The 54466-nt window shown below is 71.3% G+C and carries 57 protein-coding genes (1 of these 57 cut by a window edge); 28 read left to right on the forward strand and 29 right to left on the reverse strand.

The window, feature by feature from the left end; translation table 11 throughout:
- The coding region (locus tag DFH01_RS16875; RefSeq protein ID WP_199231267.1) for a Hint domain-containing protein at window positions 1-1109 on the reverse strand (1109 nt) is incomplete at its 3' end.
- 115 nt (window positions 1110-1224) lie between these two features.
- Between DFH01_RS16875 and DFH01_RS16880 the strand changes: the two genes are divergently transcribed.
- Complete coding sequence (locus tag DFH01_RS16880; RefSeq protein WP_233256151.1) at window positions 1225-2115, forward strand: dimethylarginine dimethylaminohydrolase family protein; 891 nt, start codon at window positions 1225-1227, stop codon at window positions 2113-2115.
- Between the two features lie 72 nt (window positions 2116-2187).
- Here the strand turns inward: DFH01_RS16880 and DFH01_RS28250 are convergent, their stop codons facing one another.
- Both DFH01_RS28250 and DFH01_RS16885 read right to left on the reverse strand, forming a co-directional pair.
- Complete coding sequence (locus DFH01_RS28250) at window positions 2188-2346, reverse strand: hypothetical protein (protein WP_158287794.1); 159 nt, start codon at window positions 2344-2346, stop codon at window positions 2188-2190.
- A 180-nt stretch (window positions 2347-2526) separates the two neighbouring features.
- On the reverse strand, window positions 2527-3381 hold the full coding sequence (locus DFH01_RS16885; protein ID WP_109871678.1) for a Hint domain-containing protein: 855 nt from the start codon (window positions 3379-3381) through the stop codon (window positions 2527-2529).
- Window positions 3382-3688: 307 nt separating this feature from the next.
- Here DFH01_RS16885 and DFH01_RS16890 point away from each other — a divergent pair, with 307 nt between their 5' ends.
- From DFH01_RS16890 to DFH01_RS16900, 3 genes are read left to right on the forward strand one after another with little or no spacing between them, the layout of a single operon-like run.
- Window positions 3689-5083 carry an FAD-binding oxidoreductase gene (locus DFH01_RS16890; protein ID WP_109871679.1) on the forward strand — a complete coding sequence of 465 codons (1395 nt, stop codon included), beginning with the start codon at window positions 3689-3691 and terminating at the stop codon, window positions 5081-5083.
- Window positions 5084-5134: 51 nt separating this feature from the next.
- Complete coding sequence (locus tag DFH01_RS16895) at window positions 5135-6418, forward strand: MFS transporter (RefSeq protein ID WP_109871680.1); 1284 nt, start codon at window positions 5135-5137, stop codon at window positions 6416-6418.
- Between the two features lie 47 nt (window positions 6419-6465).
- Window positions 6466-7296: a universal stress protein gene (locus DFH01_RS16900; protein ID WP_109871681.1), complete on the forward strand. Its 831-nt coding sequence runs from the start codon at window positions 6466-6468 to the stop codon at window positions 7294-7296.
- Window positions 7297-7396: 100 nt separating this feature from the next.
- On the opposite strand, the gene DFH01_RS16905 is transcribed toward DFH01_RS16900, so the two are convergent.
- A complete protein-coding gene (locus tag DFH01_RS16905) occupies window positions 7397-8581 on the reverse strand; it encodes a CaiB/BaiF CoA transferase family protein (protein WP_109871682.1) in 1185 nt (394 codons plus the stop codon).
- 263 nt (window positions 8582-8844) lie between these two features.
- Between DFH01_RS16905 and DFH01_RS16910 the strand changes: the two genes are divergently transcribed.
- A complete protein-coding gene (locus DFH01_RS16910; protein WP_109871683.1) occupies window positions 8845-9288 on the forward strand; it encodes a hypothetical protein in 444 nt (147 codons plus the stop codon).
- Window positions 9289-9386: 98 nt separating this feature from the next.
- Here the strand turns inward: DFH01_RS16910 and DFH01_RS16915 are convergent, their stop codons facing one another.
- The 4 genes from DFH01_RS16915 to DFH01_RS16930 all read right to left on the reverse strand — a co-directional run bounded on the left by DFH01_RS16915 (window position 9387) and on the right by DFH01_RS16930 (window position 12617).
- On the reverse strand, window positions 9387-10142 hold the full coding sequence (locus DFH01_RS16915; protein WP_109871684.1) for a hypothetical protein: 756 nt from the start codon (window positions 10140-10142) through the stop codon (window positions 9387-9389).
- A gap of 27 nt (window positions 10143-10169) precedes the next feature.
- Window positions 10170-10523: a hypothetical protein gene (locus DFH01_RS16920; protein ID WP_109871685.1), complete on the reverse strand. Its 354-nt coding sequence runs from the start codon at window positions 10521-10523 to the stop codon at window positions 10170-10172.
- A 150-nt stretch (window positions 10524-10673) separates the two neighbouring features.
- Complete coding sequence (locus DFH01_RS16925; protein WP_109871686.1) at window positions 10674-11627, reverse strand: helix-turn-helix transcriptional regulator; 954 nt, start codon at window positions 11625-11627, stop codon at window positions 10674-10676.
- Window positions 11628-11729: 102 nt separating this feature from the next.
- Window positions 11730-12617, reverse strand: coding sequence for an SMP-30/gluconolactonase/LRE family protein (locus tag DFH01_RS16930; protein WP_109871687.1), 888 nt, complete (start codon window positions 12615-12617; stop codon window positions 11730-11732).
- 47 nt (window positions 12618-12664) lie between these two features.
- On the opposite strand from DFH01_RS16930, the gene leuC reads away from it, so the two are divergent.
- The 4 genes from leuC (at window position 12665) to DFH01_RS16950 (ending at window position 19048) form a co-directional block, all read left to right on the forward strand.
- Window positions 12665-14029 carry a 3-isopropylmalate dehydratase large subunit gene (leuC, locus tag DFH01_RS16935; RefSeq protein ID WP_109871688.1) on the forward strand — a complete coding sequence of 455 codons (1365 nt, stop codon included), beginning with the start codon at window positions 12665-12667 and terminating at the stop codon, window positions 14027-14029.
- A gap of 3 nt (window positions 14030-14032) precedes the next feature.
- Window positions 14033-14623 carry a 3-isopropylmalate dehydratase small subunit gene (gene leuD / locus DFH01_RS16940; RefSeq protein WP_109871689.1) on the forward strand — a complete coding sequence of 197 codons (591 nt, stop codon included), beginning with the start codon at window positions 14033-14035 and terminating at the stop codon, window positions 14621-14623.
- A 93-nt stretch (window positions 14624-14716) separates the two neighbouring features.
- A complete protein-coding gene (locus tag DFH01_RS16945; protein ID WP_109871690.1) occupies window positions 14717-15898 on the forward strand; it encodes an efflux RND transporter periplasmic adaptor subunit in 1182 nt (393 codons plus the stop codon).
- Between the two features lie 6 nt (window positions 15899-15904).
- Window positions 15905-19048: an efflux RND transporter permease subunit gene (locus DFH01_RS16950; protein ID WP_109871691.1), complete on the forward strand. Its 3144-nt coding sequence runs from the start codon at window positions 15905-15907 to the stop codon at window positions 19046-19048.
- 68 nt (window positions 19049-19116) lie between these two features.
- Here the strand turns inward: DFH01_RS16950 and DFH01_RS16955 are convergent, their stop codons facing one another.
- Window positions 19117-19521: a hypothetical protein gene (locus DFH01_RS16955; RefSeq protein WP_109871692.1), complete on the reverse strand. Its 405-nt coding sequence runs from the start codon at window positions 19519-19521 to the stop codon at window positions 19117-19119.
- 121 nt (window positions 19522-19642) lie between these two features.
- Between DFH01_RS16955 and DFH01_RS16960 the strand changes: the two genes are divergently transcribed.
- A complete protein-coding gene (locus DFH01_RS16960; RefSeq protein WP_109871693.1) occupies window positions 19643-21964 on the forward strand; it encodes a xanthine dehydrogenase family protein molybdopterin-binding subunit in 2322 nt (773 codons plus the stop codon).
- A gap of 36 nt (window positions 21965-22000) precedes the next feature.
- Here DFH01_RS16960 and DFH01_RS16965 read toward each other — a convergent pair whose 3' ends face one another.
- The gene (locus tag DFH01_RS16965; protein WP_109871694.1) at window positions 22001-22252 is read right to left on the reverse strand and encodes a hypothetical protein; all 252 of its coding nucleotides are present in this window, start codon (window positions 22250-22252) and stop codon (window positions 22001-22003) included.
- Between the two features lie 164 nt (window positions 22253-22416).
- Between DFH01_RS16965 and DFH01_RS16970 the strand changes: the two genes are divergently transcribed.
- Window positions 22417-24387 (forward strand): AfsR/SARP family transcriptional regulator, encoded by a 1971-nt coding sequence (locus tag DFH01_RS16970; RefSeq protein WP_199231268.1) that lies wholly within the window; start codon window positions 22417-22419, stop codon window positions 24385-24387.
- Window positions 24388-24424: 37 nt separating this feature from the next.
- Here DFH01_RS16970 and DFH01_RS16975 read toward each other — a convergent pair whose 3' ends face one another.
- The 3 genes from DFH01_RS16975 to DFH01_RS16985 all read right to left on the reverse strand — a co-directional run bounded on the left by DFH01_RS16975 (window position 24425) and on the right by DFH01_RS16985 (window position 26955).
- The gene (locus tag DFH01_RS16975; protein ID WP_109871695.1) at window positions 24425-25303 is read right to left on the reverse strand and encodes a hypothetical protein; all 879 of its coding nucleotides are present in this window, start codon (window positions 25301-25303) and stop codon (window positions 24425-24427) included.
- Window positions 25304-25389: 86 nt separating this feature from the next.
- The gene (locus DFH01_RS16980; RefSeq protein ID WP_109871696.1) at window positions 25390-26001 is read right to left on the reverse strand and encodes a hypothetical protein; all 612 of its coding nucleotides are present in this window, start codon (window positions 25999-26001) and stop codon (window positions 25390-25392) included.
- Window positions 26002-26214: 213 nt separating this feature from the next.
- A complete protein-coding gene (locus tag DFH01_RS16985) occupies window positions 26215-26955 on the reverse strand; it encodes a Crp/Fnr family transcriptional regulator (RefSeq protein WP_109871697.1) in 741 nt (246 codons plus the stop codon).
- A 221-nt stretch (window positions 26956-27176) separates the two neighbouring features.
- Between DFH01_RS16985 and DFH01_RS16990 the strand changes: the two genes are divergently transcribed.
- On the forward strand, window positions 27177-28157 hold the full coding sequence (locus DFH01_RS16990; RefSeq protein WP_109871698.1) for an MBL fold metallo-hydrolase: 981 nt from the start codon (window positions 27177-27179) through the stop codon (window positions 28155-28157).
- Window positions 28158-28353: 196 nt separating this feature from the next.
- Here DFH01_RS16990 and DFH01_RS16995 read toward each other — a convergent pair whose 3' ends face one another.
- Window positions 28354-29373 (reverse strand): TerC family protein, encoded by a 1020-nt coding sequence (locus DFH01_RS16995; RefSeq protein ID WP_109871699.1) that lies wholly within the window; start codon window positions 29371-29373, stop codon window positions 28354-28356.
- Between the two features lie 389 nt (window positions 29374-29762).
- On the opposite strand from DFH01_RS16995, the gene DFH01_RS17000 reads away from it, so the two are divergent.
- The 8 genes from DFH01_RS17000 (at window position 29763) to DFH01_RS17035 (ending at window position 36865) form a co-directional block, all read left to right on the forward strand.
- Complete coding sequence (locus DFH01_RS17000) at window positions 29763-30038, forward strand: twin-arginine translocase TatA/TatE family subunit (protein ID WP_109871700.1); 276 nt, start codon at window positions 29763-29765, stop codon at window positions 30036-30038.
- A 161-nt stretch (window positions 30039-30199) separates the two neighbouring features.
- Complete coding sequence (locus tag DFH01_RS17005; RefSeq protein WP_158287795.1) at window positions 30200-32221, forward strand: TRAP transporter permease; 2022 nt, start codon at window positions 30200-30202, stop codon at window positions 32219-32221.
- Window positions 32218-32829 (forward strand): methylthioribulose 1-phosphate dehydratase, encoded by a 612-nt coding sequence (locus DFH01_RS17010; protein WP_109871702.1) that lies wholly within the window; start codon window positions 32218-32220, stop codon window positions 32827-32829. Before DFH01_RS17005 ends, DFH01_RS17010 begins: the two co-directional genes overlap by 4 nt.
- Window positions 32826-33365 carry a 1,2-dihydroxy-3-keto-5-methylthiopentene dioxygenase gene (locus DFH01_RS17015; RefSeq protein ID WP_109871703.1) on the forward strand — a complete coding sequence of 180 codons (540 nt, stop codon included), beginning with the start codon at window positions 32826-32828 and terminating at the stop codon, window positions 33363-33365. The genes DFH01_RS17010 and DFH01_RS17015 overlap by 4 nt, the downstream gene beginning before the upstream one ends.
- Window positions 33365-34108 carry an acireductone synthase gene (mtnC, locus tag DFH01_RS17020; protein ID WP_109871704.1) on the forward strand — a complete coding sequence of 248 codons (744 nt, stop codon included), beginning with the start codon at window positions 33365-33367 and terminating at the stop codon, window positions 34106-34108. The genes DFH01_RS17015 and mtnC overlap by 1 nt, the downstream gene beginning before the upstream one ends.
- Window positions 34109-34163: 55 nt before the next feature.
- Entirely contained in the window at window positions 34164-35147 is a 984-nt protein-coding gene (locus DFH01_RS17025; RefSeq protein WP_109871705.1) for a magnesium transporter CorA family protein, read from the forward strand.
- Window positions 35148-35395: 248 nt separating this feature from the next.
- The gene (locus DFH01_RS17030) at window positions 35396-35971 is read left to right on the forward strand and encodes a hypothetical protein (protein WP_109871706.1); all 576 of its coding nucleotides are present in this window, start codon (window positions 35396-35398) and stop codon (window positions 35969-35971) included.
- Window positions 35972-36091: 120 nt separating this feature from the next.
- The gene (locus tag DFH01_RS17035) at window positions 36092-36865 is read left to right on the forward strand and encodes a hypothetical protein (protein ID WP_109872347.1); all 774 of its coding nucleotides are present in this window, start codon (window positions 36092-36094) and stop codon (window positions 36863-36865) included.
- 6 nt (window positions 36866-36871) lie between these two features.
- Here the strand turns inward: DFH01_RS17035 and DFH01_RS17040 are convergent, their stop codons facing one another.
- Window positions 36872-38665, reverse strand: coding sequence for an N-6 DNA methylase (locus DFH01_RS17040; RefSeq protein ID WP_146217079.1), 1794 nt, complete (start codon window positions 38663-38665; stop codon window positions 36872-36874).
- Entirely contained in the window at window positions 38662-38823 is a 162-nt protein-coding gene (locus DFH01_RS17045) for a hypothetical protein (protein ID WP_199231269.1), read from the reverse strand. Before DFH01_RS17045 ends, DFH01_RS17040 begins: the two co-directional genes overlap by 4 nt.
- Window positions 38824-39034: 211 nt before the next feature.
- On the opposite strand from DFH01_RS17045, the gene DFH01_RS17050 reads away from it, so the two are divergent.
- The 4 genes from DFH01_RS17050 to ispH all read left to right on the forward strand — a co-directional run bounded on the left by DFH01_RS17050 (window position 39035) and on the right by ispH (window position 42446).
- On the forward strand, window positions 39035-39610 hold the full coding sequence (locus tag DFH01_RS17050; RefSeq protein ID WP_109871708.1) for a transposase: 576 nt from the start codon (window positions 39035-39037) through the stop codon (window positions 39608-39610).
- Window positions 39611-39789: 179 nt separating this feature from the next.
- Entirely contained in the window at window positions 39790-40755 is a 966-nt protein-coding gene (locus DFH01_RS17055) for an acetamidase/formamidase family protein (protein ID WP_109871709.1), read from the forward strand.
- 194 nt (window positions 40756-40949) lie between these two features.
- Window positions 40950-41426 carry a GcrA family cell cycle regulator gene (locus DFH01_RS17060; protein WP_109871710.1) on the forward strand — a complete coding sequence of 159 codons (477 nt, stop codon included), beginning with the start codon at window positions 40950-40952 and terminating at the stop codon, window positions 41424-41426.
- A 90-nt stretch (window positions 41427-41516) separates the two neighbouring features.
- Window positions 41517-42446, forward strand: coding sequence for a 4-hydroxy-3-methylbut-2-enyl diphosphate reductase (ispH, locus tag DFH01_RS17065; protein ID WP_109871711.1), 930 nt, complete (start codon window positions 41517-41519; stop codon window positions 42444-42446).
- On the opposite strand, the gene DFH01_RS17070 is transcribed toward ispH, so the two are convergent.
- Entirely contained in the window at window positions 42406-42714 is a 309-nt protein-coding gene (locus DFH01_RS17070) for a flagellar basal body rod C-terminal domain-containing protein (protein WP_109871712.1), read from the reverse strand. The genes ispH and DFH01_RS17070 overlap by 41 nt on opposite strands.
- Window positions 42715-42716: 2 nt before the next feature.
- Entirely contained in the window at window positions 42717-43010 is a 294-nt protein-coding gene (locus DFH01_RS17075) for a hypothetical protein (protein WP_109871713.1), read from the reverse strand.
- A gap of 99 nt (window positions 43011-43109) precedes the next feature.
- Between DFH01_RS17075 and DFH01_RS17080 the strand changes: the two genes are divergently transcribed.
- Both DFH01_RS17080 and aqpZ read left to right on the forward strand, forming a co-directional pair.
- On the forward strand, window positions 43110-43487 hold the full coding sequence (locus DFH01_RS17080; RefSeq protein ID WP_109871714.1) for a cupin domain-containing protein: 378 nt from the start codon (window positions 43110-43112) through the stop codon (window positions 43485-43487).
- 153 nt (window positions 43488-43640) lie between these two features.
- On the forward strand, window positions 43641-44354 hold the full coding sequence (gene aqpZ / locus DFH01_RS17085; RefSeq protein ID WP_109871715.1) for an aquaporin Z: 714 nt from the start codon (window positions 43641-43643) through the stop codon (window positions 44352-44354).
- Window positions 44355-44395: 41 nt separating this feature from the next.
- Here aqpZ and DFH01_RS17090 read toward each other — a convergent pair whose 3' ends face one another.
- From DFH01_RS17090 to DFH01_RS17110, 5 genes are all read right to left on the reverse strand, one after another.
- A complete protein-coding gene (locus DFH01_RS17090; RefSeq protein WP_109871716.1) occupies window positions 44396-45370 on the reverse strand; it encodes a Bug family tripartite tricarboxylate transporter substrate binding protein in 975 nt (324 codons plus the stop codon).
- A 62-nt stretch (window positions 45371-45432) separates the two neighbouring features.
- Window positions 45433-46815 (reverse strand): amidohydrolase family protein, encoded by a 1383-nt coding sequence (locus DFH01_RS17095; protein WP_109871717.1) that lies wholly within the window; start codon window positions 46813-46815, stop codon window positions 45433-45435.
- The gene (locus tag DFH01_RS17100) at window positions 46812-47744 is read right to left on the reverse strand and encodes an AEC family transporter (protein WP_109871718.1); all 933 of its coding nucleotides are present in this window, start codon (window positions 47742-47744) and stop codon (window positions 46812-46814) included. Before DFH01_RS17100 ends, DFH01_RS17095 begins: the two co-directional genes overlap by 4 nt.
- A gap of 100 nt (window positions 47745-47844) precedes the next feature.
- Window positions 47845-48474 (reverse strand): guanylate kinase, encoded by a 630-nt coding sequence (gmk, locus tag DFH01_RS17105; RefSeq protein WP_109871719.1) that lies wholly within the window; start codon window positions 48472-48474, stop codon window positions 47845-47847.
- Window positions 48475-49449, reverse strand: a complete 975-nt coding sequence (locus DFH01_RS17110; protein ID WP_332903280.1) for a YicC/YloC family endoribonuclease — start codon at window positions 49447-49449, stop codon at window positions 48475-48477.
- Between DFH01_RS17110 and DFH01_RS17115 the strand changes: the two genes are divergently transcribed.
- Both DFH01_RS17115 and DFH01_RS17120 read left to right on the forward strand, forming a co-directional pair.
- Window positions 49415-50200: an SDR family NAD(P)-dependent oxidoreductase gene (locus DFH01_RS17115; protein WP_233256152.1), complete on the forward strand. Its 786-nt coding sequence runs from the start codon at window positions 49415-49417 to the stop codon at window positions 50198-50200. The two genes, DFH01_RS17110 and DFH01_RS17115, sit on opposite strands and share 35 nt — an antisense overlap.
- A gap of 105 nt (window positions 50201-50305) precedes the next feature.
- Entirely contained in the window at window positions 50306-50797 is a 492-nt protein-coding gene (locus DFH01_RS17120) for an Hsp20/alpha crystallin family protein (protein ID WP_109871720.1), read from the forward strand.
- Window positions 50798-51013: 216 nt separating this feature from the next.
- Here DFH01_RS17120 and DFH01_RS17125 read toward each other — a convergent pair whose 3' ends face one another.
- From DFH01_RS17125 to DFH01_RS17150, 6 genes are all read right to left on the reverse strand, one after another.
- Window positions 51014-52246, reverse strand: a complete 1233-nt coding sequence (locus DFH01_RS17125; protein WP_233256153.1) for an MFS transporter — start codon at window positions 52244-52246, stop codon at window positions 51014-51016.
- Window positions 52239-52469, reverse strand: a complete 231-nt coding sequence (locus DFH01_RS17130) for a hypothetical protein (RefSeq protein WP_109871721.1) — start codon at window positions 52467-52469, stop codon at window positions 52239-52241. The genes DFH01_RS17125 and DFH01_RS17130 overlap by 8 nt, the downstream gene beginning before the upstream one ends.
- Window positions 52469-53221 carry a COG4280 domain-containing protein gene (locus DFH01_RS17135; protein ID WP_109871722.1) on the reverse strand — a complete coding sequence of 251 codons (753 nt, stop codon included), beginning with the start codon at window positions 53219-53221 and terminating at the stop codon, window positions 52469-52471. Before DFH01_RS17135 ends, DFH01_RS17130 begins: the two co-directional genes overlap by 1 nt.
- The gene (locus DFH01_RS17140; RefSeq protein ID WP_199231271.1) at window positions 53218-53478 is read right to left on the reverse strand and encodes a YjiS-like domain-containing protein; all 261 of its coding nucleotides are present in this window, start codon (window positions 53476-53478) and stop codon (window positions 53218-53220) included. The genes DFH01_RS17135 and DFH01_RS17140 overlap by 4 nt, the downstream gene beginning before the upstream one ends.
- A complete protein-coding gene (locus DFH01_RS17145) occupies window positions 53465-54370 on the reverse strand; it encodes a MurR/RpiR family transcriptional regulator (protein ID WP_109871724.1) in 906 nt (301 codons plus the stop codon). Before DFH01_RS17145 ends, DFH01_RS17140 begins: the two co-directional genes overlap by 14 nt.
- 93 nt (window positions 54371-54463) lie before the next feature.
- Window positions 54464-54466, reverse strand: partial view of an HAD-IC family P-type ATPase gene (locus tag DFH01_RS17150; protein WP_233256154.1) — the final stretch only. The gene runs 2331 nt beyond the window's last position; only the last 3 of its 2334 coding nucleotides appear in the window; the start codon falls outside the window, past its right edge; the stop codon is at window positions 54464-54466.

Below are 54466 nucleotides of genomic sequence, written 5' to 3' on the forward strand. Positions count from 1 at the left end.
TGGCCGGCGAGGAGGACGCGGCGGCGGCCGATCCAGAGCACCGGCTTCAGCGGCGCGCCGCGGCCCGAGACGGTGGCGACCAGGTCGCCCGCGCGCAGGCTCTCCACCGGCGTCTCGCCGCGATCCGTGCGGATCCGCGTGCCGCCCGCGAAGCAGACATAGAAGCTGCCGGCGCCGAAGACGGTGTCGGCATCGCCGCCGGCGATGAACTCGATATTGCTGACCGTGTTCGTCGTGTCGCCAGGCCCCGTGACGGTGAAGCCGCTCCCGGCCGCCGTGACCGTGTAGGTGCCGTTGGTGGTGAAGGTGATTGTGTCCGCCGTGCCGCCGCCGCCATCCACCACGTTGCCGGAGCCGCTCAGCACGAAACTGTCGTCGCCGGTCCCGCCATCGAGCGTGTCGTTGCCGCTGCCCCGCAGCTCGTCGTCATTCTCGCCGCCGGAGAGCGAATCGGCGCCGCCCAGGCCATCGAGCGTGTCGTTGCCGAGCCCGGCCGAGAGCACATCGTTGCCGGCGCCGCCGCTCATGGACTGGTTGCCCGCATTGGCCGACAGGCTGACGCCGGTCGTCGCGCTGGGGTCGAGGACGCCGAGATTCTCGATCGAGACGCCGAGCCCGACGCTGAAGGTGGTCGCGAGATTCGACGCGATCAGGATCGTATCCGTGCCCTGGTCCGCGAATTCCCGGATCACGTCGTTCGCGTTGGTGACGACGTACGTATCGTTACCCGTGCCGCCCGTGAGCCGGTCGATCGAGGACCCGTCGCTCGCGCCGGTGCCGAAGGTGACGGTCACCGTGCCGGTATCGAGCGAGCCCGTGACCGTGGCGTTCGAGCCGATCAGCGTGTCGGCGCCGTCATTGCCGTTCAGCGTGTCGGCGCCGGCGCCGCCGACGAGCACGTCGTTGCCGCCCCCGCCGCTGATCACGTCGTTGCCGTTGCGGCCGTTCGCGAAGTCGTTGTCGCTGCCGAGCGTCGTGGTATTGCCGCCGGTAGATCCGTAATAGGCGATGTTGGTGTCGGCGATGGGCGTTGTGACCCATGCCGTCCCATTCCAGTATTGCGTGTTCTCGCCGCTGTTCAGCGAACCGGGAATGGTCGCACCGCTCATGGAATCACCCGCCGGATGGATCGCGGCAACGTGATAATTTCAAATGACGTGTCCCGCAAGGTCAAATCGCCAATCACCGGTTGAGCGATTGCCTCTGTTTTCGAGATACCTTGCCATGCCGGGCACCCCGGCGCACCGTGACGACATGCCGCGCTTCGCCGTGGCGAGCGAGACGGGGCGGCTGCGCGAGCTTCTCGTCTGCCCGCCCGACCATTATCGCTGGATCCCCACCAACGCCGTGGCCCGCCGCAGCCTGGCCTCCGCGGGACCGCCGCCGCAGGCCGCCTTCGCGGCGCAGCATGACGAGCTCGTCGCCGCCCTGGCGGAGGCCGGCGCCACGGTCCGAACGCTGCCGCCGGCGCCCCACCTGCCTTACATGGTGTACACCCGCGACCAGGCTGTGGTGACGCCCTGGGGCCCGGTGCTCTGCCAGCTCGAGCGCCCGCAGCGCCGTGGCGAATACGCCGCGGTGCTGGACTGGCACGCCGCGCAGGAGAGCGCGTTCTGGCGCAAGTCCAGCGCCGGCACGCTGGAGGGCGGCGACATCCACCTGATCCGCCCGGGCCTTGCCGCCATCGGCGTCAGCGGCGGCCGCACCGACGAGGCCGGCGCCGCCCAGCTCGCCGCCTGGCTGGAGGCGGAGGGCTGGGAATGCCGCGTCGTCCCCTTCGACGAGCATTTCCTGCATCTCGACCTGCTGTTCTGCATGGCCGCGCCCGGCCTGGCACTGGCCTGCGAGGAGGCGCTGGACGACGCCTTCCTGGCCTGGCTGCGCGACCGCGGCATCCGCTGGATCCCCTTCGGCTACGCCGAGGCCATGGCGCTTGCGGGCAACATCCTGGCGCTGGGCGAGGGGCGGGTTGTCTCCTCCCGCGGCAGCACGCGCATCAACGCCGCGCTGCGCGCCGAGGGCCTCGTCGTGCTCGACCCCGACCTGTCGCTCTTTGCCGCCGGCGGCGGCGGGCCGCATTGCCTCACCTGTCCGCTCCTGCGGGAGGGGCAGTAGCCTTATTCGCCACTGCCTCCGCAAAGCGTCGGGAAAGGAGCGACGACCCAGCCGGACCCGTTGACGGACGCGTCAGATGACGATCGCGTGCACCACGGACCATACGGCGATCCACAGCACGGCCGAGCATCCGCCTATGATGGCCGTGGCGACGAGCCAGGAGCAGCGTTCGGACGAATCCGCCTCCTCGGCGAAGTCCGCGACCACCCCTCTGTGCATGATGCCGCCCATCGTCGTTTCACTCCGCCCGCTGCCGCAACTCAGAATACGGTATACCGTATGCAGCCCGAGGTTGTGACAACTCTTGTAAGAAATCGCAAGGGTTGTCCGATCCCGCGCGGTGGCCGTGATTCGGCCAAAGCGCGGCCAATGGTGCGTGTGCGGCGGGAGGGGCAGCCCGGCCCGCCCCGGTCACCCGCGTTCGGCGATGGCGACGCGGATGGCGGCGAGCTGCTCGCCGCCATGCAGCAGGGGCGCGCAGGCGCGGTTGGCATCCCAGCCCGAGCCGGCCTCGGCCAGCGTGCCGGCGACGCCGAGCTGCGCCACCGGGGCGTTCTCGAACCAGGACCGGTTGTCGCAGTCGAGCCAGCTTTCGGCCGCCGCGCCCTCGGCGAGCAGCACGTCGTGGCTCTCCAGCTCGACGTGATAGTAGGTGACCTCGGCGAGGCCGGCCTCCACGGTGACGGAGGTGCCGTTCACCAGCAGCCGCGCCGGCACCAGCGCGCCGTCGAGGAACATGCAGTGGTCGGGGGAGACGAGCAGGTCGCGGCTCGGGGTGTTCTCGGCCAGGGCGCCGGCGCGGATGCGGATCGGGGCGATGGCGTCGGCGTTCGGATGGCCGGCGAGGAGGACGCGGCGGCGGCCGATCCAGAGCACCGGCTTCAGCGGCGCGCCGCGGCCCGAGACGGTGGCGACCAGGTCGCCCGCGCGCAGGCTCTCCACCGGCGTCTCGCCCCGATCCGTGCGGATCCGCGTGCTTCGGGCGAACCCCGCCGGATCATTCCCCGCGATCGACGCAACGCCGGAGCCGTTGCCGCACAGGAACGTGATGCTGTCGGCGATCATGCTCTCGGCCGCGGCGCTGATGATGCCGCCGCCGCTTGGGGCGCCGACAAACAAGTAGCTGCCCGCGGTCGGAAACGTCAGCGTCCCGCCCGCGCCGTTTCCGTCCTCCGGCACATCGTCGGTGGCCCCGATCGACGGCTCGTCCTGGTCAGGGGTGGCGCTGGCGCTCTGATCGACAGTCTTGCTGGCTCGCGTGGTCACCGGAGGCACCAATCCATTGAATCTAGATTTTTGTATTAGGCTCTGAAAATAGCCGGAAGCGACAATCAATGCGCTACGAAAATGAAGTAAGAAAGACTTATGGTTGTGTTTGGCGGTATGAACGATGCTCTTTACTGGTGTCCTGGCGATTCCGCGCTATCAACACAGCGTTAGCCCGGTGGTCCTGGCGCCGGAGGCCTGCGGCGACGCGCCGCGGTTGCCCCGGCGCGCCTGGGCGGGCAGGGTCAGGCCGCGCGCCCCGAGGCCAATCAGGCCTGGTCTCGTGGTGGCCGCACCAGGAGCACGCATGACCACGCCCGTTGCCCTTGAACCGGATGCTGTCCTGTCCGCCGCCCGCGGCTTCCTCGGCGACCGGATCACCACCAACGCCGCCATCCGCGAGCAGCACAGCCGCGGCGAGGACAGCTCCCCCCCGACGCTGCCCGACGCCGTCGCCTTCGTGGAGACGACGGAGGAGGTCTCCCGACTGCTCGCCCTCTGCCACCGCCATGAGGTTCCCGTGGTGCCCTTCGGCGCCGGCACCTCGCTGGAGGGCCATGTGAACCCGGTGCGGCGCGGCATCAGCCTCGACCTCTCGCGCATGACCCGCATCCTGGAGGTCAATGCCGAGGACATGGACTGCCTGATCGAGCCTGGCGTCACGCGCCAGCAGCTGAACGAGCATCTGCGCGACCAGGGCATGTTCTTCCCCGTGGACCCGGGCAGCCACTGCACGCTGGGCGGCATGGTCGCAACGCGCGCCTCCGGCACCAATGCCGTGCGCTACGGCACCATCCGCGAGAACGTGCTCGGCCTCGAGGTGGTGCTCGCCGATGGCCGCGTCATCGAGACCGGCGGGCGCACGCGCAAGGCGGCCAATGGCTACGACCTGACACGGCTGTTCGTCGGCAGCGAAGGCACGCTCGGCGTGGTCACCAAGGTGCGGCTCCGCCTGCACGGCATCCCGGAGGCGATGAGCAGCGCCGTCGTGCAGTTCGAGACGCTGGAAGGCGCCGTGCGCAGCACGATCGAGGTGATGCAGATGGGCATCCCCGTCGCGCGCATCGAATTGCTCGACGACGACATGATGGCGGCCGCCATCGCCTATTCGAAGCTGGAGGGTTACCAGCCGCGCACCACGCTCTTCCTCGAATTCCACGGCAGCGAGGCCGGCGTGCAGGAACAGGCCAAGGCGGTGGAGGCGATCACCTCCGGCCATGGCGGCGCCGGCTTCCGCTGGGCCACCGACGCCGAGGAGCGCAACAGGCTGTGGAAGGCACGGCATGACAGCTACTGGGCCGGCATCGCCGCGAAGCCCGGCCACAAGGCGCTGACCACCGATGTCTGCGTGCCGATCTCCCGCCTGGCGGAGGCGATCCTCGGCGCGAAGTCGGAGGCGAAGGAGCTCGGCCACTTCACCTGCATCGTCGGCCATGTTGGCGACGGCAATTTCCACCAGATGGTGCTGTACGATCCGACTGAGCCCGGCGCGCTGGAGCGCGCCTGGGACATGGACAAGCGCATCGTCTCCCGCGGCCTCGACCTCGGCGGCACCTGCTCCGGCGAGCACGGCATCGGCCTCGGCAAGCGCGAATTCCTGGAGCGCGAGCATGGGCCGGAGGCACTGGCCGTGATGCGCAGCCTGAAGCAGGCGCTCGATCCCAAGGGCATCATGAATCCGGGCAAGATGTTCAGGAATTAGGGCGGCCGTGCCCCCACCCCAGCCCTCCCCCGCACCGCGGGGGAGGGGGGCATGCCGCACTGCTCCCTCCCCCGCGGTGCGGGGGAGGGCTGGGGTGGGGGCCAGCACGCCCGAGCCAATCACGTGAACCCCGTCACCACCGCCATCCTCGCCCTCTGCCTCGGCCATGTCTTCTCCAACGCCGTGCGCACCATCCCCGCCATCGCGGCGGATGTGCTCACGCGCGACCTCGGCATCACGGCGGAGGCTCTGGCGCAGGTCACATCCGCCTTCCCGCTGGCCTTCGCGGCCGTGATGATCCCGGTCGGCATCGGGCTCGACCGCTACGGCGTGAAGGCCGTCTCGCTCTTCCTGCTGACGGTCGCGGGCTGCGGCGCCGCGCTCGGCGCACTCGCGACCGGCCCCTGGTCCATGCTGCTGGCGCAGGTCGTGCTCGGCGCCGGCTGCTCGGGCATGCTGATGTGCCCGATCACCTTCGCCGCCCGCGCGCTGACGGCGCAGCGCTTCGCGCTGTGGTCCGGCATCATCCAGGCGGTCGGCAACACCGGCATGCTGCTCTCCGCCAGCCCCCTCGCGCTGCTGGTCGAGGCGACGAGCTGGCGCGCCGGCTACTGGGCCTGCGCCGCCCTCGCCTCGCTGGCCATCGCCGCCGTCGCCGCGCTGGTCCCGGCCGAACGGCCCGAGACGCGCCCCTCCCGCGGGCTGCTCGCCGACATGGGCGAGGTGCTGGCGATGGCCTGGCGGCCAGGGATCCGTGCCGTCACGGTCTTCGTCTTCGCTTCCTTCGCCGCGGTGCTCGGCGTGCGCGGCCTGTGGGGCGGGCCCTGGCTGATGGAGGCGAAGGGCCTCGGCCGGATCGAGGCCGGCAACATCCTGCTCGCCTGCACCGTCGCGCTCACCGCCGGCCCGGCCCTGGCGGGCCTCGTGCTGCGCCGCTTCGGCCGCGGGCCGCTGCTCATGGCGGGCAGCCACCTCCTCGCCGCCCTCTTCATCCTGCTGGTCATCGCCGGCGGGCCGGGCGGCCCGGCCGCGCGCGCCTTCGGCCTCGCCGCGATGCCGCCCGCCTGGGACCTGGTGATGCTGGTCGGCTTCGGCCTGGTCATCTCCTTCCAGGTGATCGGCTTCTCCCTGGTGCGCAACGCGGTGCCGCCGGAACAGGCCGGCCGCGCGCTCTCCGCCGCAAACCTCTTCTTCTTCCTCGGTGCCGCAGTGCTGCAGATGCTGTCGGGCCCGATGGCCGCCTGGGGCGGGGTGGCCGCCGCGCTCGGCACCTTCGCCGCCGGGCTGATCCTCTGCACCGCGGGCTTCCTGCTGCTGCTGCCGCGCCGGGGCTGACCCTGCCCGGGCGCCGCGCTACGCTTCCGCCCCGAGGAGGAGACCGCATGCTCCGCAGCATCCTGGTGGCGCTGGACGACGCGCCGAGCGCCATCGCCGCGCGCGACGCCGCCATCGCCTATGCCCGCCGCACCGGCGCGTCGCTGACCGTCGCCGTGGTGCTCGACCGCCCGCACACCCAGAGCGACCACGAGGCCGTGCCGCTGGGCGCCGGCGCCTTCAAGGAGCACCGCGACGCCACGCTGACGGCCCAGGCGGAGGCCGAGGCCGCCGCTGCGCTGGCCGATTGCGCGAAGGCGGCCGCCGGCCTCGACTACCGCGTGCTGCGGCTCGAGGACGCGCCGGGCCCCGCGCTGATCAAGGCCGGCGCCGCGCATGACGTGATCGTGGTGGGGCGCGACTGCACGCTCGGCCGGGAGCTGGCCGACGGCGGCGTCGCGCCGGTCATCGAATCGCTGCTGCGCGACGGCGCCCGGCCCGTGGTGGTGGTGCCCGCCGGCTGGACCCCGCGCGAGAGCGGCCCGGCCGTCGCCGCTTATGACGGCTCCGCCCCCTCGCGGGAGGCGCTGCATCTGTTCGCGCTGCTCGATCTCGGCGCCGGCATGCAGGTGCGCGTCGCCGCCCTCGGCGCGAAGGAGGCGGATGCGCTGAAGCTTGCCCAGGAAGGCGTCGCCTGCCTGCGCGGGATGGATGCCGTGCCGGTCCCCCTCACCGGCAACGACGTGTCGGAGGCGATCCTGGCGGAGGTCCGCCGCAGCAATGCGCGCATGCTGGTGATGGGCGCCTTCGGCGGATCGAGCCTGATCCGCATGCTGGTCGGCAGCACCACCGACCTCCTGCTGCGCGACAGCCCCGTCCCCATCTTCGTCGCCCGCTGATCATCGCGACATGCTCCCTCCCCCGTTCACGGGGGAGGGTCAGGGTGGGGGCCGCGCAACCCTTGATGGTGGGGGCCGCGCAACCTTTAACGATCGCGCCTCACCCCGTGATCACGCCCTTCTCCTGCATCGCCGCGATCTCCGCCGCGGAGTAGCCCAGCTCCGCCGCCACATCCGCGCCATCCGCGCCCGGCGGCCGCAGGTCCCCCGCCCCGCCCGGCCGTGCGCCGTCCAGGCTCACCGGAAGCGCCGGCAGCGCGATCTCCCGTCCATCCGGCAGCGTCATCGCTACCAGCCCGCCCGAGCCGTTCAGATGCGGGTCCTCGAACAGGTCGGCGGGCTTTCCGATCGGCGCGAAGGGCAGGCCCAGCGCCTCGCACTTCGCCATCAGGTCGGGCTTGGTCCAGCGCTTCAGCACCGCCGCGATGCGCGGGATCGTCCGCTCCCGCGCCTCCACGCGCTGCTGCTTGGTGGCGAGCGTCGCATCCTCCGCCAGGTCGTGCAGCCCGAAGGCGTTGCAGAAGGCCGGCCATTGCGTGTCGGTGACCACGCCCACGAAGACCTGGCCGCCATCTCCCGTGTCGAAGATGTCGTAGACCGGCCAGGCCGGCAGCCGCACCGACATCGGCCGCGGCGCGGTGCCGGTGATGCGCGTCTGCGCCATGTGCTGCGCCATCAGCAGCGCCACCGTCTCGAACAGCCCGGCCTGCACCTCGCCGCCACGCCCCGTGCTCTCCCGCTCGCGCAGCGCGGCGAGGATGCCGATCACGGCCGAGAGCCCGCCCATGATGTCGATCACCGAGCTGCCCGCGCGCAGCGGCCGTCCCTCCAGTCCGGTCATGTAGGCGAGCCCGCCCATCATCTGCACGACCTCGTCGAGCGCGGTGCGATGCTCGTAGGGCCCGGGCAGGAATCCCTTGCAGGAGCAGTACACCAGCCGCGGATGCTTTTCCGAGAGCTCGGCATAGCCGAGCCCCAGCTTCGCCATCGCGCCGGGCCGGAAATTCTCCACCAGCACATCGGCGCGCGCGACCAGCCGTTGCACCAGCGCCATTCCCTCCGGGGTCTTCATGTTCACGGCCAGGCTGCGCCGGCCGCGCCCGAAGGCCGCGTAGAAGCCGGTGCCGGACCCGGTCAACCGCCGCGTCGTGTCGCCCTCCGGCGCCGGCTCCACCTTCACCACCTCCGCGCCAAGATCGGCCAGCGTCATCCCCACGGTCGGCCCCATGACCATGTGGGTGAACTCGACGACGCGGATGCCCTTCAGCGGCGTGGGCGATGTCATGCGGAAACTCCCGGATCGCCGCCCGGACGACGGATGAGGTCGGCGGCGGCCTGCGCCACCGTGGCACGATGCGCGCCTGCGCGCGAGGCGATCCGCTCCCGCGGGGCGGCGATGCCGGGCGCGCGCGGATCGCGCGCCCCCACCGCGCGGCGTGTTCCCCAGGGAACCGCGCGCCGCGCTCGCCCGGGCTCTACTCGTCCTTGTCGAGGCCGATCCGTCCTGACCCACCCGGTCGCAAACGGGCAAGCAAGGAGCAAGGCACCATGAGGTCGATCCCGCAGACCAGCAGCCGTCCTGTCCGCAAGCCCATCGCGGTGGCTGCGCTCGTCATCGTCTCCGCGCTCGGTCTGGCCGCATGCGGCCAGCGCGTGGAGCGCGCCGACCTCGGGCGCTGCACGAACCTGCCGAGCGCCGGCGGCGCGCTCTGCGAGGAGATCGGTGGAGACTACATCTTCGTCGACAGGCTCACGGGGTCCATGCGGCGCTTCAATGCCGCGCAGGCCGAGCTCATCGCGCGGGCGAGCGTGTCCCTCGCCTCCGCGCAGGCCGCCAATATGCTGGCCGGCGCGAATTCGGGCCAGAGGAACTGCCTCGCCAACCCGGGCATCGCCTGCTCCGGGTCTCTCAACAACCGCATGAGCGGCTATCGCTCGTCCGGCTTCACCGCGGTGTGCAGCGGCGGAACCTGCCTTTCCGCGGGGCGGTAGCCCGGCCTGCCGGCCGGCATGGCATCGCTCGCGACCGGGCCGGGGCCGCTCCGGATGCCGCCCGAAGCAGCCCCTGACCGATCTCAGGCGCCCCGATCTCAGCCGCCGGTGATCACCGCCTCGGGGATCTCGAAGCGCTGGTGGCCGATGCGGATATGGAAGGTGTCGCCCTGCCGGCCGACCGTCATACGGGCGCCGCCATCCGCCTGGGACTCGTCGTAGCGCATCGGGGTGCCGTCCTCGAAATAGATCACCCGCGTGCCGCCGCCCGGCCAGGTGATCGTCACCTGGCCGTTGCCGCGGCCGCGCGTGCGCTCGACGCCGAAGGCGCAGGACGCCATGGGCTGGCCCTGCTCGCGGGCGCAGGGGATCTGTCCGGTCGCGTGGAAGTTGGTGCCCGCCACCCGCGCGTCGTTGGCGCGGGCCGGCGCGGCCGCGGCACCGCCGGTCGCCGAGACATCGATCCGGTAGTTCGCCCGCTCGCCCCGCCGGGCCGCGGCCCGGTTCAGGAACACCTGGATGAGGTAGGTGCCGTCATGCGAGGTGCGGACCTCCATCTGCGGCCCGCCCTGCTCGGCGATGTAGAGCGCGCCGTCCCGGCCCGGCACATGGCCGGGCTCGAAGACGTTGAAGGAGACGGCGTCGCCGCCCTGCAGCTGCACGCGCAGCATCTGCCCAGCGCGAAGGCCGAGCAGGTAGTGCACCGCCTCCTGGCCCGCGACATGGCCCGACAGGGTCGCCCCGCTCGTCCCATGCACGAAATGCACCTGCACGGTGCGCACCTCGGCCGCCTGCGTCGCCGGAGCGAGGGCGAGTAGCGCGAGCGCCATGAACACGATCCTGCCGATGCGCATGATCCGCGTTCCCCCTTGGCCGCCGCGTCAGACCGGGCAGTTCTGCGGCGTGAAGGGCACCTGCGTGACGGCGTAGCGGCCGTTGCTGGTCACGACGCGCAGGCAGGTCCGCGACGGCGCGTGGTTCCAATACTGCGTCAGGCCCTGGCGGCGGGACAGCTCGAAGCCGCGGCGCTGCAACTCGCCTTCGCCGGACGAGGCGCGGGCGCCGTTGAGGTCCTGCCAGGCCGGGGCCGCGGCAGCGGCCGGCTGCGCCGGCGGCGTGGCGGCCGCGGGCTGGGCGGCAGGCGCCGCCGCGACGGGCGGCTCGGGCTGCCCGCAGGCGGCGAGGCCGAGACCAAGCACCAGGGTCGGCGCGAGGAGGAGGCGCGGATGCAGCATCGGGAATCTCCACCGATCGATTGCGAACCGCGTCACTCTGCACCGCGCCGCGGGGCGCCGCGATCCGCAAGGCGCAGCGCGACGATCCACTTTGCGAAGCGCGCCTCGCCCACCGTCGGCGTCCCCGTTCGCGCCCCGTCGGCGCCCCCGTCAGCCCCGGCGCTGCGCGCGTCCCAGCGTGGCCGACGGCGCCTCGCCATAGCGCAGCCGGTAGCTCGCGGCGAAGCGCCCGGGATGCATCACGCCGCAGTCATGCGCGATCACGGTCACCGTCTCCCCGGGCCTGGCGTTGAGGAGGCGCTCCCGCACCGCTTCGAGGCGGCAATTGGCGAGGAAGCTCCGCGGGGTCGTTCCTCGATGCTGCCGGAAGCCCGCCTGCAAGGAGCGCGTGCTGATGCCGAGTTCGCCCGCAAGCTCGAGGATCGAGACCGGCCGCTCCAGCCGCTCGCGCAGGGCGGCCTCGGCCCGGCGCACATGGACGATCCCCGAACCGGGGACCGGACCGCGCCGCGCCGCCGCGATGGACGCGAATTCGTCGGCCAGGATGTCGAGCAGCAGGCGCGCCATGCCGCGTGCCGCCGCCGAGGCGGGGTTCAGCCCCTCGGGGGCGTCGAACTCCCGCACCGCCTGGCGCAGCGCGCGGACTAGGCGAGGCGCCGGTCGCGCCGGCCAGGCGCCGTCCAGCCGCGCGCCGTCCTCGGGATTGCGGGAGACATGCGCGGCAAGCCGCGCGATCGGGACCCGCAAGCCGAGGCCCAGATAGGGACCGGGAATGCTCGTGATGCGCCGGCCGGGCTGCCACAGCGCGGCGTCGTCGCCGCTCACCTCCGTCGGACCGCGCCCGTCGTCGATCAGCAGGCCGCCGCGATGCGCGACGACGATGCCGAAATTCTCGTGGTCGGCGAAGCGGGCGCGGTGGCCTGTCGTCCGCAAGGCGACGAGCCGGATGCCGTCGAGCTGCACGGCGTTGACCGCGACATGGTAGCGCCGCGGGTCGTTCAGGACTTCGTAGGCCTCGACCCGCTCGGCGAAGAGGCTGGCGTCCCGCGGCGCCGAGGCGACGGAGCGGGTCACGACAAAGGGGTAGCGGCGAAGCAGGTGCATGGGCGCGGTCGCTCGCTTGCTTCGCCGCAGTCTAATGTATCGCCCCGGCTGACGTCCAAGCCGATGTCCCGGGCCGGGCCCCGGCGGGAGGTGGGAGGCTCCTCAGGGCGGCGGAATCTCCGCCGCCAGCAGGCAGCCCGATTCGCTCTCGCTGATCACCAGCGTCCGCCCGTCCGGCGCCAGCGTGCAGTTGGTCGGCATCCGCCCGAACGCGGTGCAATCCACCCGATGCGTGCAGACCCCATGCGGGTCCACCACCCAGACCTGCCCATGCCCCGGATTGCTCACGAACAGTCGGTCATGCGCATCCACGGCAAGCCCATCCGGCCCCGAGGTCCCGGCCGGCACCCGGAAGAACAGATTCGCCTTCCCCACCACCGCATCGGGCCGTAGCGCGAAGCGCCACACCTCGCAGCTGCGCGTCATCGCCACCATCAGATGCGTCGCGCTGCGGTTGAGCACCAGCCCGTTCGGGCTCGGCCCGTTCGCCAGCAGCCGGTCCAGCCGCCCGTCCGGATGCAGCCGGAACACCCGCCCGGTCGGGTCCTGCAGGCCGGTCTGCCCCTGGTCGGTGAAGAGCAGCGACCCGTCCGGATGCACCACCACGTCGTTCAGGCCGCGAAAACCTTCCGAGAGCACCGTCTCCAGGATCGGCGCCATCGCGCCGTCGCGGGGATCGAGGCTCAGCAGCCCATGCCGGTAGTCCGCGACCACCAGCTCGCCCTCGCGCGCCGCCAGCCCGTTCGGCCAGCCCTCGTATTCCGCGACCGTCTCCCAGTGATCGCCCGAGACGCGAAAGACCCGCCCATGCGGGATGTCCACACAGAAGAGATTCCCCGCGGCGTCGAAGCACGGCCCTTCGAGAAACGAATCAATCGGCGCGCCGCCCCGGTTGGCCTGCGCCCAGGCCGAGGGCTTCGGGCGCCGCAGTGCGTCGGGCAGGCGGGAGAGCAGGGTGGCCGCGATGGGCCGGGGCGGGTCGAACCACATGCCCCACCCTTGCGGCGCCCCGCCGCGCGCCGCAAGTTCCCCCCGCCATGCCACGCACGCTGTTCGAAAAAATCTGGGACGCCCATGTCGTGCACCGGCGCGATGACGGGCTGTGCCTGCTCTATGTGGACCGCCACTATTTCCACGAGGGCAGCTTCCATGCCTTCAACATGCTCCGCGCCAAGGGGCTGAAGGTCCGCCGCCCCGACCTCAGCTTCGGCTTCGGTGACCATTACGTCCCCACGCGCGGCCGCGAGACCGCGGCGATCCCCGACCCCGAGATCCGCGGCATCGTCGAGACCTTCGAGAAGAACGCGAAGGAAGCCGGCATCCAGGCCTTCGAGATCGCCGACCCCCGCCAGGGCATCGTGCATGTCGCGGGCCCCGAGCTCGGCCTGACCCTGCCGGGGATGACGGTGGTCTGCGGCGACAGCCACACCTCCTCCCACGGCGCCCTCGGCGCGCTCGCCTTCGGCATCGGCGCCAGCGAGGTCGCCCATGTGCTGGCCACCCAGACCATCTGGCAGTCGAAGCCGCGCCAGATCCGCATCGCCTTCGAGGGCACCTTGCCCGCAGGCTCCACCGCGAAGGACATGGCGCTGGCCCTGATCGCGGAGATCGGCACCGGCGGCGCGCTGGGCGGCGCCATCGAGTTCATGGGCAGCGCCGTCCGCGCCCTTTCGGTGGAAGCGCGCCTGACCCTCTGCAACATGGCCATCGAGGCCGGCGCCCGCACCGGCATGGTCGCGCCCGACGCGACCACCCTCGCCTGGCTGCAGGGCCGCCCCTTCGCGAAGCCCGTGGACATCGCGCCGCTGCACAGCGACGACGGCGCCGCCTTCGACCGCGACGCGACGCTCGACGCCGCGCGCATCGCCCCCATGGCCACCTGGGGCACCAGCCCGGAGGAAGCCGTCCCCCTTTCCGGCCGCGTCCCGCGCCCGGAAGACGCGCCGGACGAGGCGCGCCAGAAGGCCTGGCGCGGCAGCCTCGACTACATGGGCCTCTCGGGCGGCGAGCGCCTGTCCGACGTGAAGGTGGACCGCGTCTTCCTCGGCTCCTGCACCAATTCCCGCCTGGAAGACCTGCGCGCCGCCGCCGCCGTGCTGCAGGGCAGGCGCATCGCCGTGCCGATGCTGGTCTCGCCCGGCTCCACCGCCATCAAGCGGGAAGCCGAGGCCGAGGGCCTCGACCGCATCTTCCGCGAGGCCGGCGCCAGCTGGGAGGAGAGCGGCTGCTCGCTCTGCGTCTCGATGAACGGCGACAGCGTGGCCGAGGGCGAGCGCTGCGCCTCCACCTCCAACCGCAACTTTCGGGGGCGGCAGGGCAGGGGCGCGCGCACCCATCTCGTCTCGCCCGCCTCGGCCGCCGCCTCCGCGCTCGCCGGCCGCCTCGTCGCGGCGGAGGCCTGAGCGATGCCCGACGCCTTCACCACGCTGACCGCCGTCGCCGCGCCGCTCGACATGTCCAACGTGGACACCGACCAGATCATCCCCGCCCGCTTCATGCGCCGCCCGCGCGACGAGCGGTATGCGCAGTACGGCTTCCACGACCTGCGCTTCACGCCGGAGGGCGCGGCGCGCCCGGACTTCGTGCTGAACCGCCCACCCTTCGACCAGGCCGGCATCCTGATCGCCTCGCGCAATTTCGGCGTCGGCTCCTCGCGCGAGGCGGCGGTCTATGCGCTGCTCGCCATGGGCTTCCGCTGCGTGATCGCGGAAAGCTTCGGCGACATCTTCTTCAGCAATGCCTTGAAGAACGGCCTGCTGCCCGTGCGCCTGCCCGAGGACACCTGCCGTTCCCTGCGCCAGCACGCGGCCGAACACCCGGGCAGCCGGCTCACCGTGGACCTGGCGGCGAACATCGTCACGGACGCCGAGGGCAACGCCCACGCCTTCACGATTCCGCCTTTCGCCCGCGACTGCCTGCTGCGCGGACTGGACGAGATCGGGATGACGCTCACATTGCTGCCCGCGATCGAGGCCTTCGAGGCCGCGCGCGGCTGATCGGCGCCCGGCGCGGGGCTCGCCGGCGCTTTGTCTTGACGTAACGACAGCGGGCGGGCTGGTGTGCGCCCCTTGCCCCAGGACGGGATTCCGATGCTCCGTGCGCTGATCGCGGCCTTGCCGCTGCTGCTGCTGCTGTCGGCCCCGCCCGCCCTGGCGCAGTTCGGCCCGCAAGGCCCGCCGGCGGTCGGCGTCATCACGGCCGAGAAGCGCCCCGTCACCGAAACCACCGAGTTCATCGGCCGCGTCGAGGCGATCGACCGCGTGGATCTGCGCGCCCGCGTCACCGGCTTCATGGAGGAGCGGCTGTTCCGCGAGGGCCAGGAGGTCACGGCCGGCCAGCCCCTGTTCCGCCTGGAGCGACCGCCCTTCGAGGCGCAGGTGGCGCAGGCCCAGGCGCAGGTCGCCGCAGCGGAGGCGGAGCTGAACAACGCGACCATCGCGCTCAACCGCGCGCGCGAGCTGGTCCGCAGCCAGGCCGGCACCCAGGCGCGGGTGGACGACGCCACCGCCGCGCAGCGCACGGCCCAGGCGCAGCTTCTCGGCGCGCAGGCGCAGCTGCGCGTGGCGCAGATCAACCTCGGCTACACCGAGATCGCCGGCCCCTTCGCGGGCAAGATCGGCCGCTCCAACTTCTCCCCCGGGGCCGTGGTGGGCCCGGATTCCGGCCCGCTCGCCACCATCGTCAGCCAGGACCCGATGCGCGTGGCCTTCCCCGTCAGCCTGCGCGCCGGAACGGAGCTGCGCGACCGCTACGAGGGGCGGGGCGGCGCGCAGGCGGTGGTCGTCCGCATCCGCCTCGCCAATGGCCACATCTTCGGCGAAGCGGGCCGCATCGAGTTCATCGACACCCAGGTGAACCGCGACACCGACACGCTGCTGATCCGGGCCCGCATCGCAAACCCGCTGCGCACCGACCAGGGCCCTACCGGCGAGCCCGAACGGCAGCTGATCGACGGCATGTTCGTCACCGTCTTCGTGGAAGGCGTCGAACCCGTGCAGGCGGTCGTCATCCCGCGCGCGGCGGTGCTGCAGGACCAGGGCGGCAACTTCGTCTTCACCGTGGGCGCGGAGAACCGGGCGCAGCGCACCGGCGTCACGCTCGGCCGCAGCCTTGCCGACCAGGTGGTGATCGAGGCCGGCCTCTCCGGCGGCGAGACCGTGATCACCGAGGGCGTGCAGCGCGTCCGCCCCGGCCAGCCGGTGCAGCCCAACCCGGCATCGCCGCCCCCGGTCCGCGAAGGCGCCTCGCCCGCCCCGGCGCAGCGGAACTGAACGGCGATGATCTCAGCGGTTTTCGTCGATCGCCCGCGGCTTGCGGTCGTCATCTCGATCCTGCTCACCCTCGCGGGCGGGCTCGCGATGCTGCGCATCCCCGTCGCGCAGTTCCCCGACATCGTGCCGCCGCAGGTCTCGGTCACCACCACCTATCCCGGCGCCTCCGCCGGCGTGGTGGAATCCACCGTCGCCCAGGTGATCGAAAGCGCGGTGAACGGCGTGGAGGGCATGATCTACATGTCCTCCAACAGCGCCAATGACGGCACCTACAGCCTGTCCGTCTCCTTCGCGCTCGGCACCGACCCCGACATCGCGACGGTGAACGTCAACAACCGCGTGCAGTCGGCGCTGGCGCGATTGCCGCAGGAGGTGCAGCGCCAGGGCGTCACGGTGCGCAAGCAGTCCTCGGCGGTGCTGCAGTTCATCGCGATGACCTCGGACAACCCGGATCACGACGGGCTGTTCATCTCGAACTACATCACCATCAACATGCTCGACCGCCTGGCGCGCGTGCCGGGCATCGGCTCCGTCTCGATCTTCGGCGCCATGGACTACTCCATGCGCATCTGGTTCGAGGTGGACCGGTTGATCAGCCTGAACCTGACGCCGTCGGACGTCATCACGGCGATCCAGGCGCAGAACGTGCAGGCCGCGGTCGGGCGCATCGGCGCGCAGCCGATCTCCCAGGACCAGCAGTATCAGATCAACCTGCAGACCCAGGGCCGGCTCGCCACGCCCGAGCAGTTCGGCGCCATCATCATCCGCGCCAACCCGGACGGCTCCGTGCTGCGGGTGCGCGACGTGGCGCGCGTCGAACTCGGCGCGGCGCGGATGGACACGGAAAGCCGCCTGAACGGCCGCCCCGCCGTGACGCTCGGCACCTATCTCTCGCCCGGCGCCAACGCGGTGACCACCGCCGCCAACCTCTCCCGCACGCTCGAGGACATGTCCCGCCGCTTCCCGGAGGGGCTGCGCAGCACGGTCTTCTACGACACCTCCACCTTCGTCGTGGACACCATGCAGGAAGTCATCAAGACCCTGCTCGAGGCCTTCGTGCTGGTGGTCATCGTGGTGCTGCTGTTCCTCGGCAATGTCCGCGCCACGATCATCCCCGTGATCGCGGTGCCGGTCAGCCTGATCGGCACCTTCGCGGTGCTGCTGCTGCTCGGCTTCTCGGCCAACACCGTCTCCCTCCTCGCGATGGTGCTGGCCATCGGCATCGTCGTGGACGATGCCATCGTGGTGGTCGAGAACGTCGAGCGCGTGATGGAGGAGGAACCCGACCTCACGCCCGCCGAGGCCACCAAGAAGGCGATGGCGCAGATCACCGGCCCGATCATCGCGATCACGCTGGTCCTGCTCTCGGTCTTCGTCCCGGTGGGCTTCATCCCCGGCCTCTCCGGCGTGCTCTTCGCGCAGTTCGCCGTCACCGTCTCGGTCGCGATGGTGATCTCCGCGATCAATGCGCTGACGCTTTCGCCCGCGCTCTGCGCGGTGTTCCTCCGCCCCCATCACGGCCCGCGTCGCGGCGTGCTGGCCACCGTCATGCGCGGCATCGACTGGGTGCGCGACCGCTACGGCGACATCGTCGCGCGGCTGGTGCGCATCTCCATCCTGTCGCTGGTGCTCACCGCGGTCTTCGCCGGCGGCACGTACTGGCTCTCGAACCGCACGCCGCAGGGCTTCCTGCCGGAGGAGGACCAGGGCGCCTTCTTCGTGCAGACCCAGCTGCCCCAGGGCGCCAGCCTGTCGCGCACCCGCGCCGTGGTCGAGCAGATCGAGCAGATCATCCTGCCGACCCCGGGCGTGGACCGGATCCTGTCGATCGTCGGCTTCAGCCTGGTGGACAACGGCGCGCAGTCGAACTCCGCCTTCATCGTCGTGCGCATGAAGCCCTTCGAGGACCGCGCCAGCGCGCAGGAGAGCGTCTTCGCGGCGATCCGGCGCGTCTTCGGCGCGACGCAGCAGGTGCTGACGGCCAACACCTTCGCCTTCAACATCCCGCCGATCATCGGCCTCGGCACCGGCGCCGGCTTCCAGTACCAGCTGCAGAACCTGGAAGGCCGCCCGCCCGAGGAGATGGCGAGCGTGATGCTCGGCCTGATCGTGGCCGCGAACCAGGACCCGCGCCTGGCCCGCGTGTTCTCCACCTTCGCCGCCAACACGCCCTCCCTCTTCCTCGACGTGGACCGCGACAAGGCGCAGGCGCTCGGCGTCAGGATCAGCGACATCTTCACCGCCCTGCAGGCGACGCTCGGCGGCTTCTACGTCAACGACTTCAACCTGGCGGGGCGCTCCTGGCAGGTGAACATCCAGGGCGAGGCGGCGGACCGCGACGACATCCCCGACCTCTGGCGCATCCATGTGCGCAACCAGCGGGGCGAGATGGTGCCGCTGCGCTCCATCGCCGATGCGCGCATCGTGCTCGGGCCGCAGACCATCAACCGCTACAACAACGTCCGCTCCGTCGCGGTGCAGGGCGCGCCCGCGCCCGGAATCTCCTCGGGCGATGCACTGGCGGCGATGGAGCAGATCTCGGACCGCGTGCTGCCGCAGGGCTACAGCTTCGAATGGACCGGCACAGCCTTCCAGGAGAAGCAGGCGGCGGGGCAGACCTCCATCATCCTCGCCCTCGCGGTGCTCTTCGCCTACCTGTTCCTCGTCGCGCTGTACGAAAGCTGGGTGATCCCGATCCCCGTGCTGCTCTCCATCGCGGTCGGCGTGCTCGGCTCCTTCGGCGCGATCGTCATCGCGGGCATGTCGCTCGACATCTATGCCCAGGTGGGTCTCGTGGTGCTGATCGCGCTCGCGGCGAAGAACGGGATCCTGATCGTCGAATTCGCCAAGGAGCAGCGGGAAGCGGGCAAGTCCATCCGCGACGCCGCGGTGATGGGCGCAAGGCTGCGCTTCCGAGCCGTGATGATGACCTCGGTGGCCTTCATCCTTGGCCTGGTGCCGCTGGTCATCGCGACCGGCGCCGCCTCCGCCTCCCGCCGCGCGGTCGGCACGCCGGTCTTCGGTGGCATGCTGGCCGCCGCGCTGATCGGCATCTTTATGATCCCGATGCTCTACGTGGTGTTCCAGTGGCTGCGCGAGCGCACCAAGGCGGCCTTCGCGCGGAAGGAGAGGCCGGCCCGGGCCGAGTGACCCCCGCGCTCCCTCCCCCGCATTGCCTGAGCGGCCGGGGAGGGGGACGCCCAGCCTGACCGGACGCGCTACCCGCCCTGGCTGCCCGTCTCCTCGCCGCGCAGCGCGGGCAGGGTGGTCAGCGCCTCCCCGGCCGCGCCGCGGGCCGCGTCGGGGTCCACCTGCTCGGCGCGCAGCGCCTGCATCGCCTCGCTCACTTCCTTCACCGCCGTCTCCCAGGGCGTCCCCTGGCGCGATCCGGCGGGCATCTGGAGCATCGCGCGCTCCACCTCGTTCAGCGCCTGGCGCAGCCGCGACATGGCAAGGGAGCCGTCCAGGCTGCCCTCGTCCATCCGCCGGAGCGTCTCGCGCAGCTCGGTCTCGGCCTGCCGCAGGGCCTTCGCGCCCTCGGCCAGTGCCGCGGGCTGGGCCAGCGCCTGGCCATAGGCCATCAGCCCCACTGCCAGGGCGGCGCGGATGCTTCGCATCTCCACCTTACGCACTCCTTGGTTACCGGCGCGGGAACGCCGCGCCCCCCGCACGGTTGCCCCCTTCACGAACCGCCCCGAGCCGTCAGATGATGCGGGACGGACACAGCGGGGGAAGGAAGGCCAGATGGCGAAGTTCGGATTGAGCCAGTCGGTGCGGCGCGTCGAGGATCCCCGCCTGCTGACCGGCCGCGGGCGCTACACGGACGACATCTCCATGCCCGGCCAGGCCTTCGGCGTGGTGCTGCGCAGCCCGCACGCCCATGCCCGGATCGCCTCGCTCGACGTCTCGGGCGCGAAGGCCACCCCCGGCGTGCTGGCGGTCATCACCGGCGCCGACATGAAGGCCGCGGGCCTGGGCGAGCTGCCCTGCATGATCCCGCTGAAGAGCCGGGACGGCTCGCCGCGCACCAACACGCCGCGCCTGGCGCTGGCCACCGACACGGTGCGCCATGTCGGCGACCCCGTCGCCTTCGTGGTGGGCGAGACGCTGCAGGCCGCCCGCGACGGCGCCGAGGCCATCATGGTGGACTACGACGTCCTCCCAGCCTCCACCGACCTCGCCACTGCGCATGAGGCGGGTGCGGCGCTGGTCTGGCCCGAGGCGAAGAGCAACATCTGCTTCGACTGGGAAGCCGGCGACCGGGCGAAGACCGACGCCGCCTTCGCGAAGGCTGCGCATGTCACGCGCCTGACGGTGGTGAACAACCGCGTCGTCGTCGCCTCCATGGAGGCCCGCGCCGCGGTCGCGGCCTGGGAGGGCGACCGGCTCACGATGCACACCAACACCCAGGGCTCCTGGCAGGTGCGCAACATGCTGGCGGACCAGATCTTCCGCATCCCGCAGGACAGGATCCACGTCCTGACCCCCGATGTCGGCGGCGGCTTCGGCATGAAGCTTTTCCTCTATGCCGAGCATGTCATGGTGGCCTTCGCGTCCAGGCAGGTCGGCCGCCCCGTGAAGTGGGCGAGCGAGCGCACGGAAGCCTTCCTCTCCGACACGCATGGCCGCGACAACATCACCTTGGGCGAGCTGGCGCTGGACGCGAACGGCAAGTTCCTCGCGCTGCGCACGAAGAACTGGGCGAACATGGGCGCCTATCTCTCCAACTACGCGCCCTTCATCCCGACCGGCGCCGGCACCAAGGTGCTCGCCAGCGTCTATGGGTTCGAGGCGATCCACGCCAACGTCCTCGGCGTGCTGACCAACACCGTGCCGGTGGACGCCTATCGCGGCGCCGGGCGCCCGGAATCCAACTACCTGGTCGAGCGCCTGATCGACACCGCCGCGCGCGAGCTGAAGATCGACCGCGTGGAGATCCGCAAGCGCAACATGGTCCCGCAATCGGCCATGCCCTACGTCTCCGCCATGGGCCAGCGCTACGACAGCGGCGACTTCGCGCAGCTTCTCGATGCCGCGCTGAAGAAGATGGACTGGGCCGGCTTCGAATCCCGCCGCGCGGAAGCGGCGAAGCGCGGCAAGAAGCGCGGCATCGGCCTCGCCTACTACCTGGAAGCCACCGGCGGCGCGCCCACGGAGAACGCCAAGGTCGTCTTCGCCGAGGACGGCAACGTCGACGTCTATGTCGGCACGCAATCCACCGGCCAGGGCCATGAGACGGCCTATGCCATGCTGACCAGCCACGAGCTCGGCATCCCGATGGACAGGATCCGCGTGAAGCAGGGCGATTCGGAGACGCTGCCCGATGGCGGCGGCACCGGCGGCGCCCGCAGCCTCTATTCGGAAGGCCAGGCGATCCTGGTGACGACGGCGAGCGTGATCGAGAAGGGCAAGCAGGCCGCGGCCGAGACCCTCGAGGCTGCGATCGGCGACATCGAGTTCGTGGCCCAGGGGCGTGACGGTCACGGCCGCTTCGGCGTGGTCGGCACGGACCGCGGCATCGGCATCCTCGACCTCGCCGCCGCGCAACGGAAGCGCGTGGCGGCCGGGCAGTCCGCCATCCTTCTCGACACGATGGAGACCGCGAAGATCGAGAGCCACACCTTCCCCAATGGCTGCCACGTGGCCGAGGTGGAGGTGGACGCCGACACCGGCCAGGTGACGGTGCCGCGCTACATCGTGGTGGACGACGTGGGCCATGCGCTGAACCCGCTGATCGTGCGCGGCCAGGTGCATGGCGGCGTCGCGCAGGGCGTCGGCCAGGCGCTGATGGAGCGCACCGCCTATGACAGCGGCAGCGGCCAGCTGCTCTCGGCCAGCTTCATGGACTACGCCCTGCCGCGCGCCGAGGACCTGCCCGACATCGACGTGGACCTGATCGAGGTGGACTGCCAGACGAACCCGCTCGGCGTGAAGGGCGCGGGCGAGGCCGGCGCGGTCGGATCGCCGCCGGCGGTCATCAACGCGCTGGTGGATGCCCTCGGTGGCCGCGCCGTGGACATGCCGGCGACGCCCGAAAGCGTCTGGAAGGCGCTGAGCGCGGCGTGATGCAGGCGGTGGCGCGCCGCGCCCGGATGCGGCGCGCTACCGCAGCGACATCAGCCGGCGCATCACCGCGCCATCCACCTCGAGGACCGGCCCGCCGGAGGGGGTGTCCTCGACGCCGATGTCGCTCCGCAGCGCCGGGTTCAGCTCATCGTCCATGAGCGGCCGGGCAAGCCGTGACTTGATCCACGCCAGGACCCCGGCGCCGCGACGCCGCAGCCCGATCCGGTGATCGCCGGCGCCGGCGGCGCCGGGCAGGTCGGCGGTGCCGGGGTGAAGGACGTGCTGCATGGCGTGCTCTCCTCTGCTGGTGGAGGAAGCTTCCGCCCGGCCCGCTTCGCCGGCGTTCGTGCCGGCGTGAAGCGCGGCGCCGCGTCGCCGTCCAAGGCGTGAAATCGGCGTGAAATCGTCCGGATTGCGCCTATGCTGCACGGCTCAGCGGGCTCGAGGGTGCCGTGCGGATCCGAATCCTGGGCGGGCTCGAACTGCGGTCGGCACAGGGCCAGCCGGTGCGCCTTCCGACCCGCAAGGCGGCCCTTCTGGTCGCCATGCTCGCCTGCGGCGCGAAGGGCCTGCGGCGCACGGCTCTGTGCGAGGCGCTCTGGCCGGATCGCGGCGAGGCCCAGGCCCGCAGCAGCCTGCGCCAGGCGCTCGCCGCGATCCGCGCCGCCATGCCGGAGGGCGACCAGGACCTCCGCCTGGACAGCGACACGGAGACCGTGCGCCTCGTCGCGGCGCCGCACGCCCTCGACCTCTGGCAGTTCGAGGCCCTGCTCGCGGGGCAGGCGCCCGATCGGCGCGCGGCGGCGGCGCTCTACCAGGGCGACCTGCTGGCCGGCATCCCGCTGCCCGACCCGCTCGACCAGTGGTTCGCCCCGCACCGGCAGGCCATCCGCCGCAAGGCGCTGGACCTTGTGGAGCAACTCAGCCGGGACGACGCGGAGGCGGACGGCACCGCCTGCGAGGCACTGGCCGGGCGGCTACTCGCCGCCGATCCCGCGGCCGAGGAAGCCCACCGCGCGCTGATCCGCCTCCGCCTCGCGCAGGGGCGCAGCAATGCCGCGCTGCGGCAGCTCGAACTCTGCCGGGAGGCGCTGCGGCGCGAACTCGATGCAGACCCCGAGCCGGAGACGCTTGCGCTGCTGCGCGACGGCGCGCGGGCAATGCCCGCCCCGCCCGCACCCGCCCCTCCCGCGCCCGCAGCCGCGCTGACGCCGCCGCCGCGCGGGGACCAGCCGGCCATCATCGTCATGCCCTTCGACAATCTCAGCGGCGAGGCCGACGGCTACTTCGTGGACGGCGTGGTGGAGGAGATCACCGGCGCGCTGTCGCGCGTGAAGGAGTTCTTCGTCATCGCCCGCCAATCCGCCTTCACCTACAAGGGCCGCTTCGTGGATGTGCGCGAGGTCGGACGCGAGCTCGGCGTCAGCTACGTTGTGGAGGGCACGGTGCGGCGCGGCGGCGACCGGCTGCGCATCTCCGTGCAGCTGGTGGATGCCGGCACGCGCGCGCAGCTCTGGTCCGACCGCTACGAGGGCGCGATCACCGACATCTTCGACTTCCAGGACCGCATCGCGTCGCAGGTGGCCGGCGCGATCCTGCCCACCGTGCGCAACGCGGAGATCGCCGTCGCCGCGCGCAAGCCGCCGGGCAATTTGCGCGCGCACGACCTGGTGCTGCGGGCCTATCCGCGCATCTGGAGCCACGACGCCGAGGAGAACGGCCAAGCCATCGCGCTGCTGCGCGACGCCGTGGCACTCGATCCGCGCTACGGCAGGGCGCATGCCCTGCTCGCCTGGTGCCATTCGCAGGACGTCGCCTATGCCTGGTCCGGCGATCCGGAGGCGAGCCGGGACGCCGCGCGCCAGGCGATCGAATCGGCCGCCGACGCGATCGCCGATGATCCGACCGCGCTGGCGGCCGTCGGCGCGGCGATCAGCCTGTGCCTGGATGACCTGCCGCGCGCCGCGTCCTTCATCGAAAGCGCGCTCGCGCTCGATCCGAATCATGCCTGGGCCTGGGCCCGCTACGGCTGGCTCGCGGTCTACCAGCAGCGCCAGGACGAGGCGATCCAGCGCTTCGAGCGGTCGCTGGCGCTGAGCCCGCTCGACCCGCTGGCCTTCAACCTGCGCATCGGCATCGCCGCCGCCTTCGGCTACAAGGGCGACTATGCCGAGGCCGCGCGCCGTATCCGGGCGGTGATCGATCGCCATCCCCGGGTGACCTGGGTCTACCGCATGCTGGCCTGGACCGCGGCGCTCGCCGGCGACCTGCCCACCGCGCGCGACGCGGCACGGAAGCTGACGGCCGCCAACCCGCATGCCTCGATCGAGATGATGCGGCGCTCGCACCCCGGCCGGCACAGCGCGGAGGCGTTCGATCGGATGATCGAAGGCTGGCGCCTGGCCGGGCTGCCGGAGCGGTAGCGGCGCGCGGCCCGTCGCTCGCCGCAGCGGGCAGCGGTCAGATCACCGGCAGCCGTTCGAGGACCCGCTCCGACAGCCGCGCTTCCGGCGCGGCGAGCCGGACCGCGTCCTCCACCGACCGCCGGATCGGCTCCAGGCCGAGCGCCGCGCAGACCGCCAGGTGGTCCTCCAGCAGCGGCTGCAACGCGGCGCGATCGAGCGCGATCTCCCGCGTGAAGCTCTCGCCCAGTCGCTGGAAGGCCGCCGCTTCCTCGGCCGTGGCATAGGCCTGCAGCTCGCTCCGCTCCTCCGCCACGAAGACCAGCGCGCGCGGCGGCACGCGGAAGGGCCGCCCGTCCTGCTCCAGCACCAGCCCGCGCGGCCCGCCCCACAGATAGCGCGGCACGAAGCCGCCGCGGTTGATCACCTCGCTGCCGTCGAAGGGCGCAAGCTCCGCCCCGAGCACCGCGCCCAGCCGCGCGCGCAGCGACCCGTCGAACAGCGCCCCCATCGGGAAGCCCAGGCAGGCCTCGCCGAACACCGCGCGGAACCGCGCCACGGCCGGCGCGCGCGGCCGCAGGTAGCGCGCCGTCACCGCCGGATCCTCCAGCCGGAAGGTCGCGGGCCGCGGCTGCCGGCGCCAGCTCGGCCGGCCGATCGTGGATTTCAGCTCGTGCAGGTAGTGGGAGAAGAAGGTCTCCACCGGGTCGCGCACCAGGATCGCGATCGTCACCGCATCCGCCTCCAGCACGCTGCGGATGCGATCGGCGCTGTCGTCCCGGTTCTGGATGTAGGAAGGCGAGGCGTCGAGCAGGATCTTCCGGTGCTCCTCCGCCGGGAAGCGCGACAGATAGGCGGAGCGCCCGCGCTGCTTCACCTCGCCGAAGAAGTTCACCTCCTTCGTCCCGGCGCTGCCGAACAGCTCCGGCCGCCGCATCAGCTGGTGGTACAGGAAGCTCGTCCCGGCCTTCGCCAGGCCGGGGACGATCAGGTGCCGGGTCGGCCCGCGGTAGCGCCCCTCGCTCAGCGGAACACCAGGTTCACGATGCCGCAGGTGTCGAGGCCGCGGCGTTCCTCGGCGCGGCCGTCCTGCCACACCACCCGCACGTCGTTCACGCACTCGCCCAGCGGCAGCCGCACCGCCAGGTGCTCGCCCGGGTTCATCGTCCGCGGCAGGCGCTGCTGCCCCCAGTTCTGGTCCCGCGCGGAGGAGACATAGACCTCCCGCATCGCCTGCTGCCCGTGGTTCACCAGGTTGAAGGAGGGGTTCCCCTGTGCCGGCTCCTGCGTGGAGGGCGGCGCCTGCGCCGCGCTGCCGAACACCATCTGGGTGATCCGGCAGGTGTCCTGGTTGCGCCGCTCCTCCGGCCGGCCATCGGCATAGACCACCCGCACATCCTGCCGGCACCCCGCCGAGGGCGGGATCCGCACCGGGAAGGCGCGGCCGTCCGGCAGGACGTCGCTTCCCAGCAGGTCATGCCCCCAGTTCGGGTTGCTCACCGGCGAGACATAGAGCTCGCGGATCGGCTGCCCGCTGCGGTTCACCAGGTTGAATGAGGGATCGGCCTGCGCCAGCGCCGGCCCGGCGGACAGCAGCGCCGCCAGGGCGGCAAGGACGATGCGGCGCAAGAGCATCTGGCGACGTGCAACCCTGGGCTGAACGGCCGGCAGGCTACCTCAGGCTGCGGAGAGAGGCGATGGGTCCGTGCAGGGCGTGCCGCCTTGGATAGCGGGCGGGCCGATTCAGACCTTCGGGGCTGCCGCCCCTCCGTTCATCGGGCCGCCTTGGATAGCGGGCGGGCCGATTCAGACCTTCGGTGCTGCCGCCCCTCCGGTCATCGGGCCGCGTCACCCCGCGATGCTGCGCGGCACCAGCGACTCGACCGCGGTCGGCCCTTCCCAGCCCGCGACTTCCTCCAGCCCCTCGCGGTCCAGGATGTCGAGCCGGCCCTTGGCCAGGGTCGCGAGGTTATCCTTGCGCAGCACCGCCAGCGCGCGGTTGGCATGCTCCACCGAAAGCCCGAGCGCATCGGCGATGTGGGCCTGCTTCAGCGGCACCGGCCCGCCGCGGGCGTCGGCGCCGCCGCGGCGCTGGATGCGGCCATGGACCTCCAGAAGCAGATGCGCCACGCGCCCCACGGCATCGCGCCGGCCGAGGCTGGTCAGGCGCTCGCGCAGCCGCGCGCGATCGCGGCTCAGCCCCTCGGCGTAGGACATGGCCACGCTGGGGTCGCGCCCCATGAAGTCGCACAGCCGGTCGCGGGCCAGGATGCAGAAGGAGGCATCGGTCAGCGCCTCCACCTCGGCGCCGTCCTCGGTGCGCTCCACCAGGTCGCCGGGCAGGTGGAAATCCAGCACCTGCCGCCGCCCGTCCGGCGTCGCCGTCCAGGTGAAGGCCCAGCCGGCATAGAGGGTGAAGACGCTGTCCCGGATCGCCTCGCCGGCCCGCACCAGCCGCACGCCGGAGCGCACCTTCGCGATCTCCCCGACGCGGGCCTGAGGCACCACCCGGAACAGTGCGAAGGGGCGCACGGCACAGGCCGCGCAGGCGCCGGGCAGAGGCGTCAAGCTGCTGGTGCTGCGGGTCATTTGCCTGTCGTTCCCCAACTTGTGTTGGAACCCGCCGCCGCAGGAGCCTTCCAACACGAGCAGGCTAGCGCCGTTGGAAGGTTAATGGAATGCGTTTTTGCTTAATATTGCGGGCGGCTCACGGCGCGGCGAGCAACGCTGCCATTCCGCCCGCGCGGGCGGCGCGTTTGCCCTGACGCACGGGCATGGCAACTTCGCCGGCCTGCAAGGAGAGCGCAGCGATGTCCGGTTTCGCATCCACCAATGACATGGCCGAAAAGAAAATTTCTTTCGACGAGCTTGGCCCGGGGCTCTTCGCCTACACGGCGGAAGGCGATCCGAATTCCGGCGTGCTCGTCGGGCCCGACGGCGTCGTCGTGGTGGATGCGCAGGCCACGCCCGCCATGGCGCAGGACGTCATCGCCCGCATCCGCGCCGTCTCGCCGCTGCCGGTGACGCAGGTGGTCCTCACCCATTACCACGCGGTGCGCGTGCTCGGCGTCGCGGGCTACGGCAAGCCGATCGTCATCGCCTCCGACGCCACGCGGGAGCTGATCGTGGAGCGCGGCCGGCAGGACATGGACAGCGAGATCGGCCGCTTCCCCCGCCTGTTCCGTGGCAAGGAGACGATCCCCGGCCTCACCTGGCCGACCCACAGCTTCGAAGGCTGCATGACGCTCTGGCTCGGCGAGCGCGAGGCGCAGGTCATCCATATCGGCCGCAGCCACACCGCCGGAGACACGGTGGTCTGGTGCCCGAAGGAGAAGGTGCTCTTCGCCGGCGACACGGTGGAGTTCGGCGCGACGCCCTATTGCGGCGATGCGCATTTCGCCGACTGGCCCGCGACGCTCGACGCCATCGCCGAGCTCGGCCCGGAGAAGATGGTCCCTGGCCGCGGCCGCGCGCTGATGACGAAGGCCGAATGCGCCGAGGCGATTGCCGGCACCCGCGCCTTCACCTCCGACCTGTTCGGCCGCGTGCGGCAGGGCGTGGAGAAAGGCTGGGAACTCAAGGAGATCTACGACGACACGATGGGCTTCATGCGCCCGAAATACGGGCAGTGGGTGATCTTCGAGCACTGCATGCCCTTCAACGTCACCCGCGCCTTCGACGAGGCAAAGGGCCTCGACCACCCGCGCATCTGGACCGCCGAGCGCGACGTCGAGATGTGGAAGGCGCTGGAGCACGGTACGGCCATGAAGGATGCCGAGATCCCGCGCTGAGCTTCGCGCCTCTCCCCCCTCAGGGGGGGAGAGGGCTGGGTGAGGGGGGCCGGCCCTTTCGCACGCCAGTCCGAGCCGTCCGGCCCCTCCACCCTACCGGTCAACCATCGCCACTCCGCGGCACCGGAAACAAAAAAAGCGGGGAAGGCCGCGCCTTCCCCGCCCTGGTTTCCCGCCGCCTCGAAGCGGCCGGCCTTCACTCCGCCGGCTGCAGCGGCTTCTGGTCGTTGTCGTTCCGCGTCTTCCACAGCGAGTAGAAGATGCCGCCCAGGATCATCGCCAGCGTGACGCCGAGCGAGATGGCCGGGTCCACCTTCCCGAAGATCTGGTTCCAGAAGATCTTGCCGCCGATGAACACCAGCACCAGCGCCAGCGCATACTTCAGGTAGTGGAAGCGGTGCACCATCGCCGCCAGCGCGAAGTAGAGCGCGCGCAGGCCCAGGATGGCCATGATGTTCGCGGTGTAGACAATGAAGGTGTCCGTGGTGATCGCAAAGATCGCCGGCACGCTGTCCACCGCGAAGATCAGGTCGGCGATGTTGATGACGACCAGCGCCAGGAACAGCGGCGTCGCCCACAGCACCACCTTGCCGCCCTTGGACGGGTCCGGCTTGCGCACGAAGAACTTCTGCGCGTGCAGCTCGTCGGTGACGCGCATGTGCTTCTTGAAGAACTTCACCACCGGGTTCTTGGAGATGTCCGGGTCGCTCTCGGGCACCACCAGCATCTTGATGCCGGTCGCGATCAGGAAGGCGCCGAAGATGTAGAGGACCCAGCTGTACTCCTGCACCAGCGCCGCGCCGATGCCGATCATGATGCCGCGCAGCACGATCACCGCGATGATGCCCCAGACCAGGGCGCGGTACTGGTACTTCCGCGGGATGGCGAAGAAGGTGAAGATCAGGCTGATGACGAAGACGTTGTCGATGGACAGCGCCTTCTCGATGAAGAAGCCGGTGAAATAGGTGATGCCGGCATGCGTGCCGTCGCTGGTGGTGATCTGCCCGGCCTCATAGGCCCACCAGATTGCGCCGCCGTAGAGGATGGCGAAGCCGATGTAGAAGGCGGAGAGGTACAGGCTCTCCTTGATGCCCATCTCCTTGTCGTCCTTGTTCAGGACGCCGAGGTCGAAGGCCAGCAGGGCGAGGACGATGGCGAAGAAGCCCGTCCACATCCAGATCGGCTTGCCGATCCACTCGAGGGCCAGAAGTTCCATGGCGGAGCCGTTCTCCCGAACACGCCCCGACCCGACGATGCCGGGCCCGGGCAACGTTTGCGATGCGATCCGACATCGCGGGAGCCTGGCCAAGCCTGTCGGCACGGCCGGTCCGCCAGAGGGGCCCGGATCGAGGGGCGCAAATGGCGCAATCTCCGACACGTTTCAAGATGGAGGATCGGAAATTTTCCGGCCACCGCGCCGTTAACCTCGGATCAGGGATTTGCCGGCCGGATTATCCATGGCCCCCCGTTGTCTCCCGGGCCGCGCCGGGCCATGTCCCGTTTGCGCCGGACCCCAACGCGGACTAGTGTCCGGCCCCGAAGGCAACCCGGCCGGCCGAGGGCAACCACCTGCGGACCTGCCGAATCTGGGATTGAGGCGTCGCGATGGGTTCGTTCAGCATCTGGCATTGGCTCGTGGTGCTGCTGGTCGTCCTGCTGCTGTTCGGCAGCGGCAAGATCAGCGGGCTGATGGGCGACCTAGCCAAGGGCATCAAGTCCTTCAAGCAGAACATGAAGGAGGACGAGGTCAAGGACGCCTCCATGGCCGCCGACGCCGCGTCGCAGACCCCGGCGCAGCCGGCCGGCAGCATCCAGGGCCCGCAGGGCGCCCAGGCGCAGCCGAGCCAGGGCGCCGCGAACCCGACCCGCCCCGCCGCCTGACCGGGCTGCCCTGATGGGCGGCCCGCCAGGCAGCATTGATCGCGCCCGCGCGCGCTTCTAGGTTCGCGCGCGGGAGGTCATGCCGCATGCCGGTCCAACCGGCGGCGGCGACGCGCCGACCCCGCCATGCGGGGCCGGCGCGATGCGTTTCGGGAGGGTTCATGACAGGGGTGCCGGTGCGCGAGGGCCCGACCGGGCCGGCCGACACGTTCGGCGCCGACGGCGTGGTCAACACCCAGGTTGACGACATGGAGTTCGCCTCCGCCCGCCGCGACCTGGCGGGCTGGCAGGGCCTCGCCTGGCGCGCCGCCGCCTCGGCCTTCGTGCTGTGGCACATGTGGATCCTGCTGGTACAGCCGGTGGATCCCACCGTCTCCCGCGCGGTGCATGTCTTCCTCGGCGCAGCCCTCGGCTTCGCCCTCTTCGCCCCGCGCGCCAGCGACCAGCCGGGCCGGCGCGTTGCCTGGTACGACTGGCTGCTGATGATCCCCTGCCTGCTCGTGCCGATGCACTACATCCTGGATGCCGACGGGATCGAGATGCGCTCCTTCATGGGGCCGAACTGGCAGGATCTCGCGGCCGGCGCCGTCGGCATCCTGATCGTCCTGGAATTCGCCCGCCGCACCGCGGGCCTCGTCATGCCGATGATCGCGGTGGTCTTCATCGCCTATTGCTTCGTCGGCCCCTGGATGCCCGGCATCCTCTTCCACCGCGGTGTCGAGTGGCAGGCCGCGGTGGTCGAGCTGTTCGGCAACAACGGCGTGCTCGGCACGATCGTGCAGGTCTCGGCCAGCTTCATCATCCTCTTCGTCACCTTCGCCGCCTTCCTCCAGGCGTCCAAGGCGGGCGACTACTTCAACGACCTCGCCCTCGCGCTGGTCGGCCGCGCGCGCGGCGGGCCGGCCAAGGTCACGGTCGTCTCCGGCATCCTCTTCGGCACCATCTCCGGCAGCGCAGTGGCGAATGTCGTCGCCTCCGGCGCCTTCACCATCCCGATGATGCGCCGCGTCGGCTACGACCGCGAGACGGCCGCGGCGGTCGAGGCCACCAGTTCCACGGGCGGGCAGATCACGCCGCCGGTGATGGGCGCGGGCGCCTTCATCATGGCCGAGGTGCTCGGCATCCCCTACACCGAGATCGCGCTGGCCGGGCTCATCCCGGCGCTGCTGTTCTACATCGCCAACTACATCCACTGCGACCTCAACGCCCGCAAGGCCGGCATCCGCGGCCTGACGCGGGAGGAACTGCCCCGCTGGGTGGACATTGCGCGGCGCACCTACATGGCCGCGCCGCTGGTGCTGCTGATCTTCGTGCTGCTCTCCGGCTATTCGCCCTTCCGCGCGGCGGCCATCGGCATCGCGGCGACCATCGCCATCATGCTGGGCACGGCGCTGGTCCACCGGATGGGCCTGCAGGGGCAGTCCCTGCCCGGCGCGGTCATCGGCGCCATCGCCGAGACGCTGGCGGCCATCGAGCGCGCCCTGACCGGCAGCGCGAAGGAGGTGATGCAGCTCATCGCCGTCTGCGCCGCCGCCGGCATCGTCGCGGGCGTGATCGGGCTCACCGGCGTCGGCGGCCGCTTCGCGACCATGCTGCTCGACATCGCCGGGACCTCCTCCTTCCTCGCGATGGTCTTCGCGATGGTGGTGGCGATCATCCTCGGCATGGGCGTGCCGACCACCGCGGCCTACGCCATCGCCGCCGCCGTCGTCGCGCCCGGCCTGATCCGCATCGGTGTCGAGGGCCTCGTCGCCCACATGTTCATCTTCTACTTCGCGATCCTCTCGGCCATCACGCCGCCGGTGGCGCTCGCCTCCTTCGCGGCCGCGTCCATGTCGGGCGGCGATATGTGGCGCACCAGCGTCGTCGCCGTGAAGCTCGGCCTCGCCACCTTCATCGTGCCCTACATGTTCTGGCTCTCGCCCGCGCTGCTGGCGCAGGGCGAGCTGTCCGTGATCCTGCAGGCCTTCGCCACCGCCACCGGCGGCGTCTGGCTGCTGGCCTGCTCGACCGAGGGCTGGATGCTGAACGGCCGCCTCACGATGCCGCTGCGTCTCGCCGCCGCGGCCGCCGGCCTGATGCTGATGGTGCCCGAGGTCTTCACCGACATCGCGGGCCTCGCGATCGGGACCGCGCTGGTGCTGTGGCAGCGCCGCGCCTTCCCCGTGGAGAAGCCTGCGTGACGCTTGAGGGTGCGGCAGCCGCGCTGGTCGCGGCGGGGCGGCGTCTCGACGCGCTCGGCCTGGTGCCCGCCACCGCCGGCAATTTCTCCGTGCGGCTGGACGCGCGGCGCCTGGCCGTCACCGTCTCCGGCCGCCACAAGGGCTTCCTCACCGCCGATGACGTCATGGTCGTGGACCTCGACGGCATCGCCGAGGACCCACGGAAGAAAAGCTCGGCCGAGACGCTTCTTCACTGCGGCATCTACCGCCGCTTCCCGCAGGCAGGCGCCGTGCTTCACGGCCATTCCATCGCCAACACTTTCCTTTCGCGCGCCGCCGGGAACGACCTCACCCTCGCCGGCTACGAGCTGCTCAAGGCCTTCCCCGGCCTGCCGACACACGACGCCGAGGTGACGCTGCCCGTCATCCCCAACGACCAGGACATCGCCCGCATGCAGCGCGGCCTCGACCTGCTCTGGGACGGCCTGCCCAGCATCCCGCCCGGCTACTTGATCCGCGGCCATGGTTCCTATGTATGGGCGCCCGACATGCCGGCCGCGCTGATGCGCATGGAAGCGCTCGAATTCATGCTGGCCTGCGAATTGGAGGAGAGGAGGCAACCGCGATGAGCCGCCTGACCGTCTGGAACGCCGACACCAACGACCAGCTCCTCGTCACCGAGGACCCGTCCCGCATCGCCGCCGAGCTCAAGGCCATCGGCGTCCGCTTCGAGCAGTGGCCCCGCGCCGACCTGCCCGCCGATGCCGATGCCGACGCGATCCTCGCCGCCTACCGCCCGCATCTCGACGCCTTCCTCGCCGCCACCGGCGCCGGCACGGCGGACGTGATCAAGCTCACGCCCGACCACCCGCAGAAGGACGCGATGCGCGCCAAGTTCTTGTCCGAGCACACGCATACGGAGGACGAGGTCCGCTTCTTCCACAGCGGCACCGGCAATTTCGTGCTGCACATGAATGGAAAGGTCTTCGACGCTCATTGCGGCCCCGGCGACCTGATCAGCGTCCCCGCCAACTCGAAGCACTGGTTCGACGCCGGCGAGAGCCCGAACTTCGCCGTGGTCCGCGTCTTCACCGACACCACCGGCTGGACGCCCCACTACACCGGCACCGACATGGCGGCCCGCTTCCCGGCCGCGACCGCCTGATGTCCGAAGCGCACCCCGAGCCCCCCCACGGCGACCCCGGCGTGGGGGAGGACGCGGTGCGCGCCATCGTCACCGACATCGAGGGCACGACCAGCGCCATCGCCTTCGTCAAGGACACGCTCTTCCCCTTCGCGGCGGCGAATCTCGACGCCTTCCTCGACGCCCGCGCCGCGGACCCCGCCGTCGCCGCGATCCTGTCCGAGATCCCCGGCCCCGACCCCCGCGCCACCCTGCGCCATTGGATGGCCGAGGACGCCAAGGTCACCCCCCTCAAGACCCTCCAGGGCATGATCTGGCGCGCCGGCTTCGAGGATGGGCGCCTCCGCGGCCATCTCTGGCCCGACGTCCCCGCCTGCCTCCGCGCCTGGGCCGCATCCGGCCTGACCCTCGCCGTCTATTCCTCCGGCTCGGTCGAGGCCCAGCGCCTGCTCTTCCGCCATTCCGCCGCCGGCGACCTCGAGCCCCTCTTCGCCGGCTTCTTCGACACCCGCACCGGCCCCAAGCGCGACGCCCGATCCTACGCGACCATCGTCGCCAGCCTCGGCACCAACGCGCAAGAAACCCTCTTCCTCTCCGACGTGGTCGAGGAACTGGACGCCGCCGCCGCCGCCGGCCTCCTCACCTGCCAGCTCATCCGGCCGCAGGACGGCACGCGCCCCGCCCACCGCCACGCCGAGGCCCCGGATTTCCCCGCCGTCGCCGCGCGCTTCGGCCTGCCCCCGCCTCAGCCCCCGCCGGGGTGACATCCCCGCACCCCCCGGGCTAGATCGCTCCACCCCCTCGGCGGGAGTTTCGGCCATGCTGACATCCTACGCCCTCGCCGAGGGCCGCCTCGTCGTGCGCGATGGCATCCTGCCCACCGCCGACCTCGCCCGCGCCGTCTGGATCGACCTCCTCAACCCCACCGCGGAGGAGGAACGCGCCGTCCAGGCCGCCCTTCGCCTCGAAATCCCGACGCGCGAGGAGATGGAGGAGATCGAATCCTCCTCCCGCCTCTACCGCGAGGACGAGACCCTCTTCCTCACCGCCAACTTCCTCCACGGCGTCGAGGGCGGCGAATACGGCTCCACCCCCATCACCTTCGTCCTCGCCAGCCAGGCCCTCGTCACCGTCCGCCACCAGACGCCGAAAGCCTTCGCCGTCTTCGCGCTCCGCTGCCAGAAATCCCCCGGCCTGCTCGCCTCGCCCGACGCCGTGATGCTCCACCTCTTCGAGCAGATCGTGGACCGCCTGGCCGACATCCTGGAGCGCATCGGCGCCAACATGGACCGCGCCTCCGCCGCCGCCTTCCGCAGCGCCAAGGCCAAGGTGAAGGCCGACAAGCGCGACGCCGACCTCCGCGGCGCCCTGATCACCTTGGGCGAGGTCGGCGAGGTCACCACCCGCGCCAGCGAGACGCTGCTCGGCCTCTCCCGCATCCTCACCTTCGTCGGCGCCGAGAAGGCCACCGCCGTCCGCAAGGAGAACCAGCCCCTCATCAAGACCCTGGTCCGCGACGTGCGCTCCCTCGTGGACCACGCGGGCGTGCTCAACAGCAAGGCGAACTTCCTGCTGGATGCGGTGCTCGGCATCATCAATGTCGAGCAGACCAACATCATAAAGACCTTCACCGTCGCCTCGGTCGCCCTGATGCCCCCCACCCTCATCGCCAGCATCTACGGCATGAATTTCTCGCATATGCCCGAGCTGAACTCGGCCTGGGGCTACCCCGCCGCCCTGCTGCTGATGATCCTCTCCGCCGCAGCCCCCATCCTCTACTTCAAGCGCAAGGGCTGGCTTTGATTCGTTCGCGCGTCCTCGCCGCCGCCCTGCTGCTTTCGCTGCTGGCGCTGCTGGCATCGCCCCCCGCACACGCTCTCCCTCTCCCCCCGCAGGGGGGGGGGGGGGGGGGGGGGGGGGCCACCCAGCCCCAGCGCGCCCCAATCACCCTCGCCCAAACCCAACCCCAACCCGCGCAACCCGCACAAACCCCCAGCACCCCCCGCCCCGTCTGCCCCCCGCGCGGCAACCCCACCCTCACCTTCGACCTGGTGGACCCCGAGCCGCGCGTCCTCTCCCCCGTCCCCGCCGCCACCCTCCGCCGCGAGGCCGGCGGCCATGACGACGGCCCCTTCCCGCATCACCTGGGCCTCACCGTTTCCCGCGTGGAATGGCGCACCGACATCACCGCCCGCTCCCGCGGCACCAGCCGCGGCCCGGTCTGCGCCGTGCCCGCCGAGGTCCGCCTGCGCCTGCTCCACGCCGAGCACACCATCCGCCTGGCGAAGGAGGTGCCCGCCGGCGGCTGCCTGGCGCGGGAGGTGCTGGCCCATGAGCGCCGCCACGCCGAGCTCAACCGCCGCACCCTCCGCGACGCCGCCGCCGAGCTGCGCATCGCGCTGCGCGCCTGGGCCAACAGCGTCGAGATGTTCGCCCCCGACGTCGCCACCGCCGCCCAGCTCATGCAGGAGGATCTTTCGCGCGCCCTGGAGCCCGCTTTGGCGAGGCTGCGCGCCGCGCGCGAGGAAGGCCACGCCGCGATCGACACCGCCGAGGAATACCGGAGGCTGGGGCGCGTGTGCCCGACGGATCAGCGGAGGCTGAGGGCGGCGCTGCGGGTGCAATGACCAGCCGCCCCGCCCTTAACGGCTGGAATCGTTTGCGGGTGTCGAGGCATCCGCCAAAATGCGGTCCCTTGCGACTCCAGGACCGCCATGCCGACCGTAGCGCCGAGCGTCATTCGGCAAATGCCGCAGCTCTCCGTCAGTACCACTGACCTCAAGGCTTGGGGTACGGTGTGGCGAGGCTCCGTTGGCAGCCCGAAGAAGGACGGGACGCCGAAGGGTAAACGGGCCGACGCATTCGATAAGAAGCAGGGCATGGACTTCGGGCTGGTGTTCGACACTGCGTTCGCCCGCGCTCTCGCCGAGATGCTGGGCGGGGTATCGGTGATGAGTCCCGAGAACGACTCCCTGCTGCCGCCGCATCCCAACTGCGTGGAGCTGGGAAAGACACGCATAGTCGGCGGCATACGGCCGCAGAACTACGACGCAGCCTATCGCCCGGACGGGCCGCGCGTCGTGTACGACAGCAAGACGCTTAACGATCGAAAGAGCATCGGGAAGAACTGGCAGAACATGGTGAACGACCTCGCGACCGAGGCGAGCACCGTCCACACGCGGTTTCCCTACTGCATCGTCGCCTTCATTGTAGTGCTGCCTAAACCGGCGCTTCAGCCGTCGCAGGCGCGGGCGCTCATCAGGACGCTGGAGAGGCTTGGCAGCCGCGGCGACGAGTTGGACCAGCACCACTTGGCCGAGGCGATCGCCATGTGCGTTTGGGACCCCGACACCGGCCAGATCGACAACGCCGTCCCGCCGCCAGACAGCATCCTGCGTATCGAGGCACTACCCGGACGAATCCACCCAACGTACCTCGACCGCTACAAGAACCTTCCCCCTCACGAGGCCGAGGAGATGCGGGAGGCGAGCGAGGGCGAAGCCGACGAAGAAGAGGGCTGACCTTCGCTACGCGCGCTTGCGAGAGCTTCGGCCGCGCGCAAACCGCCTGCCTTGCATCCGCGTCCAGACACCGCGCAACGCCCTGCACTCGCCCTCCGACAGGCCCAGCGCGCCGCGTAGGACAAGACGGTCGTTCTCCGCCAGCGCTGCAGCTAGCCGCCCGGAGCGTACCAGCACGTCGCACTCGGCAAGAGGCAGCGCGGCTGCCATCGCGGCGCCATCGGGGACAAGGAGGCGTTCGGCCTCTGTCGGCTCCAGCTCTAGCACGCCCCCGCCGTAGCTTCGCCCCTCGATCTCTGCCGAGGCCGCGGTCAGGTGCGTGAACGCACCCGCCACCAGCGTGGTCACGGCGACGCCGCGAGACCTCACGCGGTGGATAGTGTCGGTGGAGGCCGCAGATGCGCCGTTGAGTACTAGCCGGGGGAAGTCGTGTATCTGCCGGAACAAGAACGCGTCCGGGTTCCATAGTGCCGGCACGTGATACCAGGGCGTGCGGATGGAGCACTTATAGCCTTCGTGAACGCCTTTGCCCTCGCCCTCCGCCACGTAGGCGGCGGCGCTCGCAGGGATGCGGCCCCTCGCCCCAGCGCGGATGTTGACCAAATGCACGCGCTCGTCGCGGCCTGCAAGCGCTTCCCACTCGTCGCCGGACAGCAGCGCACCCCGCAGGTGGGCTGACTTGGACACCAGAGGGTGCGTCAAGCCTCCTAGGCCGCGCGTCGCCACCTCGCTGCCTCGTAGGACGAAGAACTCGTTGGCGCCGGTGACGATGCCGACATCCACCTCCGCCAAGGCACCAAACTCCACAATGCGAGGGTGCGCGCGCAGCTCGCGCATCAGGCCAATCTCAAGCGACGTGAGGAAGTATTTCAGCCACTTCTCCCGGTCGCCGCGCACGTCCTTGTTCTCGGCGCGAGCGAGTAGGCTGCTCGGCTCCGCCTGAAGCAGTCCCGCCACCGTCTCCGCCTCCGTCACGGCGACCCGGCACACATTGCCTGCCACACGGTTCGGGAGCGCGCCTTCGGCAAGCAGCAGAACTACCTCTTGCTCCGCGCCATCAAAGAACAGCTCGTTGCAAGCGACCACGTCGAGGTGCGCGAATCGCTCGGTTAGGAAGGCGCGGAGCTGCGCCGCATAGGTGACCTGGAGCAACTCAGCTGGGACAACCAGCGCCATCCGGCCGCCGGGCTCCAGAAGTTCGGCGGCTGCGACGACGAACGGAACCCAGATGTTGGTGAGCTTGTTCGGTCGCAGCCCCAGGCCCTGCATGATAGCCATGGCCCGGCTCCGAGCGGGCTCAGGAAACGACTGGTAGCGGATGAAGGGCGGGTTGCCCACGACCGCCGAGAACCTACGCCCGCCGTGCCGCGTCCACCACTCGAAGAAGTCCGCTGTCGCAACTGCCGCGCGGCTCTCCTGCCCGGTGGTGGCGGAGAGCCGACGCCGGGCGGTGTCGGCCTCGGCCGGCAGCAACTCGACGCCCTGGACCTGCTCCGCCGCGTGCGTTGAAGTCGCGCCTAGCTCTATGAGGCGCCGCGCCGCGCTGCACAGGAAAGCTCCATCGCCGCAGCTCGGTTCCAAGACCGATTCGTAAGCAGCACGGACGGCCCAGCGGCACATCCACGCGGCCACATCTTCGGGGGTGTAGTAGCCGCCTCGCAGCTTGTCCGCGCTCAGGGCCTCGAACCGCCCCTTGCGCTGGGGAGCCCGGTCCAGCTCGACGACGCTGCCGCCCGCTGCCGGCGCCGCGGTGCGAACGGGAGACGGCATACGCCTTGGGAGCGCTTTGGACAGGGTCATGGTTTACGCTCCTGGTCGCGCCGATCACCCTTCGGGAGAAGGCTTGGCTGCTCGTGCTCGGCCAGCAGTTCTCTGGCCTGCGCGGTGAACCAATCCTTCAGTGTAAGCTCCCGCACGGACAGCACGGCATAGAGCCGCCGCTTGAGGTCGGCATCCACCTCGACGACAATCCGTCCGGATCTTCCCCGCGCCATCGCCCATGTGCCTTATGTCATGTTACATAAGCGCAGCTGGGGCCGCGCGCGCAAGTGGGTTTGGACCGAGCTGCACCGCCTGAGCCGCCAAATCAAAGGGACACATCTGATGCCACTGGGAATTTAAGAATTATTTCCTTGATTGTCGGGCGCCTGCTGCCGCACCCTCCTCCCCATGTCCCTCTACCAACGCCTCCCCCACCGCCGCGCCGCCCCCCACGTCTGGTCCCCGCTGACCGATGCCGAATGGTCCCGCCTCGAACCCCTCGTCACGCCCCGCAACCCGGGCCGCCCCACCGATCGCCGCCGCCTCTGGGACGCCATCTTCTGGGTCGCCTGCTCCCGCAAACCCTGGCGGGAATTGCCCGAGCATCTGGGCAAGCCGGACACCGCCCACCGCGCGCTCCGCCGCGCCGGCCAGGCCGGAATCTTTCCTACGTTATTGCTGCTCGTCTCGGATGACCGCGACCTCGGCGGGTGGGAGGCGCTGCGCTGGCGCATCTGCCGCGCCGTCCGCCGCATCGCGAAGCTGCTGCCGCTCGCCGTCACCCTCATGGCCAACCGCCTCGGCCTGCGCGATGCCTTGCCCTGCGCCCCCGAAAAACTCCCCTGGCCGGCTTTGTCCGAAAACATCCGCCGCATCGCGCCGCTGATACAAAGCCCGACGCTGTTCGCCACCGTCGCGGCCGAGCTTCGCCTGCTCCACCGCCTCCTCGCCGGCGATTTTCGGGCGTGGCGCCGCTTCGAATGACCGCTCACGGCGCCCGAAAAACCCAAGGCATGCCCGCATCGGGCGCAGCCCTGCCCGCGAAGGCGGCGCAGGCCGTCGCGCGGCCGCCCGAAGCCCCTCCCGGCCGGATTGACCGGGCCGCGCCCCTTCGATCATCTGCCGCACCGCACGCACCCCAGGCAGAGGCCACGACCCGAACGATGCCAGCGACCCATCGCATTGCCGCAACGCCCGAGACGGTGCGCTTCGGCGCCTTCGACGCCGGCTTTCCCCCGGTCGCCAGCATCGCCAGCGGCGACCTGGTCGTCCTCGAATGCGTCTCCGGCGCGCCGGAGATCATGCCGAAGCCCGAGTCGGGCCTGAAGGTGCCGCCCGCGCTGGCCGCCATCCACGCCGCCGACCCGCCCCGCATGGGCCCGCACATCATCACCGGCCCCGTCGCCGTGCAGGGCGCCGAGCCCGGCGACGTCCTGCGCGTGGACATCGAGAAGATCGAGCTCGGCAACGACTGGGGCTTCTGCGGCTTCCGCCCCCTCTTCGGCACCCTGCCGGAGGATTTCCCCTACGCCCGCATGCTCCACATCCCGGTGGACAAGGCGGCGATGACCTGCACCGTCCCGGTCGGGCCTGGCGTGACCCTGCCGCTCAGCCCCTTCTTCGGCGTGATGGGCGTCGCCCCGCCCTCCGCCTGGGGCCGCATCTCCACCAAGGAGCCCCGCGCCCATGGCGGCAACCTCGACAACAAGGAGATCGGGGAGGGCGCGACCCTCTGGCTCCCGGTGCATGTCGCGGGCGCGATGTTCTCGGCCGGCGACGGCCACGGCGTGCAGGGCGACGGCGAGGTCTGCATCAACGCCCTCGAGATGTGCCTCACCGGCCATTTCCGGCTGACGCTGGAGAAGGGCGGCGGCGCCGCCGACCCCGCACTGCGCTTCCCCCGCGCCGAGACGAAGACGCACTACATCTCGATGGGCCTGAACGAGGATCTGGACCTCGCCATGAAGCAGGCGCTGCGCGAGATGATTTCCTTCATCGTCGCCCGCATGAACGTGTCACCCGCGGATGCCTACCAGCTCTGCTCCCTCGCCGTGGATTTCCGGGTAACGCAGACGGTCAACGGCGAGAAGGGCGTCCACGGCATGCTGAAGAAGGGCCTCCTCTTCTGACCACCTGTGCAACCTGGGCGGGCGGCGTCAGCCGCCCGAGGCGCCGGAGGCGAGCCTCCGGCGCGTCACGCCTGGAGCGGCCAGACCTTAATATCCACATCTTTCTGCACGCATCCTTACACCTAGAACTTGTGCCGCGCCCCCGCATTGCCCTACCGTATCTGGTGTCTGGGGGCAGGTGGGAGCCAGCGAAAATGGACTGGACGAACGAGGCGATCGAGCGCCTGCGCGCGCTCTGGGCCGAGGGCCATTCAACCGCGGAAATCGGCCGCCGGATGGGCATCTCGAAGAACGCCGTGGTGGGCAAGGCGCACCGCCTGAGCCTGCCGCCCCGCCCCTCGCCGATCCGCCGCGAAACCACCGGGGAGGCCGCGCCGCGACCGCAACCGGTGCGTGCACCGCGCCCCGCCGGCATGGCCCCGCGCCTCACCCTGCCCACCGTCGCGCCGCCGCCGGCGCCGGTCCTCACCCCGGTCGCCGCGCCGGCCCCGGTGGTGCGCAGCTTCCCGCGCTTCTCGGCCGCCCGCGCCTGCTGCTGGCCGATCGGCGAGCCCGGCCAGCCCGGCTTCCGCTTCTGCTCGGCCGATGCGATCGGCGGCAAGCCCTACTGCCCCGAGCACGCCGCCGTCGCCTATGTGAAGGCCCGCGACCGCCGCGAGGACGCGGCCTGAGGGCCGTCCTCTGTCAAGCCGCATTGACAAACCCCTTCACACCCGGCCCGGCCTCCTACATCCTTGCGGATGAGTGAGGGACGGGTCGGGATGCGCATCCTTCTTGCCGAGCCGCGCGGCTTCTGCGCCGGCGTCGTGCGGGCGATCGAGATCGTGGAGCGCGCGCTCGCGATCCACGGCGCGCCGGTCTATGTGCGCCACGAGATCGTGCACAACCGCCACGTGGTGGAGGACCTGCGCGCCAAGGGCGCCGTCTTCGTCAACGAGTTGGACGAGGTCCCCCCCGGCGCGCTGACCATCTTCTCGGCGCATGGCGTCGCCCGCGCGGTGGAGCGCGACGCGACGGAGCGCGGCCTCGACGTGCTCGACGCCACCTGCCCCCTCGTCACCAAGGTGCATGTGGAAGGCCGCCGCTACGCCAAGGAAGGCCGCGCCGTCATCCTCATCGGCCATGACGGCCACCCCGAGGTCGAGGGCACGCTCGGCCAGATCGACGGCGAGGTGCACCTGGTCGCCGACGTCGCCGACGTCGCCGCCCTGCCGATCCCGCTCGACGCCCGCGTCTCCTACGTCACCCAGACCACGCTCAGCGTGGACGACACCAAGGACGTGATCGAGGCGATCAAGGCGCGCTTCGCGGACGTGGTCGGCCCCGGCACGCGCGACATCTGCTACGCCACACAGAACCGCCAGACCGCCGTGCGCGACCTGGCCAAGGAGTGTGACGTGGTGCTGGTGGTGGGTGCGGCGAACAGCTCGAACTCCAACCGCCTGCGCGAGATCGCCGAGGAATGCGGCGCCCGCGCCTATCTCATCGCGGATGCCGGCGCGCTGACCCATGCGATGGTGAAGGGTGCGACGGCCGTCGGCGTCACCGCCGGCGCCTCCGCCCCCGAACGCCTGGTGGAGGAGGTGGTCGCGACGCTCCGCGCCCTCGGCGCCGCGGACGTCTCGGCACTCCCCGGCATCACGGAGGACGTCACCTTCCGCCTGCCGACCCGCCTCCAGCCCGCCGAGTAGCCACCAGCTCGGCCGCCATCGCGTCGGCCACGGTCACGACCCGCGCATTGGCCTCATAGGCCCGCCGCGCGACCAGCAGATCCACCATCGCCCGCCCCGGATCGGCCCTCTCGATCGGCGGCGCCGTCGGCATCCCGCCGGGTGCGAGGGTGCCGAAGCTCGCGACCCGCTCCGCCGCATCGGCCGCCTGCGCGCCCGCCCGCCTCAGCCCCGCCGTCGCGGCGGCCAGCACGCTGGATGGCCCCGCGGGAATGCTGCCCGGGCCCATTGCTACAGCGACCAGCGCAGCAGCGCCGCCGCCCGCGGATCGGCGCCGCGCAGCGCCATCTCGGCCTGCCCCAGATAGGCCTGCCGCGCCTGGTGCAGGTCGGTGATCGCCTGCAGCGCATCGGGCGAGGCCTGCACCGCCTCCACCAGGCCACGGCCGATCTGCTGCAGCGAGGCGCCGGCCGCCAGCATCATGCGCTCCGCCCCGTCGGCGGCGAGGCTCTCGGCGCGGCGCTGCCCGCGCATCGCGACATGGGTGCTGATCGCCAGCGGCGGCGGGGCGGAGACGGAGGACATCGCGTCATCACCCTACGCGACAGGGCTTGCCGGAAGGTTGACGCGGACGCGGGCGCCCGGACTTGCCTAGACTGGCACGCCAAGGGAGGAGGACACCGCATGCCAGCCACCACCACCAGCCACGCCGCCGACGCGCAGTTCGAGCGCGGTCTCCGGGCGTTCTTCGAGTATCGCGACCTCGGCATCCGCGACGCCACCGGCGGCGCCTTCGGCGCGCATGTCATTCGCGCCATCCCCGGCGCCCACGCCACCGGGCAATGGCACACCCACGACCTCGGCTTCCAGATGTTCTTCGTGCTGAAGGGCTGGGTGCGCTTTGAATACGAGGATGTCGGCGAGAAGACCTTTCGGGCCGGCGATTCCTGCTACCAGCCGCCCCGCATCCGCCATCGCGAGATCGCGCATTCGGAGGACCTGGAACTCCTCGAGATCACCGGCCCCGCGGAGTTCGCCACGGCCGAGGTCGCGGCGCCCTGACGCGTCACCCCGGCCCGCCTTGACGTCGCAACCGTATCGGTTTCGATTATCGCGTCCTGGAACAAGATGCCGCGATGTGCGGGAACTTTTCCCGGCACGCGCCTAGGCTGGCCGAACCGGGCCGGTCCGGCGACAAGGTGGATGGGGAGATCCATGCAGCGCAAACTGGTGGCAGAGTGCCTGGGCACGCTGTGGCTCGTGCTCGGTGGCTGCGGCAGCGCCGTGCTCGCCGCGAAATTCCCGGAGGTCGGAATCGGCCTGGTCGGCGTCTCGCTGGCCTTCGGCCTGACCGTGCTGACCATGGCCTATGCGATCGGCCATGTCTCAGGCTGTCACCTCAACCCCGCGGTGACGCTCGGCCTGGTCGCTGCGGGCCGCTTCAAGGCGAGCGAGGCGCCGGGCTACATCGGCGCGCAGGTGGTGGGCGCGATCCTGGGCGCGCTGCTGCTCTACATCATCGCCTCCGGCGCGCCGAACTTCGCGGGCGGGCTTGCGGCGAACGGCTACGGCTCGGCCTCGCCGGGGCAATACGGCCTGTTCTCCGGCCTCGTCACCGAGGTCGTGATGACCTTCTTCTTCCTGATCATCATCATCGGCTCTACCCACGGGAAGGCGCCGGCCGGCTTCGCGCCGATCGCCATCGGCCTCGGGCTGACGCTGATCCACCTGATCTCGATCCCGGTCACCAACACCAGCGTGAACCCGGCGCGCAGCACCGGCCCGGCGCTGTTCTCGGGCGGCACGGCCATTGCGCAGCTCTGGCTGTTCTGGCTGGCACCGATCGCGGGCGCGGTCGCCGCCGGTGTCGTGTCGCGCTGGCTGCAGGATGAGGCGCCGGGGGCGCTCATCGAAGGGGATCGGCGCTGAGGGGATGAAGGGTGCGGGGCGCTGCCCCGCGCCCCCTGCCTTCACTCCACCTTCGCGCCGGAGATCTGCACCAGGCGCTGCCAGCGCGGGGTCTCGTCGCGGATGAGCTGGACGGCGGCAGCGGGCGTCGCGCTCACCACGGCGTCGTAGCCGAAGGGGCGGAGCGCGGCGACGAAGTCGGGTGCACTGCCGACCTGGCGGATCGCGGCATGCAGGCGCACCACCTCGGCCTCCGGCGTCGCGGCCGGCACCATGATGGCGTTCCAGCTTCGGATGTCGAAACCCTCGAGGCCCGGCGTCTCGGCGAAGGCGGGCACATCGGGCAGCAGCGCCATGCGCCGGCCGGAGGTGGCGCCCAGAAGCTTCACGCGGCCGGCGGCGGCCTGCGGGATCAGCGTGGCGGGCAGGTCGGCGCTGCCCTCGATGGTGCCGGCGATGAGGTCCGTCGCGGCCTGGGCGCCGCCGCGATAGGGAACCAGCGTCAGATCCGCGCGGGACTGCGCGACGAGCGCGGACATCGCCAGATGCGTCACGGTGCCGGCGCCCGCATGCGCCACGCGGAAGCCGCCCGGATTGGCGCGCGCCCAGTCGAGCAGGGCCGCGAGGCTGGTCCAGCCGCGCTGCTGCGCGATCTGCGCATTCGCCGCGAGCAGCACGGCGCTGTCGGTGATCTGCGAAACCGCGCGCAGGTCGCGCGCCACGTCGAAGGGCATGGAGGGCTGCAGGAAGGGCGCGGCGCAGAGCGTCGCGGCGCCGATGATGCCGATGGTGGTGCCGTCGGGCGGCGCCTTCGCCACCGCATCGGCGCCGATCAGACCGCCGCCGCCGCTGCGGTTCTCCACGATCACCTGCTGGTCGAGCAGCGGCGTCAGGCGATCCGCCAGCGCGCGGCCGAGGCTGTCCACGCCGCCGCCGGGAGGGAAGGGGACGATGACGCGCAAGGGACGGCGCGACTGCGCGAGCGCGGGCGTCGCCAGCGTGGCGAGCAGCAGCGTGCGGCGGGGCAGGCGGGGCATCGCGTCGTTCTCCGGCGGTTCGGGACTGCCAGCCTATGTCGGGCCCTGCCTGCGGCGAAAGCTCAACCGAAGGGGCCGCGCGCGGCGATGCCGGCGGGGATGGCGCCGCGCCGCGCGGCTTCCTCCCACACGCGGGTGATGGCGGCGCGGCCGCGGCGGATGACGGCGGCGGCATCGGCGCTCAGCACCTGCCCTTCGCGCAGCAGTACGCGGCCTTCCACCATGGAGAGCATGAGGTCGGCGGCGCTGCCGTTCGTGAGCAGCGCCTTCAGCGGATCCCAGACCGGCTGGTAGCGCGAGGAGGAGAGGTCGAACATCACGAGGTCGGCGCGCTGCCCCCTGGCGATCAGGCCGAGATCGTCGCGCTGCAAGGCAAGCGCGGAATCGCGCGTCGCCGCGCGCAGGATGCGCGGCGCGGCGAGGCCGTGCGGCGTGTTCGACTGCACCTTGGCGAAGATCGAGGCGGTGCGGATCTCCTGCACCATGTCGAGCGTGACGCCGTCGGTGCCGATGCCGAGGCGCAGCCCCGCCTTCTCCATCCGCGCGAGCGGCACGAAGCGGCCGGAGCGCGCGAAGGCGAGCGGGCAGGAGGCGAGCGCGGCGCCATGCTGCGCGATGGTGGAAAATTCCTCGTCGGTGGCGAACATGCCATGCGCCAGCACCACGCCGGGGCGCAGCAGGCCGAGGCTGCGAAGATGGTCGATAGAGCCGACGCCGAAGAGCTCCTTCACGCGGGCGATCTCGATCGGGTTCTGTGCGGCGTGGATGGAGACGATGGTCTGCCGCTCCCGTGCCGCCGCGTCGATCCGCCGCAGCAACTCGGGCGTGTTGGAATCCGGGCCATGCGGGCCGAAGCCCACGCGCGTGACGCCGCGCGCGCCTTCGTCGAAGCGGTCGAACAGTGCGAGCGTCGCCTCGAAGCCCGTCTCGCGCGCCTTCGTGTAGGTGGCCTTGCCCTCTTCGGTCATGCCGATGGTCTCGCTGAAGGTATAGGGGCAGGACCAGGAGCGCAGGCCGAGCCGCTTCGCGCGCTCGATGAAGGGCCATTGCGCGACGCGGTACACATCCAGCAGGCCGGTCATGCCGCTGCGCAGTCCTTCGAGCAGCGCCATCTCCGCCGCGTCGCCGATCTCCTCCTCGGTCATCGTCGCGGCGGCGACGTCGCCGAGCGGCATCAGCAGCGAATAGACGATGTGGCCCGGCAGGTCGCCTGGCGCGATGTCGTCGGCGAGGCCGCGGAACAGCGGCGCGGAGAGCGCGTGGTTGTGCAGGTTGATCAGGCCGGGCAGCAGCAGCGCATCGGGGGCCGCGATGCGCTCGGCGTCGAGCGTCGGGCGATCCGTGACCACATCGGCGATAACGCCGTCGCGCACGATGACATGCACGCCGCGGCGCAGGCCGTGTTCGGCATCCCAGGCCCAGCCCGGCTCGATCACCAGCGTCACGGCAGCGTCCCCCGGAAATGCGCGATCAGCGCGGAGATGGTGAGCACGGAGAGGGCGGTGGAGACGACGACCGCGCTGCCCGAGCGGTCGGCGCCCGTGGCGTAGCGGCGTGCCAGGATGAAGGCGTTGGCGCCGGTGGGCAGCGCGGCCATCGTCACCGCCACGGCCAGTTCGATGGCGGTCAGGGTGAGCATCCAGCCGGCCGCGAAGACCAGCGCGGGGAAGACGAAGAGCTTCGCGGCGACGATCGCAGCCGTCTCCTTCCAGATCGCGCTGGCCGCGATGCCGGCGAGCCCGCCGCCGAGGCAGAACAGCGCGAGCGGCGGCGCGGCGCCGCCGAGGAAATCGAGCGTGCGGCGGAGCACGGGCGGCACGGGCAGGCCGAACAGGTTCCAGACGAGGGCGGCGAAGACCGAGAGCACGACGGGGTTGCGCAGCATCCCCATCAGCGTCGCCGTCACCAGGCGACGCCAGGGTGCCGCGGCATTCAGGCCGACCTCGATCATCATCGTCGCCATGCCGAGCACGATCACCGTCTGCAGGCCGAGGATCGCGAGCATCGGCGGCACGCCGGCCTGGCCATAGGCCGAGACGATGATCGGCACGCCCATCATCACGGAGTTGCCGAAGACGCAGGAGAGCGCGAAGACCGCGGCCTCCGCCATCGTCAGCTTCAGCATGCGCTGCGCCAGCGGGATCAGCGCGAAGAAGAAGACCACGGAGGTTCCGAGCAGCGCCAGCGCGGCGGCGCCGCCGCCCTCATGCGGCCGCGTGCCGCCGGAGAAGAGCAGGGCCGGCGCGGCGAGACCGAAGACGAAGAGCGTCATGCCCTTGAACGCCGCATCGTCCAGGATCTTCCGCCACGCCGCGACGTAGCCGAGGGCGATCAGCGCGAAGACGGGCGTGACGATCTCGAGCAGTTCGGTCATGGGGTGGTTGGCGGTGGAGGCGCCATGTCCGGCGCGCGCCCCTCACCTAACCCTCTCACCCCTGAGGGGGGAGAGGGCATCTGGAGGTGCACGCTCCGCCTCACCGTGCGAGAAGGCCTTGGACGAATCCCGGCACCCAGGGCTGTCGCGCGCGGGTGCTGCGGGCGGCGTGAAGGATCGCGCGCACCTCGGCGACGGTGCGGTCGAAGTCGCGGTTCACCAGCACATGGTCGAAGTCGGACCAATGCGCGATCTCGGCGCGCGCGATGTCGAGGCGACGCGCGATCTCCGCCTCGCTCTCCTGCGCGCGGCCGCGCAGGCGGCGTTCCAACTCGTCGAGGGAGGGGGGCAGCAGGTGGATGCCGACCACGTCGCCCGGCAGCCTCTCCCGCAGTTGCAGATGGCCCTGCCACTCGATGTCGAACAGCACGTCGCGGCCGGCGGCGAGCGCCTGCTCCACAGGCGCGCGCGGCGTGCCGTAGGAGCGATCCAGGAAGCGGGCGTATTCCAGCAGCTCGCCCTGTTCCACCATCGCGTCGAACTCGGCCTGCGACTTGAAGAAATAGTGCACGCCGTCGAGCTCGCCGGGGCGACGGGCGCGGGTTGTGGCGCTGATGGACAGTGCGAGGTCGGGCTCCATCTCCAGCAGCGCGCGCGAGACGCTGGTCTTGCCAACGCCCGGCGCGGAGGAGAGGACGAGGCAGACGCCCCGGCGCTGCTGCGTGCTCATCTATTCCACGTTCGCCGATTGCTCGCGAAGGCGCTCGATCGCGGCCTTCAGTTCCAGCCCGAGGCGCGTGAGGCCGACGCTCGCGCTCTTGCTGCACAGCGTGTTGGCCTCGCGCACGAATTCCTGCGTCAGGAATTCCAGCTTGCGCCCGACGGCGTCGCCGGCCTTCAGCAGGCGCCGCGCCTCCGCGACATGGGCAGCGAGGCGGTCGAGTTCCTCGCGCACGTCGGAGCGCTGCGCGAGCATCGCGACTTCCTGCGCCAGGCGTTCCTCGGGGATGCGCGCCCGCGCGTCGCCCTCGCCCAGGATGCGCGCGAGGTTCTCGAGCAGGCGCTGGCGCTGCGCCTCGGGCTGGTTCGCGGCCTCGTTCCCCGCCTGCACGCGCAGCGCCTCGATCTCGTCGAGCAGCACGCCGAGGATCGTCGTCAGTTGCGAACCCTCGCGCAGGCGGGCGGCGGCCAGGGCGGCGAGCGCAGTTTCGAAGGCGGCGAGGATCGCGGCGCGCTTCGCCTCCTCCACGGCCTCGTCGGGCTCTGCCTGTTCGGCGCGCAGCACGCCGGGCAGGCCGAGGATCGCCTCGGCGCGCGGCGGCGGGGCGCCGAGGCGCTGCGCGACCGCCTGCGCCAGCGCGATGGCCTGGTCGAGGGCGGCGGGATCGGGGGTGAGGCGCGGCGCGCGTTCCTCCCGCTTCAGGGTCAGCGTGGCGGAGACGTTGCCGCGCTTCAGCCGCTTCGCCGCGGCCTCCCGCAGGGTGGGCTCCAGCGCGTCCAGGCCGTTCGGCAGGCGCAGCCGGAGGTCGAGGCCCCGGCCGTTGACGCTCCGCACCTCCCAGACGAAGGAGGTGCCGTCCGGCAGCGTGCCGCTTTCGCGGGCGAAGCCGGTCATGGAGGCGAGCGTGCTCATGCGCGGGTTGTCCTCCCGTGCGGGCAGGAGGGCAAGCGTGGCGACGTGGCCGTGGACGGATGTGGCGATCACCGGGGCCTCCTCCGGGCTTGGACGGGCGCTGGCGGAGGCATGCGCGGCGCCGGGGGTGAGTCTGCACCTCTCGGGGCGCGACGCGACCCGGCTGGGGGCGGCGGCGGAGGCCTGCCGGGCCAAGGGGGCGCGGGTGGACGTCGCGGTGCTCGACGTCACCGATGCGGCGGCGACGGAGGCCTGGGTGCGCAAGGCCGGCCGGCTCGACCTGATGATCGCGAATGCGGGCATCTCCGGCGGCACGGGCGGGGCGACGGAGCCGGCGGCGCAGGCGCAGCGGATCTTCGCCACCAACGTCACCGGGGTGCTGAACACGGCCCTGCCGGCGATCGAGGCGATGGCCCGGCAGGCGCCGGGGCCGGATGGGGTGCGCGGGCGCGTCGCCGTCATCGCCTCCATCGCCGCCTTCGTCGCGGCACCCGGGGCGCCGGCCTATTGCGCCTCGAAATCCGCGGTGCAGCGCTGGGCGGAGGCGCTGGACGCGACGGAGCGCGCGCGCGGCGTGCGGCTGCATGCGGTCTGCCCCGGCTACATCCGCACACCGATGACGGCCCGAAACGACTTCCCGATGCCGTTCCTGATGGATGCGGAGGACGCCGCGCGACGGACGCTGCACGGGATCGCGCGCGGGCGGGTGCGGGTGGCCTATCCGCTGCCGCTGTACCTGGCCGCGCGGGTGGTCGGCGCGCTGCCGCCGGCGCTGCGTCACGCGATGTTCAACCGGCTGCCGGCCAAGCGGGCCCTGGATTGATCGGCGTCAAGGCGCGGCCGCGGCCCCGACGCTTTACTTCAGGCACGCCCGGCCCCGCCCTGCGCGTGCGGCCGGTGCCAGCCGGAAGCACACGGAGACGACGCCATGAGCTCGAGTTCCTCGAACCAGAACCCGAACCAGCCCCGCAGCGGCGACAACGATCCCTTCCTCTCGCTGCGTCGTGGGATGGACCGCCTGTTCGACCAGGTGATGGGCGGCTGGGGCGGGATGCCCGCGCCCTTCACCGGGACCGGCGTGCTGACGCCGAAGGTGGACGTGGCCGAGACGCCGCAGGGGCTGGAGGTGACGGCCGAACTGCCCGGCATCGAGCCGAAGGACGTGCAGATCGACCTGCAGGATGACGTGCTGACGCTGCGCGCGGAGCGCAGCAGCGAGAAGAAGGAAGAGGACAAGGACAAGCGCTGGCACATCGTTGAGCGCCAGTCCGGCACCTATCTCCGCCGCTTCGCGCTGCCTTTCGAGCCCGAGGCGGACAAGGTGGAGGCAAGCTTCGACAAGGGCGTGCTGCACATCCGCATCCCGCGCCCGACCCAGGCGAAGCCGCAGGCGCGCAGGATCGAGGTGCGCGGCGGGTGAGGCGCCGGGAGCCCGGGCCACCTTCAGCGAACAGACCGTGACTGCTGCTTTCGACAGGAATGACGCAGCCAACCGGCTGCGGCATGTTGGTCCATCTGCTGAAGGCGATCCTGCTCGCCTGCCCCTGGGCCCCGGAATCCAGCCTTCTCCGGACGCAGAAACCTGGGAAGGGATTGCAGCGGCGTCGCCTCATCGTGGCACTCGCCAACACCCTCATTATGTCCGGTCACGTGTCGCGGCGGCCCCCAACCGGCCGTGGAGCCTGAGCAGGCTGACCAGCGCGACGACCGCGAAGCCCGCCCCGGCCAGGAAGGTCGCCTCCGCCCCGATCACGTCCCACAGCGCGCCAGCGATCACGCTGGCCAGCAGCATCGCTACCCCGCCAACCAAGTTGAACATCCCGAAGGCGGTACCGCGCAACTCCGCCGTCGCGGTGTCGGCGACGAGGGTCGAGAGCAGCCCCTGCGTCAGGCCCATGTGCAACCCCCAGAGCACCACACCCACGGCGACCGCCGCCAGCCCGCCGGCGAAGGCCAGCACCAGGTCGGCGGCGATCAGCACGACCAGCCCGACCGCCAGCAGCCGCCCGCGATCCATCCGGTCGGACAGCACGCCGGCGGGATAGGCGGAGACCGCGTAGACGATGTTCATCACCACCAGCACCGCTGGCACCAGGGCGAGCGACAGGCCGAGCGCCTGCGCCCGCAGGATCAGGAAGGCCTCGCTGAAGCGCGCGAGTGTGAAGACCGCCGCGACCGCCACCACCCACCAATAGGCGCGGCCGAGCTTCGCCAGCTCCGCCCGCGACAGCGGCGCGCGGACCGGCGCGACCGAGGGCGGGCGCGGCGGCTCGCGCACCGCCAGCACGATCAGCAGGAAGGCCGCTGCCGCCGGCAGCACCGCCACCCAGAACACCAGGCGGAAATTGTCGGCCGTCAGCCACATCAGCCCGATCGCGATCATCGGGCCGAGGAAGGCGCCGACCGTGTCGAGCGCCTGGCGCAGCCCGAAGGCGGCACCGCGCATCTCGGCCGGTGCGATGTCGGCCACCAGCGCATCGCGTGGCGCGCCGCGGATGCCCTTGCCGATGCGGTCCACGAAGCGCGCGCCGACCAGCCAGCCGAGCGTCTCGGCCAGCGGGAACACCGGCTTGGTCAGCGCCGCCATCCCGTAGCCCGTTGCCGCCAGCAGCTTGCGCTTGCCGAGCCGGTCGGAGAGCGCGCCCGAGAAGACCTTGGTGATCGCCGCGGTCGCCTCGGCGATGCCCTCGATGAAGCCGACCGCCAAGGTCGAGGTGCCGAGCACCACGACGAGATAGACCGGCAGCAGCGCGTGGATCATCTCGGATGAGACGTCCATCAGCAGCGAGACGAAGCCGAGCGCCCAGACGCCGCCCGGCAGCCGCGCGCGCGCGGCAGCGGGCGGATCGCCGGGCGGCGCCTCAGCCACCCGCTGCGGTCCGGCGCTTCCGTGCCGCGCGCAGCACGTTCAGCAGCAGGATGCCGACGCAGCCGGCGAGCAACAGCGCCACCGCCAGCGCCACGGGCAGGCCCGGCACAAGCAGCACGGCCGCGCCGATGCCGGCGCACAACAGCACCAGTGCGAGGGCCAGCGATCCGTCGTCCACGAAGAGGCCGACGATGTCGTGGAGGATGGCGCGGATGGTGCCCATCAGCGTGCCGCCCGCAGCAGGCCCGGCGCGGCTGCGAGGCGCACCGCCGCAAACGCCGCCGCCAGCAGCACCGCGGTGATGCCGAACAGCGCCAGGTCATGCCCCGGCCATTCGATCCCGATCCCCTCGCCGGTCCAGAAGATGCCGAAGGCGGAGATGATGACGCCAACGGCGAATTTCAGCGTGTTCTCCGGCACGCGCGACAGCGGCTTGTGCACCGCGACCGCGGCGATGGTGACCAGCAGCGCGGCCGCCAGCGCGCCGAGGGCGGCCGGGACGACAAGGGCCGGGCTGCCCGCGGCGACGGCGAGCACCAGGAAGGCGACCTCCACCCCCTCCAGCAGCACGCCCTTGAAGGCGGTCGCCGTGGCGATCGGCTCGACGCCCCAGCGTTCGGTCGCACGCGCCAGCTTGAGGTTCGCCGTCTCGCTGCGGAACACCGCCTCCTCGTCGTGCAGCGCGATGATGCCGGCGCTGCGCAGGATCGCCTTGCGCAGCCAGCGCATGCCGAAGAGCAGCAGCAGCATGCCCACGAACAGCTGCAGCGCCTGTTCCGGCAGATGCGCGAGCGCCGGCCCCAGGGCGGCGACCAGCACCACCAGCGCCACCAGCGCGAGGCCGGTGCCGACGAAGGCGGATTTCCAGCCGCGCACCGTGCCGACGGCGAGCACGATGGTCGCCGCCTCCACGCATTCGACAAGGGAGGCGAGGAAGGCCGCCCCGACGGTCGGGGCCAGTTCGATCCAACTCATGCGCGGTGTCTCCGTCTCGGGGCGGAAGGGGCGTCCTTGAAGGGAAGGCGGCGCGCCACCGCCTCGCGGCTCAGCCCGACATCGGCCAGCCGGCGGTCGTCGAGCCGCGCCAGGCGGCGACGATCCACGGCATGGCGCGCGAGGCGGTCGGCAGCGGTCTCGGCCGGCACGCGCGGCGGCAGCCAGCGGCGCGGCGCTTCTCTCCTCCCTCCGAACACGGCCATCAGCCGTGTCGGTGCGGGATCAACCCACGTCATGGCGCCCTCCCGCGATGGCGGCGCGTAGGTCATTGAGCCGGTCGAGCGAGGCAAGCGCGCGTTCCCCGTCCGTGGCGGCGAGACCGAGCGCGATGGCCTCGAGCGCGACCAGCGTCGCACCATGCAGCGCGACGCGCCGCGCGCGCCCGCGCCGCGCCGGCACGACCACATCCGCGTGCCGCGCGAGCGAGCGGTCCAGGCTGTCGGTGATCAGCACCACCGGCAGCGCCAGCCGCCGTGCCTCGGCGAACAGCGCGACCACTTCGCGATAGGCACGGCCATAGGCGAGCACCAGCAGCGCATCGCCTGCGCCGAGATCCAGCATCTGGTCGGCGAGTGCGATGCCGCTGGCATCCAGCGCCCGCGTGGCGCGGCCGGCGCGCCCCAGCAGGGTCGAGAGGTAGCGCGCCAGCGCGGCCGAGGGGCCGAGCCCGAAGACGAGGATGCGCCTGGCCGGATGCAGGGTGGCGACGGCGGCGCGCAGCGTGGCGCGCGCCTCCGGCTGCGTCAGTGCCTCCACCGCCTCGCGCTGCGTCTCGATCGCGAGGTCCACCGCGCGGTCGGAATCCTCTCCCGCCTCGGCGAGCGTCCGGCGCATGGCAAGCGCTGGGTCCGGCGGCGGCGCGGCGAGCACGGCGGCGAGGTCGCGCTTGAGTTCCGGCAGGCCGGCGAAGCCCAGCGCCTGGACGGTGCGCACCACGGTCGCATCCGAGGTGCCGGTCCGCGCGGCGAGTTCCAGGGCCGACAGCGCGAGTGAAAGCGGCCGGTTCTCGTTCAGGAAGCGCGCGATACGCCGCCCGGCCGGCGAGAGGCCCGGCAGGGCCGTGGCGAGGCGCTCGCCGAAGGGATCGGCGGTGGGCGGAGCGGTCTGGGCAGCGGGACGGCGCGGCATCGGGGCACTCCGGATGACCGCAGTATACGCTACGGAATTTTGATTATTGTAGTGGACACTCCGTCATGCGGCCCCGTTCCGGCGGACCCCCGCTCA

The organism is Falsiroseomonas bella (assembly GCF_003173615.1).
Classification (GTDB): Bacteria; Pseudomonadota; Alphaproteobacteria; order Acetobacterales; family Acetobacteraceae; genus Falsiroseomonas; species Falsiroseomonas bella.

Excerpts from the sequence above, each read along its gene's own strand:
- DFH01_RS16880 (WP_233256151.1), top strand. The coding sequence starts at position 1,225 with ATGCCGGGCACCCCGGCGCACCGTGACGACATGCCGCGCTTCGCCGTG.
- DFH01_RS28250 (WP_158287794.1), bottom strand. The coding sequence starts at position 2,346 with ATGGGCGGCATCATGCACAGAGGGGTGGTCGCGGACTTCGCCGAGGAG.
- DFH01_RS16890 (WP_109871679.1), top strand. The coding sequence starts at position 3,689 with ATGACCACGCCCGTTGCCCTTGAACCGGATGCTGTCCTGTCCGCCGCC.
- DFH01_RS16895 (WP_109871680.1), top strand. The coding sequence starts at position 5,135 with ATGCCGCACTGCTCCCTCCCCCGCGGTGCGGGGGAGGGCTGGGGTGGG.
- DFH01_RS16900 (WP_109871681.1), top strand. The coding sequence starts at position 6,466 with ATGCTCCGCAGCATCCTGGTGGCGCTGGACGACGCGCCGAGCGCCATC.
- DFH01_RS16905 (WP_109871682.1), bottom strand. The coding sequence starts at position 8,581 with ATGACATCGCCCACGCCGCTGAAGGGCATCCGCGTCGTCGAGTTCACC.
- DFH01_RS16910 (WP_109871683.1), top strand. The coding sequence starts at position 8,845 with ATGAGGTCGATCCCGCAGACCAGCAGCCGTCCTGTCCGCAAGCCCATC.
- DFH01_RS16915 (WP_109871684.1), bottom strand. The coding sequence starts at position 10,142 with ATGCGCATCGGCAGGATCGTGTTCATGGCGCTCGCGCTACTCGCCCTC.
- DFH01_RS16920 (WP_109871685.1), bottom strand. The coding sequence starts at position 10,523 with ATGCTGCATCCGCGCCTCCTCCTCGCGCCGACCCTGGTGCTTGGTCTC.
- DFH01_RS16925 (WP_109871686.1), bottom strand. The coding sequence starts at position 11,627 with ATGCACCTGCTTCGCCGCTACCCCTTTGTCGTGACCCGCTCCGTCGCC.
- DFH01_RS16930 (WP_109871687.1), bottom strand. The coding sequence starts at position 12,617 with ATGTGGTTCGACCCGCCCCGGCCCATCGCGGCCACCCTGCTCTCCCGC.
- leuC (WP_109871688.1), top strand. The coding sequence starts at position 12,665 with ATGCCACGCACGCTGTTCGAAAAAATCTGGGACGCCCATGTCGTGCAC.
- leuD (WP_109871689.1), top strand. The coding sequence starts at position 14,033 with ATGCCCGACGCCTTCACCACGCTGACCGCCGTCGCCGCGCCGCTCGAC.
- DFH01_RS16945 (WP_109871690.1), top strand. The coding sequence starts at position 14,717 with ATGCTCCGTGCGCTGATCGCGGCCTTGCCGCTGCTGCTGCTGCTGTCG.
- DFH01_RS16950 (WP_109871691.1), top strand. The coding sequence starts at position 15,905 with ATGATCTCAGCGGTTTTCGTCGATCGCCCGCGGCTTGCGGTCGTCATC.
- DFH01_RS16960 (WP_109871693.1), top strand. The coding sequence starts at position 19,643 with ATGGCGAAGTTCGGATTGAGCCAGTCGGTGCGGCGCGTCGAGGATCCC.
- DFH01_RS16965 (WP_109871694.1), bottom strand. The coding sequence starts at position 22,252 with ATGCAGCACGTCCTTCACCCCGGCACCGCCGACCTGCCCGGCGCCGCC.
- DFH01_RS16975 (WP_109871695.1), bottom strand. The coding sequence starts at position 25,303 with ATGCGGCGGCCGGAGCTGTTCGGCAGCGCCGGGACGAAGGAGGTGAAC.
- DFH01_RS16980 (WP_109871696.1), bottom strand. The coding sequence starts at position 26,001 with ATGCTCTTGCGCCGCATCGTCCTTGCCGCCCTGGCGGCGCTGCTGTCC.
- DFH01_RS16985 (WP_109871697.1), bottom strand. The coding sequence starts at position 26,955 with ATGACCCGCAGCACCAGCAGCTTGACGCCTCTGCCCGGCGCCTGCGCG.
- DFH01_RS16990 (WP_109871698.1), top strand. The coding sequence starts at position 27,177 with ATGTCCGGTTTCGCATCCACCAATGACATGGCCGAAAAGAAAATTTCT.
- DFH01_RS16995 (WP_109871699.1), bottom strand. The coding sequence starts at position 29,373 with ATGGAACTTCTGGCCCTCGAGTGGATCGGCAAGCCGATCTGGATGTGG.
- DFH01_RS17000 (WP_109871700.1), top strand. The coding sequence starts at position 29,763 with ATGGGTTCGTTCAGCATCTGGCATTGGCTCGTGGTGCTGCTGGTCGTC.
- DFH01_RS17005 (WP_158287795.1), top strand. The coding sequence starts at position 30,200 with ATGACAGGGGTGCCGGTGCGCGAGGGCCCGACCGGGCCGGCCGACACG.
- DFH01_RS17015 (WP_109871703.1), top strand. The coding sequence starts at position 32,826 with ATGAGCCGCCTGACCGTCTGGAACGCCGACACCAACGACCAGCTCCTC.
- mtnC (WP_109871704.1), top strand. The coding sequence starts at position 33,365 with ATGTCCGAAGCGCACCCCGAGCCCCCCCACGGCGACCCCGGCGTGGGG.
- DFH01_RS17025 (WP_109871705.1), top strand. The coding sequence starts at position 34,164 with ATGCTGACATCCTACGCCCTCGCCGAGGGCCGCCTCGTCGTGCGCGAT.
- DFH01_RS17035 (WP_109872347.1), top strand. The coding sequence starts at position 36,092 with ATGCCGCAGCTCTCCGTCAGTACCACTGACCTCAAGGCTTGGGGTACG.
- DFH01_RS17040 (WP_146217079.1), bottom strand. The coding sequence starts at position 38,665 with ATGACCCTGTCCAAAGCGCTCCCAAGGCGTATGCCGTCTCCCGTTCGC.
- DFH01_RS17050 (WP_109871708.1), top strand. The coding sequence starts at position 39,035 with ATGTCCCTCTACCAACGCCTCCCCCACCGCCGCGCCGCCCCCCACGTC.
- DFH01_RS17055 (WP_109871709.1), top strand. The coding sequence starts at position 39,790 with ATGCCAGCGACCCATCGCATTGCCGCAACGCCCGAGACGGTGCGCTTC.
- DFH01_RS17060 (WP_109871710.1), top strand. The coding sequence starts at position 40,950 with ATGGACTGGACGAACGAGGCGATCGAGCGCCTGCGCGCGCTCTGGGCC.
- ispH (WP_109871711.1), top strand. The coding sequence starts at position 41,517 with ATGCGCATCCTTCTTGCCGAGCCGCGCGGCTTCTGCGCCGGCGTCGTG.
- DFH01_RS17070 (WP_109871712.1), bottom strand. The coding sequence starts at position 42,714 with ATGGGCCCGGGCAGCATTCCCGCGGGGCCATCCAGCGTGCTGGCCGCC.
- DFH01_RS17075 (WP_109871713.1), bottom strand. The coding sequence starts at position 43,010 with ATGTCCTCCGTCTCCGCCCCGCCGCCGCTGGCGATCAGCACCCATGTC.
- DFH01_RS17080 (WP_109871714.1), top strand. The coding sequence starts at position 43,110 with ATGCCAGCCACCACCACCAGCCACGCCGCCGACGCGCAGTTCGAGCGC.
- aqpZ (WP_109871715.1), top strand. The coding sequence starts at position 43,641 with ATGCAGCGCAAACTGGTGGCAGAGTGCCTGGGCACGCTGTGGCTCGTG.
- DFH01_RS17090 (WP_109871716.1), bottom strand. The coding sequence starts at position 45,370 with ATGCCCCGCCTGCCCCGCCGCACGCTGCTGCTCGCCACGCTGGCGACG.
- DFH01_RS17100 (WP_109871718.1), bottom strand. The coding sequence starts at position 47,744 with ATGACCGAACTGCTCGAGATCGTCACGCCCGTCTTCGCGCTGATCGCC.
- gmk (WP_109871719.1), bottom strand. The coding sequence starts at position 48,474 with ATGAGCACGCAGCAGCGCCGGGGCGTCTGCCTCGTCCTCTCCTCCGCG.
- DFH01_RS17120 (WP_109871720.1), top strand. The coding sequence starts at position 50,306 with ATGAGCTCGAGTTCCTCGAACCAGAACCCGAACCAGCCCCGCAGCGGC.
- DFH01_RS17130 (WP_109871721.1), bottom strand. The coding sequence starts at position 52,469 with ATGGGCACCATCCGCGCCATCCTCCACGACATCGTCGGCCTCTTCGTG.
- DFH01_RS17135 (WP_109871722.1), bottom strand. The coding sequence starts at position 53,221 with ATGAGTTGGATCGAACTGGCCCCGACCGTCGGGGCGGCCTTCCTCGCC.
- DFH01_RS17140 (WP_199231271.1), bottom strand. The coding sequence starts at position 53,478 with ATGACGTGGGTTGATCCCGCACCGACACGGCTGATGGCCGTGTTCGGA.
- DFH01_RS17145 (WP_109871724.1), bottom strand. The coding sequence starts at position 54,370 with ATGCCGCGCCGTCCCGCTGCCCAGACCGCTCCGCCCACCGCCGATCCC.